This window comes from Sporosarcina sp. E16_8 (assembly GCF_017347095.1).
Taxonomy (GTDB): Bacteria; Bacillota; Bacilli; order Bacillales_A; family Planococcaceae; genus Sporosarcina.
Genome location: NZ_JADPRZ010000024.1, coordinates 1 through 48,317, shown reverse-complemented (window position 1 = coordinate 48,317; position 48,317 = coordinate 1). Strand labels below are relative to the sequence as shown.

Annotated in this window: 45 protein-coding genes, 1 rRNA gene and 2 riboswitches; of the genes, 4 read left to right on the top strand and 42 right to left on the bottom strand. The window is 42.2% G+C overall.

All coding sequences use genetic code 11. The annotated features are described in order from the left end of the window. Positions 1 to 213: 213 nt before the first annotated feature. Together I2484_RS13730 and I2484_RS13725 are read right to left on the bottom strand one after the other, a co-directional pair. Positions 214 to 417: a hypothetical protein gene (locus I2484_RS13730; protein ID WP_207151608.1), complete on the bottom strand. Its 204-nt coding sequence runs from the start codon at positions 415 to 417 to the stop codon at positions 214 to 216. Positions 418 to 666: 249 nt separating this feature from the next. Continuing rightward, positions 667 to 2,238 carry a plasmid pRiA4b ORF-3 family protein gene (locus I2484_RS13725; protein ID WP_207151607.1) on the bottom strand — a complete coding sequence of 524 codons (1,572 nt, stop codon included), beginning with the start codon at positions 2,236 to 2,238 and terminating at the stop codon, positions 667 to 669. 239 nt (positions 2,239 to 2,477) lie between these two features. On the opposite strand from I2484_RS13725, the gene I2484_RS13720 reads away from it, so the two are divergent. Beyond that, complete coding sequence (locus tag I2484_RS13720; RefSeq protein ID WP_207151606.1) at positions 2,478 to 2,861, top strand: VOC family protein; 384 nt, start codon at positions 2,478 to 2,480, stop codon at positions 2,859 to 2,861. A gap of 128 nt (positions 2,862 to 2,989) precedes the next feature. Here I2484_RS13720 and I2484_RS21845 read toward each other — a convergent pair whose 3' ends face one another. The 6 genes from I2484_RS21845 to I2484_RS13690 form a co-directional block, all read right to left on the bottom strand. Continuing rightward, a complete protein-coding gene (locus tag I2484_RS21845; RefSeq protein ID WP_207151605.1) occupies positions 2,990 to 3,655 on the bottom strand; it encodes a TIGR04104 family putative zinc finger protein in 666 nt (221 codons plus the stop codon). Continuing rightward, positions 3,642 to 4,160 (bottom strand): sigma-70 family RNA polymerase sigma factor, encoded by a 519-nt coding sequence (locus I2484_RS13710; protein WP_207151604.1) that lies wholly within the window; start codon positions 4,158 to 4,160, stop codon positions 3,642 to 3,644. The genes I2484_RS21845 and I2484_RS13710 overlap by 14 nt, the downstream gene beginning before the upstream one ends. Before the next feature lie 179 nt (positions 4,161 to 4,339). Then, positions 4,340 to 4,756, bottom strand: coding sequence for a GNAT family N-acetyltransferase (locus I2484_RS13705; RefSeq protein WP_207151603.1), 417 nt, complete (start codon positions 4,754 to 4,756; stop codon positions 4,340 to 4,342). A gap of 294 nt (positions 4,757 to 5,050) precedes the next feature. Further along, positions 5,051 to 5,704 carry a M48 family metallopeptidase gene (locus I2484_RS13700; protein ID WP_207151602.1) on the bottom strand — a complete coding sequence of 218 codons (654 nt, stop codon included), beginning with the start codon at positions 5,702 to 5,704 and terminating at the stop codon, positions 5,051 to 5,053. Between the two features lie 71 nt (positions 5,705 to 5,775). Next, positions 5,776 to 5,961, bottom strand: a complete 186-nt coding sequence (locus I2484_RS13695) for a hypothetical protein (RefSeq protein ID WP_207151601.1) — start codon at positions 5,959 to 5,961, stop codon at positions 5,776 to 5,778. Between the two features lie 41 nt (positions 5,962 to 6,002). Beyond that, the gene (locus I2484_RS13690) at positions 6,003 to 6,722 is read right to left on the bottom strand and encodes a VCBS repeat-containing protein (protein ID WP_207151600.1); all 720 of its coding nucleotides are present in this window, start codon (positions 6,720 to 6,722) and stop codon (positions 6,003 to 6,005) included. A gap of 206 nt (positions 6,723 to 6,928) precedes the next feature. Beyond that, positions 6,929 to 7,106: riboswitch (Lysine riboswitch) on the top strand. Positions 7,107 to 7,228: 122 nt separating this feature from the next. Here I2484_RS13690 and dapA point away from each other — a divergent pair. Further along, positions 7,229 to 8,113, top strand: a complete 885-nt coding sequence (gene dapA / locus I2484_RS13685; RefSeq protein ID WP_207151599.1) for a 4-hydroxy-tetrahydrodipicolinate synthase — start codon at positions 7,229 to 7,231, stop codon at positions 8,111 to 8,113. Positions 8,114 to 8,430: 317 nt separating this feature from the next. Here the strand turns inward: dapA and I2484_RS13680 are convergent, their stop codons facing one another. The 6 genes from I2484_RS13680 to I2484_RS13660 form a co-directional block, all read right to left on the bottom strand. Continuing rightward, the gene (locus I2484_RS13680; protein ID WP_207151598.1) at positions 8,431 to 9,771 is read right to left on the bottom strand and encodes a cyclic 2,3-diphosphoglycerate synthase; all 1,341 of its coding nucleotides are present in this window, start codon (positions 9,769 to 9,771) and stop codon (positions 8,431 to 8,433) included. 170 nt (positions 9,772 to 9,941) lie between these two features. After that, entirely contained in the window at positions 9,942 to 10,508 is a 567-nt protein-coding gene (locus I2484_RS13675) for a DUF4256 domain-containing protein (RefSeq protein WP_207151597.1), read from the bottom strand. Positions 10,509 to 10,737: 229 nt separating this feature from the next. Continuing rightward, positions 10,738 to 12,099 carry a 23S rRNA (uracil(1939)-C(5))-methyltransferase RlmD gene (gene rlmD / locus I2484_RS13670; RefSeq protein WP_207151596.1) on the bottom strand — a complete coding sequence of 454 codons (1,362 nt, stop codon included), beginning with the start codon at positions 12,097 to 12,099 and terminating at the stop codon, positions 10,738 to 10,740. A gap of 237 nt (positions 12,100 to 12,336) precedes the next feature. Continuing rightward, complete coding sequence (gene cydS, locus I2484_RS22005; RefSeq protein ID WP_481886410.1) at positions 12,337 to 12,456, bottom strand: cytochrome bd oxidase small subunit CydS family protein; 120 nt, start codon at positions 12,454 to 12,456, stop codon at positions 12,337 to 12,339. A 13-nt stretch (positions 12,457 to 12,469) separates the two neighbouring features. Then, on the bottom strand, positions 12,470 to 13,495 hold the full coding sequence (locus I2484_RS13665; protein ID WP_207151595.1) for a cytochrome d ubiquinol oxidase subunit II: 1,026 nt from the start codon (positions 13,493 to 13,495) through the stop codon (positions 12,470 to 12,472). Next, the gene (locus I2484_RS13660; protein ID WP_207151594.1) at positions 13,492 to 14,838 is read right to left on the bottom strand and encodes a cytochrome ubiquinol oxidase subunit I; all 1,347 of its coding nucleotides are present in this window, start codon (positions 14,836 to 14,838) and stop codon (positions 13,492 to 13,494) included. Before I2484_RS13660 ends, I2484_RS13665 begins: the two co-directional genes overlap by 4 nt. Positions 14,839 to 15,120: 282 nt before the next feature. On the opposite strand from I2484_RS13660, the gene I2484_RS13655 reads away from it, so the two are divergent. Next, a complete protein-coding gene (locus I2484_RS13655; RefSeq protein WP_207151593.1) occupies positions 15,121 to 15,549 on the top strand; it encodes an NUDIX hydrolase in 429 nt (142 codons plus the stop codon). A gap of 219 nt (positions 15,550 to 15,768) precedes the next feature. On the opposite strand, the gene I2484_RS13650 is transcribed toward I2484_RS13655, so the two are convergent. The 12 genes from I2484_RS13650 to I2484_RS13595 all read right to left on the bottom strand — a co-directional run bounded on the left by I2484_RS13650 (position 15,769) and on the right by I2484_RS13595 (position 30,349). Continuing rightward, positions 15,769 to 16,707 (bottom strand): diacylglycerol kinase, encoded by a 939-nt coding sequence (locus tag I2484_RS13650; RefSeq protein WP_207151592.1) that lies wholly within the window; start codon positions 16,705 to 16,707, stop codon positions 15,769 to 15,771. 78 nt (positions 16,708 to 16,785) lie between these two features. Next, on the bottom strand, positions 16,786 to 17,355 hold the full coding sequence (locus I2484_RS13645) for a thioredoxin family protein (RefSeq protein WP_207151591.1): 570 nt from the start codon (positions 17,353 to 17,355) through the stop codon (positions 16,786 to 16,788). Positions 17,356 to 17,650: 295 nt separating this feature from the next. Continuing rightward, entirely contained in the window at positions 17,651 to 19,081 is a 1,431-nt protein-coding gene (gene gatB, locus I2484_RS13640; protein WP_207151590.1) for an Asp-tRNA(Asn)/Glu-tRNA(Gln) amidotransferase subunit GatB, read from the bottom strand. A gap of 2 nt (positions 19,082 to 19,083) precedes the next feature. After that, the gene (gatA, locus tag I2484_RS13635; RefSeq protein WP_207151589.1) at positions 19,084 to 20,547 is read right to left on the bottom strand and encodes an Asp-tRNA(Asn)/Glu-tRNA(Gln) amidotransferase subunit GatA; all 1,464 of its coding nucleotides are present in this window, start codon (positions 20,545 to 20,547) and stop codon (positions 19,084 to 19,086) included. 25 nt (positions 20,548 to 20,572) lie between these two features. Continuing rightward, on the bottom strand, positions 20,573 to 20,860 hold the full coding sequence (gatC, locus tag I2484_RS13630; RefSeq protein ID WP_207151588.1) for an Asp-tRNA(Asn)/Glu-tRNA(Gln) amidotransferase subunit GatC: 288 nt from the start codon (positions 20,858 to 20,860) through the stop codon (positions 20,573 to 20,575). Between the two features lie 73 nt (positions 20,861 to 20,933). Next, positions 20,934 to 22,061 carry a CamS family sex pheromone protein gene (locus I2484_RS13625; RefSeq protein WP_207151587.1) on the bottom strand — a complete coding sequence of 376 codons (1,128 nt, stop codon included), beginning with the start codon at positions 22,059 to 22,061 and terminating at the stop codon, positions 20,934 to 20,936. A gap of 5 nt (positions 22,062 to 22,066) precedes the next feature. Further along, positions 22,067 to 24,079, bottom strand: a complete 2,013-nt coding sequence (ligA, locus tag I2484_RS13620; RefSeq protein ID WP_207151586.1) for an NAD-dependent DNA ligase LigA — start codon at positions 24,077 to 24,079, stop codon at positions 22,067 to 22,069. 26 nt (positions 24,080 to 24,105) lie between these two features. Further along, complete coding sequence (pcrA, locus tag I2484_RS13615) at positions 24,106 to 26,343, bottom strand: DNA helicase PcrA (protein WP_207151585.1); 2,238 nt, start codon at positions 26,341 to 26,343, stop codon at positions 24,106 to 24,108. 52 nt (positions 26,344 to 26,395) lie between these two features. Further along, a complete protein-coding gene (gene pcrB / locus I2484_RS13610; RefSeq protein WP_207151584.1) occupies positions 26,396 to 27,088 on the bottom strand; it encodes a heptaprenylglyceryl phosphate synthase in 693 nt (230 codons plus the stop codon). A 117-nt stretch (positions 27,089 to 27,205) separates the two neighbouring features. After that, complete coding sequence (locus tag I2484_RS13605) at positions 27,206 to 27,526, bottom strand: YerC/YecD family TrpR-related protein (RefSeq protein WP_207151583.1); 321 nt, start codon at positions 27,524 to 27,526, stop codon at positions 27,206 to 27,208. Between the two features lie 27 nt (positions 27,527 to 27,553). Then, positions 27,554 to 28,621 (bottom strand): DUF3048 domain-containing protein, encoded by a 1,068-nt coding sequence (locus I2484_RS13600; protein WP_255551417.1) that lies wholly within the window; start codon positions 28,619 to 28,621, stop codon positions 27,554 to 27,556. Between the two features lie 9 nt (positions 28,622 to 28,630). Continuing rightward, a complete protein-coding gene (locus I2484_RS13595) occupies positions 28,631 to 30,349 on the bottom strand; it encodes an adenine deaminase C-terminal domain-containing protein (protein WP_207151582.1) in 1,719 nt (572 codons plus the stop codon). A 283-nt stretch (positions 30,350 to 30,632) separates the two neighbouring features. On the opposite strand from I2484_RS13595, the gene I2484_RS13590 reads away from it, so the two are divergent. Then, entirely contained in the window at positions 30,633 to 31,325 is a 693-nt protein-coding gene (locus I2484_RS13590; protein WP_207151581.1) for a class I SAM-dependent methyltransferase, read from the top strand. A 135-nt stretch (positions 31,326 to 31,460) separates the two neighbouring features. On the opposite strand, the gene I2484_RS13585 is transcribed toward I2484_RS13590, so the two are convergent. The 16 genes from I2484_RS13585 to rrf all read right to left on the bottom strand — a co-directional run bounded on the left by I2484_RS13585 (position 31,461) and on the right by rrf (position 48,316). Beyond that, positions 31,461 to 32,171 carry an ABC transporter permease gene (locus tag I2484_RS13585; protein WP_207151580.1) on the bottom strand — a complete coding sequence of 237 codons (711 nt, stop codon included), beginning with the start codon at positions 32,169 to 32,171 and terminating at the stop codon, positions 31,461 to 31,463. Continuing rightward, on the bottom strand, positions 32,168 to 33,016 hold the full coding sequence (locus I2484_RS13580) for an ABC transporter ATP-binding protein (RefSeq protein ID WP_207151579.1): 849 nt from the start codon (positions 33,014 to 33,016) through the stop codon (positions 32,168 to 32,170). Before I2484_RS13580 ends, I2484_RS13585 begins: the two co-directional genes overlap by 4 nt. 119 nt (positions 33,017 to 33,135) lie before the next feature. Beyond that, positions 33,136 to 34,173 carry a LytTR family transcriptional regulator DNA-binding domain-containing protein gene (locus I2484_RS13575; RefSeq protein ID WP_207151578.1) on the bottom strand — a complete coding sequence of 346 codons (1,038 nt, stop codon included), beginning with the start codon at positions 34,171 to 34,173 and terminating at the stop codon, positions 33,136 to 33,138. A gap of 348 nt (positions 34,174 to 34,521) precedes the next feature. Then, positions 34,522 to 35,781 (bottom strand): phosphoribosylamine--glycine ligase, encoded by a 1,260-nt coding sequence (gene purD / locus I2484_RS13570; protein ID WP_207151610.1) that lies wholly within the window; start codon positions 35,779 to 35,781, stop codon positions 34,522 to 34,524. 13 nt (positions 35,782 to 35,794) lie between these two features. Next, complete coding sequence (gene purH / locus I2484_RS13565) at positions 35,795 to 37,330, bottom strand: bifunctional phosphoribosylaminoimidazolecarboxamide formyltransferase/IMP cyclohydrolase (protein ID WP_207151577.1); 1,536 nt, start codon at positions 37,328 to 37,330, stop codon at positions 35,795 to 35,797. Positions 37,331 to 37,433: 103 nt separating this feature from the next. After that, positions 37,434 to 38,006: a phosphoribosylglycinamide formyltransferase gene (purN, locus tag I2484_RS13560; RefSeq protein WP_207151576.1), complete on the bottom strand. Its 573-nt coding sequence runs from the start codon at positions 38,004 to 38,006 to the stop codon at positions 37,434 to 37,436. Continuing rightward, positions 38,003 to 39,061 carry a phosphoribosylformylglycinamidine cyclo-ligase gene (gene purM, locus I2484_RS13555; protein WP_207151575.1) on the bottom strand — a complete coding sequence of 353 codons (1,059 nt, stop codon included), beginning with the start codon at positions 39,059 to 39,061 and terminating at the stop codon, positions 38,003 to 38,005. The genes purN and purM overlap by 4 nt, the downstream gene beginning before the upstream one ends. Positions 39,062 to 39,076: 15 nt before the next feature. Further along, positions 39,077 to 40,498 (bottom strand): amidophosphoribosyltransferase, encoded by a 1,422-nt coding sequence (gene purF / locus I2484_RS13550; protein ID WP_207151574.1) that lies wholly within the window; start codon positions 40,496 to 40,498, stop codon positions 39,077 to 39,079. Beyond that, positions 40,474 to 42,693, bottom strand: a complete 2,220-nt coding sequence (purL, locus tag I2484_RS13545; protein ID WP_207151573.1) for a phosphoribosylformylglycinamidine synthase subunit PurL — start codon at positions 42,691 to 42,693, stop codon at positions 40,474 to 40,476. The genes purF and purL overlap by 25 nt, the downstream gene beginning before the upstream one ends. Further along, complete coding sequence (purQ, locus tag I2484_RS13540; RefSeq protein WP_207151572.1) at positions 42,677 to 43,363, bottom strand: phosphoribosylformylglycinamidine synthase subunit PurQ; 687 nt, start codon at positions 43,361 to 43,363, stop codon at positions 42,677 to 42,679. The genes purL and purQ overlap by 17 nt, the downstream gene beginning before the upstream one ends. Further along, the gene (gene purS, locus I2484_RS13535) at positions 43,360 to 43,614 is read right to left on the bottom strand and encodes a phosphoribosylformylglycinamidine synthase subunit PurS (protein WP_186672479.1); all 255 of its coding nucleotides are present in this window, start codon (positions 43,612 to 43,614) and stop codon (positions 43,360 to 43,362) included. Before purS ends, purQ begins: the two co-directional genes overlap by 4 nt. Positions 43,615 to 43,797: 183 nt before the next feature. Next, on the bottom strand, positions 43,798 to 44,919 hold the full coding sequence (gene purK / locus I2484_RS13530) for a 5-(carboxyamino)imidazole ribonucleotide synthase (protein WP_207151571.1): 1,122 nt from the start codon (positions 44,917 to 44,919) through the stop codon (positions 43,798 to 43,800). Next, the gene (purE, locus tag I2484_RS13525; RefSeq protein WP_207151570.1) at positions 44,916 to 45,404 is read right to left on the bottom strand and encodes a 5-(carboxyamino)imidazole ribonucleotide mutase; all 489 of its coding nucleotides are present in this window, start codon (positions 45,402 to 45,404) and stop codon (positions 44,916 to 44,918) included. Before purE ends, purK begins: the two co-directional genes overlap by 4 nt. A gap of 318 nt (positions 45,405 to 45,722) precedes the next feature. Beyond that, a riboswitch (purine riboswitch) is annotated at positions 45,723 to 45,822 on the bottom strand. A gap of 86 nt (positions 45,823 to 45,908) precedes the next feature. Further along, positions 45,909 to 46,100, bottom strand: coding sequence for an NETI motif-containing protein (locus I2484_RS13520; RefSeq protein ID WP_207151569.1), 192 nt, complete (start codon positions 46,098 to 46,100; stop codon positions 45,909 to 45,911). Beyond that, positions 46,097 to 46,618 carry a DUF2179 domain-containing protein gene (locus I2484_RS13515; protein WP_207151609.1) on the bottom strand — a complete coding sequence of 174 codons (522 nt, stop codon included), beginning with the start codon at positions 46,616 to 46,618 and terminating at the stop codon, positions 46,097 to 46,099. The genes I2484_RS13520 and I2484_RS13515 overlap by 4 nt, the downstream gene beginning before the upstream one ends. A gap of 1,582 nt (positions 46,619 to 48,200) precedes the next feature. After that, positions 48,201 to 48,316: ribosomal RNA gene (gene rrf, locus I2484_RS13510) — 5S ribosomal RNA — on the bottom strand. Between the last annotated feature and the right edge of the window lies 1 nt (position 48,317).

The following is a 48,317-nucleotide window of genomic DNA, read 5'->3' as shown; positions in this document are numbered from 1 at the left end:
GCTTCAGCCTCCTCGTCACTGCGTTCCTGCGGGGTCTTCAGCTCGCGCTGTTCCCGCTGGAGTCGCCGCTCTCCACTACAATCAACTAGTTCTTACTATATAAAAACTTTTTCAGTGCCCTCGCTATTATGCGGGGGCTTTTTGGTGAACCATTATGATTAAAAAAGGCAGCTGGTACTAACACAATTCGGGATTGTATCAGGACTAGGCACCTTAAATTCCTTCGGATACTTTTTCATTACGGTAGTATTCAAGTGCTCCATCATCCGCCAAGTAAATGCTTGCACCTTCACTTCTCGGAAGTTTCTTCAATAAACAATTCAAATAGATGTAGAGCTTATGCAAATCAATATCCGTAAATGGACCGATTTGCAAGACGAAGTACACAGAAAAAGAAATTCCCAGCTCATCGTTCATAATCTTCTATTGAAATGAATAAGCTTTAATAAACTCTGCAAAGGAATGATTAGATGGCGCAAAAGAAAACAATTTCTTGTAAGAAATGTGGCGGTAGAACGAGCGGCGGTAGACTCTGTAAAAAATGTGGTTAAATGTGTAATCATCATGCAAAATATTACTCAGCACAAGAATTCAACTATTTCACGTTCGGTCCGGCTCAAGTTCCTAACATTTTGTTAGGAACTTTTTGATTTCCAGACACCTTATTCAAATGTCGAATCCCTCCCCCTTATTCGCCTCACTCATAAACGCCCGGAATTCTTCCACTTGAGGCAAGCTTGTCACTATTTTCACCCTCACAGGTAGCTGCGCAAGAAACGGTGCCAATGCCTGCACCACTTCCTCTTTCAAAGACAACAACATTGGTATTCCTCCAAGTTGTTTGATCGACTGGAAAAATACCAATTGAATTTTCTTATCCATATCTCCACCAATTACTAATTCCTGGTGTACGACCAACCCGTCCTGTTCTTCTAAAGCCACAGCCATAATAGGGAAATACGGCCGTTGTTCTTTAGAATCCCGCACTGGAATGTCAACCATGAATACATCAAATACAATTGAAACATCAACGTCCCTCATTTTCTTCAAACTCACCAGCTCTATCTCTGAAAGATGCAGTTTCACTATCTCGTTTTCGTTTTCCTCTTCCACTTTCTCTTTTGGGACAAGTTCAATATGACAACTCTGCCATAAATAATGGTCATCTTCCTCTTTTGCCACTCTACCAAGAAACTCATTCCCTCCCATATAGGACGGTATATCAAGACCAATCTTCACTTCCTCTAACATCGCCTTCGTCTGTTCGATGACAAGAAGCATCATCCGTCCCTCTTCTTCATCTATGGACCATGGATAAATTCCCGGTACAAAACTACGGAACTGAATCCACTGTTTCCGCCCACGGAACGATTCGCCATATTGTTTTAGAAACTCGTAATCCTTTTGCACCAGTTCATCCCGGTCTACAAAAGACAACAGTAAACTCCGTTGCTTCAATACTATATCCATTGTCGGTTCCTCAGCCATCGTCGCCTGTAACGCGTGTAATCCTTCATGTCCAACATAAAACGCTAAGCCAAACTCCTCTTCTGCCGCTCCAAGCACACTGCAATACAAAAACTGCTTATTTACCGGATCCGTAACGATAAATATTTGATCATCCTCAAGCAACTTCCACGGCTTCAATGCCTTAAACGCCTTCGCTTTGTCTATTAATATCTGCCAATCAAAACCATTTCTTTTACTAGAAAAAGTTAGTGTCAAATCCGTAAGATCCGCTAGCCCCTCATTCACATTATTCGTAAGCTCGCGCCATTCAATTTCCACATGTTGCAGTACTTCTTCTTCCAATCCACGACTGTCCTCTTCTGGCGCCAATTTCACGGCCTTCACACAATGTGGATAACGAACCCCTTCTTCTGGCATCAAAATCTTCTCAAGTACAATTTCATGCTCCCAATTAACGCGGAAGTCATATGTATAGTCAGCCCTGTCTTTCACGTGAGTAAACCAATCCTTCAGTATTTCATCTCGTTCTTCACGCATCTCGTGAAACGAAGGGAAGCCCCCATCTTCATTTTCTATTTCGATTACTTCATTCACTCTCATTGCATTTCGTCGCCGTATATAATACGAATGCAAATGACAACCCTCCCAATCAAACACCACTTGCAGCACCCGATGCAACTCATAAAACGTCATCCCATCATCCACCTGCAGTCGCCGCCACACTGGCGGACTCATCCCCTTCAAACTTACCTTAAACTGATAAATCATCCCGACACCTCTACTCTTCTTTTTATATTATTTTAAACGAACAGTACTTCAGGTTCACAGTCTCCATTTCTATTATGAGGCGCTGAACTTTTCTGTTCGTCGTACTAATCCCGTAGCAGTTGATTCATCGTACTGACGGGTTTACTTTGTGTTGTTTAGACATTGGCATGTTAACCGCTTTCTAAAATATCAATACTATCGTATAGTAAATTAATAATAGACTTATGGGAGGGAATTACTTGAAACTTTCACATATACGCTTATTAGTGCCGAACGTTCGAGAATGTTTTATGTTTTATCGAGATATCCTAGGACTTGAAGTTCTCTATGGAAATGAAGACACTCCGTTTGCAGAGTTTAAAACTGGGGACATAAACATTGCACTAGAGCCTGCGATAGTGAGTAATCCTATTGAAACTTTACGTAATCCGCATGAATTCTGTGTCAATGACCAGGCTGCCCTGATTTTTAGAGTAGATGACGTTGACGCAACGTACGATCAATTGAAGAGCAGAGATGTTGAATTTGAAAAAAAACCACATGACACACCTGAATGGGGTATGCGTGTAGCCTACTTCCGTGACCCTGCTGGAAATTTAATTGAAATTAATAAAGGTATTTAATTTATCCTACATTATTTTATAGTAAAGTATGAAAAAGCGAAGAACCTTTATTCCATTAAGGTATACTCGCTTTTTTCACTTCTAAATAAAAGCTTCCTAGGGATCCCGTTATAGTAATATACCTTTTATCACCATAAAGGATCATTGATAGGATCCTTCTGCTGGAGTTCTAAATAATATGGACTTAGGCTTAACATGGCATATCCTGAACAGGTAATATGTATAACAATACCCAGTAAGATATTATCAAATAATTGAGGGACGATAACTGAGAAAGGTATTAATATATTAAGCACACTACCTTTTAATAATGACTTTTTCGTTCGGTATTGCTTTTTATTACAGTATGGGCATGTTATTTCTCTATTTTTCATACTTCGCTTCAACGCTTCTCGGTAAGTCCATTCTTTACCGCATTCCACACAAACAGGTAAGCCTTTTCCGCTTTTTTGAAGGCTTCTTTTTATCAAGATGCGTAGAATAATAAAGAAGCTTATGAAGAGTATCGCTTTCGAAAAATCTTTATTAAGCATTGACCAAGTCGTAGTTATTGCAGGTTCAATCGGCGCCGCTCCTTGCCAACTATTTGCAGGCTCATTCTGTTGCCATAGCAAATAACTGAAGCCTATTGCGAAAATCGTGAAAGTCGCGAGCACAATTCGATATTGCCAATTGATACGTTTCTTTTTGCTGTGTAATTTCACTTTTGCCTTCGTTGCAATTAGCTGCTTTTTCTCCTTGGATAATGACACATACTGAAGCTCACGATTTAAATCCTCCTTAAATTGATTCACGGCGTAGTTCCTCCCATTCATAATCAATTATCCGATTTTCCAGTTGCTTCCGTGCACGCTCTAATCTAGTTCTTACCGTGGATTCCGGACACTTCAATAATTTCGCTATTTCCACCGTCGTCATTTCCTGAAAGTAATATAGAATGAGCACTTCACGATAGTTGATCGATAATGTAAACAAAGCATCAACTAATTCCTGTTTCTCCGCTATCTCGAGCATCGCACGTTCAGGGGTATGATTTGTACTTCTTCCTTTAACTTTCTCAAACAGCATGATTCGCTTGTTCTTCCAGCTTCGTAAATAATCATGACTCCGATTAACCGTAATTTTCACTAGATAGGTTCTCAGCGATGCCTCTCCCCTGTACTGATCCCTTTTTTCATAAAAGGCAATGAACACGTCTTGCACGATATCCTCAGCGGTTTCACTATTTCCTACATACAAATAGGCAACACGCAATAAATAATCACCATGCTCGGCAATGATTTCTTCGATTTTCGTCACAACCACACCTACCTTCACCCTACTGACGGACTCCAAGCCTTTTCCGATTCACTTTTACTAACTTTATTTGCTATGCGTGTATTTTCAATACTCATAAGATGCAATTATAACGCTCTTCTTTGGATTAATGAAAAATGCCTGGTAATAAACCCGAATGGGATTATTACCAGGCATTTAGCTTATACTTTTTTTAAACTTCCAGATTGCATTTTATAATTCCTCAAAATCATTCCATTTGTTTTGGTCATTCCTAACTTATCATAATAAGGAATTAAGTCATCATCACAACATAAGTCAATCATATATATGTCATCAAGTTCTTTTAGCATCCGATTTACTAATTCCTTGCCTATACCTTCATTTTTGTAGTCTGGTAATACCTCAAGAAATGGAATGTAGGCAGATAGAACTCCATCACTTATTGCAGTAATGAATCCAATCACTAGTTTAGTTTTATCATCAATCGCAATAATCACTTTACTGCTTTTCTTTAACAGTATTAAGTGAGTTTGCGGATTTGGTGGATTTGGCCAATCCACAAAAAAGCCCTTTAACATATCAGAAGAAATACCATCGAGTGAGTTCTTGTATATCATACTATATCAGCTCCTAATTTATATTAACTTATTAGATAGATGATATATCTCAAAAGTAAAGTAACAAGATATGACCTCCAAGCATTCTAAGGACTACTATACAGTACTTATTAAAAAACTCAAAATTTAGTATTTTTTATTAGCAAAGCTAATTTCCATGTATGTTAAAGTGAAATAGGTCGCCTGTACTACCATAATTTGAAAATTTATCAGGACCAGGGACCTTAAACGAGACAAATTAAGTTTTCAAACACAAAAACACGGTCACATTTTTTCTAAATGTAACCGTGTTTCTCAAAGTGACATCGCATGCCCATTCCTTGCCAAATACTCTTCCTTCTCTTTATAATCTGGCATAATACTTCCAACACGTCTCCAAAATGATCGATCATGGTTCATATGCAATAAATGACAGAGTTCATGGATTACCACATAATCAATGACTTCAATTGGGGCCATCGCTAGACGATAATTAAAGGTCAGCTTTCTATCCGAACTACAACTACCCCACTTGGCTTTAGACTCTACTATTTCAATGATTTTCGGCTTAACTTTCAGTTGTTTTTCATATATTTTTATCCGTTCTCCTACAATCATCTTACAGCTATTGATATAGAACTTCTTGAGATTCCTTTTAAGCACCTCTTCATTTAACTCGCTACTATCTATTAATTCATGAAGATGACACTCTTTCCCAAGGTATAAGAACTTCCCTTGAGCATGATACTCTCTTGCCTTAGGGGTTTCTCGAGCTACTTCAATTTCATGCATTTTCTCTAGTATCCTTTTCCCGTTACTCTCTATTGCACTGACAATAATTTCTTGACTTGTGTCTTTCGGTGCTTTAACAGTTATAAAACCAAACGAATCTATATGAATGGATAGCTTCTTCCTATTTCCATACTGGACATTAAATTTTATTGTTTTATTTTCAATTTCAACTTTCATAACTAGCATCACCTTTATACATTTATTCTCAACCCTTGTTTATTAACTCATCCTTTGTCTTCTTTCTATTCTTAGCCACGATCTATAGATTCACTTCCTGATACATTCATCTTAGTGGGTATTGCCCATTCTGGCAACAGACGCTCCGTAGAATAAGACAGTTCAACTAAACTTGATAATCCCTTAACAAAGCAATACGAAAGAATTCCTCCAGTAGGAATCCGCACTTCGAATACAGACTCGATAAAGATTACCAATTAATGCACCACCCCGGAAACCTTTTCATTTGAGATATATCCTAAGATCCAAAAATAGCTAAATACTGATTTTGCAAAACAAATTTATTATCTTTCCATCCTAATGTGTTCAAAATAAACCCTAACGAATCCGCATTATATCTTCCAGCAATTTTTTGATAGGCTAAAAGCTCATAAACTTTATTTGAATTAAAATCTACTGGATACAAGCCACTCAAAGGGTTCACAAAACCAGTTATCGGGCTTTTCAATTTTCCATTTTCAGTATATATTTCAGCTAAATACTCAGCACCTCTATTAGAAATGTCTATAATGTACTTATTATCATTTACCTTGCTGACAACTTCAACTTTATAATTGTCTTGATAAGTAACATCATATTCGTATCGATCATTATAAACATTAAAATCAAAAAGTAATTTTGCTTTATTATCAACAAAGGAAAAAACATAATAGTACATAATTCCACCACTACCACCTGTGGCAATACCTATTAAAATATCCGCTACACCATCTCCAGTAAAATCACCCAAAAATAAGGTTGGATTATAGCCTACATTTTCACGTAGTAGGATACTTGTTAACTTGCCTGTTCTTCCATCCTTAACGTGAAGGGTTATATTTTGAATAAATGGACTATCTGAAGTCTTTATGCCAGTTAAATAGACATGATCAGTTACTCCATCTCCGGTTACATCTCCCTGAGCAAACGCAACAATACTAGGCTGACTCATATTATACCTAGGATAATGAATACTCATTACATTCCCCTTTTCATTATGACTATAATTATATCTATCCTATGGGTTAATAGGATGATTGCTACTAGTTGTATAACATTTAAAAGAATACCAAGCCCTCATTAAATTCAGAATTATTTTAGAACCTGACACCCTTCACTTGCAATTGCATTAGAATAGAGGTAAAGTTTGAGTAATTAGAAATTCACTTATTTCAAAAACTTTGAAGTAAGGATAGAGGCGCAAAGACCATCAGTACACAATCAGAGGATAATGAGATCCTATGACAATTGTGGAAAGGGGCATTTGCCGAAGTGGAGAGAAACTCATTTTCTTGAAGCTGGTTCTGTGCTGAATAAACACAGAATTGTCATATAGGAAACTATATGGAGGGCTATCTTATGCAAAGAAATAATTTATTATTTCTTTTGCAACAACGAGCCCTCGTTGTTGCTTTTTTGCGTCAATTCACAAACCGCCCTTCTTCCTCTATTTTTTTAAAATAAATTATAGGATGTGGAGAAATAATGAATTTCGGACAAGTATTAACTGCTATGGTGACTCCTTTTGATGACAATGGTGAAATTGATTTTCAAGCTACAAAAATCTTAATTAATTATTTAATTGCTAATGGAACAGAAGGCTTAGTGGTATCTGGTACAACAGGAGAATCTCCAACGTTAACAGATGAAGAAAAGGTCAATTTATTCAAGTTTACAGTGGACGTTGTAAATGGAAGAGTTCCGGTGATTGCTGGTACAGGCTCGAACAACACAAGAGGATCCATTGAACTAACAATTCTTGCAGAAGATGTAGGTGTCGATGGGATTATGCTCGTTGCCCCATACTATAATAACCCTTGCCAAGAAGGATTATATCAACACTTTAAGACAATTGCGGAGGTCACATCTTTACCAATTTTGCTTTATAACGTTCCCGGACGCAGTGTTGTCAACATATCTGTTGAAACAGTCATTCGCCTTTCAAAAATACCAAATATCGTGTCTATTAAAGAGGCAAGCGGAAATTTAGATATGATGGCCGAAATTATTAATCATACACCTGAAGATTTTTCATTGTATAGCGGTGATGATGGTTTAACGATTCCAGTCCTATCGATTGGCGGTATCGGTGTCATTTCTGTAGCGTCCCATGTTATAGGGAATGAAATGCAAACGATGATTGGTCATTTCAAAAGCGGCAATATTCATGAGGCTGCCAGGGATCATCGTAGACTACTGCCAATCATGAAAGCACTTTTTGCTGCTCCAAATCCAGCACCAGTAAAAGCAGCTTTGAATTTAAAAGGAATCCCTGTCGGTGGTGTCCGCTTACCTATGATTCCATTAAACGATGAACAACTAAGTACACTTCAACAAGTACTAAACATCAATAAGGAAGTAACTTCTTAATATAAAATTGTGAAAGGTACCAGGTTCTAAAACAGTTCACAATTCAATAAGAACCTGGCACCCGTCACTCTATATCATCGACTATAAGCTTAGTTGGTGCGAAATATACCGCAAACAAAGTTTGTACTTGCCGCAAGTATTTCTGCATTACACAAATGGGCATGTCAGCTAGTTTAAGGTAGGAATTCCCCATACTTTTCAGTAACCATTGATTTCAAAAACAACAAATGAAGGCGCAGAGATTCTCTAGAGAACCTCTGCGCCTTCATTTGTTATTTACTGTCTGTTTGCATGCTAGTGTTCATATCAGATATTTACTAAACAAGCTTATGTTCTTGGATAAAACCTTTTAAAATTCCGCTTAAATTAGGGCTACCCACTTCATCTAAATCATAATGTACACGCGTATATGGTTTATTAATAGAAATGATTCGAGATAAATCCATCGGTGTTCCAATGATCACGGCATCACAGTCGGCATTATTGATGGTTTCTTCAAGATCTTTCAATTGTTGTTCGCCGTAACCCATCGCTGGAAGAACATTTTGAATATGTTGATATTTGTTAAATGTTTCGATTAATGAACCTACTGCAAATGGACGTGGGTCAATCATTTCCTTCGCACCTAAACGTTGAGCCGCAACTGTACCCGCGCCAATTTTCATCTCTCCATGAGTCAACGTAGGACCATCTTCAACGACTAATACACGTTTACCACTAATAATTTCTGGATTATCAACCGTAATCTTTGACTCAGCTTTAATAACAGTGCTGGTAGGGCTTGCAAATTTGATATTATTTTCTACGATTTGAATAGCTTCTGGTGTTGCACTATCAATTTTGTTAATAATGGCAACATCTGCTGTTCGTAAACTAACCTCACCAGGATAGTATTTCAACTCATGACCTGGACGATGTGGATCTAAGACAGTAACCGCTAAATCAGGCTTGAAGAAAGAGAAATCATTATTTCCCCCGTCCCATAAAATAACGTCACAGCCATCCGGATCATTTTCAGCTGCCGCTAAAATATCTGCATAATCAACACCAGCATAAACAATGTTTCCACGATCAACATGTGGTTCATACTCTTCCATTTCTTCGATTGTACAATTATGTTTCTTCAAATCCTCCACTGTCGCAAAACGTTGAACGCGCTGAGCATTTAAATCGCCATAAGGCATCGGATGTCTCACAGCAACAACTTTTAAACCATGCTCCAATAACGTTTCGATAATTTTTCGTGACGTTTGGCTTTTACCAGTCCCAGTTCGCACAGCACAAACCGAAATAACCGGTTTATTGCTCTTTAACTGCGTGCCTTTTGGTCCAAGTAGCGTGAAGTCAGCACCCGCTGCATTCACAATCGCACCAACGCCCATCACAGCATCGTAACTAATGTCGCTATAAGCAAAAACACATTCATCCACTTGTAACTCTTCGATCAGCTTTGGTAATTGGTCTTGTGAATAAATTGGAATTCCTTCAGGATATAGTTCACCAGCTAATTCACTTGGATATTTTCGTCCATCTATATCAGGTATTTGCGTTGCCGTAAAAGCAACAACGTTATACGCTTCATTATCACGATAAACCGTATTAAAATTATGAAAATCCCTTCCAGCAGCACCTATAATAATTGTATTTTTTCTTTTCATCAGTATTCACTCCTATAATTGCAACGTTTTTATAATTATAACCTTTAGTGCATTTTAATACAATCAGTTTTTTGAATATGCAAGATGTAAAAAAAGATACACCACTATTCCCGGTGTATCTTCACTCTTTTGACTTCTCTTAAAAGGTACCAATCACTCACCCTTTTAATTCAGACCCTTAGCGAGCCACGGAAACCCCTGGCGGCATAGTAGGACTCAGCTCCATTGTGATACACAAAGATCGTGTCGTAGCGATAATCACAAAAGATAGCCCCACCCAGCTTTCTAATATCAGCAGGTGTTTGCACCCAGCTCGATGTTTTCAAATCGAAATTTCCAAGTTCCTGTAGCTCCCGGTATTGCTCTTCGGTTAAAAGCTCAATGCCCATGTCGGCAGCCATATCAATAGCGTTATTTTCTGGTTTATGTTTTTTCCTTGACTCCAGTGCTTCAAGGTCGTAACAAACACTTCTGCGGCCTTTAGGGCTTTCTGCTGAACAGTCATAAAAAATATATTCGCCCGACTTTTTATCATGACCAACAACATCCGGTTCTCCTCCGGTTATTTCCATCTCATTAAGCGACCATAGTTTTTCAGTATTAGCTTCCAGCTTCTCTTGGACTTTAGCCCATTCTAGTTCTGTATGGCGATTCATGTTTTGCTCAAAACGTGCTTTCAATAGTGTGAGTAATTCTTCACGTTGTTCAAGTGACAACTGCTTGTTTCCCTTGGTCATATTGACTTCCTCCTAATTTTTTCATCCCTACTAATTATGTGCCATAGCAATCAGCTTAACCCTACTGAAACTTCAATTCCTTGTCTGCTCTTATTGTCTCATGAATTTCACCAATTTGTACCATCATAAATGTTCGATATATGGTTATGATATTTGCTTAAACCACTCAACATAAAAGGTGAAGAATCATTTTAAAATCGATTCTTCACCTTTTATTCAATATTTTATTTCAAATCTCCAACCAAGCCACACACTCTACGTGACTCGAATGTGGGAACATATCAACCGGCTGTATTTCCTGCGTACGATACCCACCATCTTCAAGAATGCGCAAATCCCGTGCAAGCGTACCGGGATTACATGATACGTAGACAACACGCTTCGGTTTATACTCCAAAATCGTTTGCAACAACTCTTCGTCGCAGCCTTTACGTGGTGGATCGACAACCAGCACGTCGAATCGCTTGCCATCCGCATACCATTTCGGAATGACGACTTCAGCAGGTCCTGCTTCGAAATGAGCGTTATTGATGCCGTTTAATTCCGCGTTACGCTTAGCGTCTTCAATCGCTTCAGGAACGATTTCGACGCCATATACTTCTTTCGCTTTTTGTGCGATGAACAATGAGATTGTACCGATACCACAATATGCATCAATGACGGATTCTTCTCCCGTTAACTGTGCATATTCCAGTGCCTGTCCGTAAAGAACTTCCGTCTGTTCAGGGTTCACTTGATAGAAAGAGCGTGCAGATATTTCGAAATCGATATTGCCAATTGAATCGACAATAACCGGTTTCCCGTATAGCAAAACAGTTTCATCACCTAAAATAACGTTCGTTCTCTCGGTGTTAAAGTTTTGCATAATTGACGTTACATTCGGAACAACCCGTTTAATAAGTTCGATGGCTGCATCTTTTTGTGTGAATTTCTTTTTGCGTGTTACTAAAATAACCATCACTTCACCTGAAGCACGTCCTGTACGGACAATTAAGTGACGAAGCAGACCAAGGTGAGTTTTTTCATCATAGGCATCAACACCAATTGCATGCAGCTCATATTTCAACATAGCCATTAGGTCATCTGCCTCGTGACTTTGAATAAGACAGATGTCTGTATCGACGATGTCATGTGTACGCGATTTGTAAAATCCAGAAATGACTTTACCGTCTCGCTCACTGAAAGGTATTTGTGATTTATTGCGGTAGCGCCAAGGGTCGTCCATCCCTTTTACAGGGTGCACTGGCACATGCGGTAGTTTCCCGATGCGATCCATAACATCGCGTACCGTTTTACGTTTTTGCACCAGTTGGCCTTCGTAAGACAAGTGTTGCATCTGGCATCCTCCGCATTTTGAGAACACATTACAAGGCGGTTTTACACGGTCAGGCGATGCTTTTGTAATGTTTAACAACCTGGCAAAGCCGTAACTTTTCAATGTTTTACCTACTTGAATATCAACTTCTTCACCTGGCAGCGCGCCGGGGATGAAAAGCGGATAGCCGTCCACTTTGGCTACACCCGAACCATCGTGCGTTAAATCTTCTACGTAGACGTTGAGACGGTCGTTTCTATTTACACTATATGACATTATATGTTCCTCCAAATTTCAGATGTCTTTAGTTTACCATGCTAAGGCTGAAAAAACAGATGTCGCGATGGCATCTATTAGACAATCCGTGTACTTTAAGGCTGGAAATGCTCGGTTAGCACACACATTTAATCGCTCAACTAGCTTATATGATCGGTACGCACGCGTATATGATCGGTCGCCAGTCTTTTTAATCGTACAACAAAAAACAGACGCCATAATCGACGCCTGCCTCTATTACTTTTCGTTTTTAATTTGTTTCTTTACGGCTCCGTCCATAGGTCCAATAACAAATGCAACGACGAGTCCCCCAATGAGGACGATGAAGGGTGCGTAAAACATTAAAAAGTGATTCATGTACCTTTCCCCCTTAAGCGTGATAGTCGCCTTTTCCGCGAACGTAGTCTTTATCGAATAGGAATAGGCGCATGAGCAAATACAATGACGGAATCAGTAGCCCAAGTCCCATGATGAACACGACAATAAGCGAGATGGCCATGGCTGGGTTCGTGAAGCTGTCGTAAATCGTCAAATACGGGTACAACAAGTATGGATAATGGGACGCACCATAGCCAAAGAAGGCAAATGCGAACTGGCCTACAAGTAACAGGAAGGCGAGTCCGTAATTACGGCGTTTCCAGATTAACCACAGCGTTCCGATAAACATAAGGAACGATATGAGGAACATCGGCCAAAAGTTTTGGATATTGCTGTAATGTTCGGGATTATGATTTCTGAGTTCAACAATGATACCACCTGCGGTAATTATCGTTGGCAACGCCCAGATAAGCGCATATTTCCGAATCATATTTGTCGCTTCCTTGTCACGTGCTTTATTCGCATACCAGGTCAAGAATACCGCCGATATATAGAGCGTTGCAGCGATGCTCAGCACAACAATCGCCCACGTCAACGGACTGGTGAACAGTTTCCAATAATCGAGAACGGGATTGCCATTCACCATGTCGATAAATCCGCCTTCAGAAATGGTTAGTACGATGGATAGTGATGCTGGAATAAGTATTCCGGCAAGACCGTACATAAACGAATATCCTTTGTGTCCACGCGCGCCATACGTCTCAAATGCATAATAGGAACCACGGATGGCCAGTAAGATAATCCCGATGCTGACGGGGATTAATAATGTCGTTCCATAATAAAACGCTGTTTTCGGGAAAAACCCAATGATCCCGACAAAGAAGAACACCAAGAAAACGTTTGTTACTTCCCATACAGGCGATAAATAGCGCTGGATGATGTTCGTTAAAATATGCTGACGGCCAGTGAGCGTGCTGTAAGCATTGAAAAAACCTGCGCCAAAATCAATGGCACCGATCAAAATATAACCAAACAGGAAAGTCCATAGAACCGATATGCCTAGTATTTCGAGTGTCATAGCACGTCGCCGCCTTTCTCCGTATCACGATCTTCAATTTCACGTTCAACTGGATTATTGCGGAACATTCTTCTCAGTACAACTACACTACCGACTCCTAGGACAAGATAGAGCAAGCAGAACAAGACAAGCATCGAGTCAACATGTCCGCTCGTCGTAGCGGCGTCCTCCGTCCGCATGACACCTCTTAGAATCCATGGTTGTCTCCCCACTTCAGCGAGCCACCAGCCTGCTTCAATCGCTACTATTGATAGTGGACCGCCGAGTACGATAAGCCAGCGGAACCATTTCGCCGAAACCATTTTCCAGCCTCGTTGAACACCTAACCAAAATACGCCCGCGAGAAGGGTCATCCAAATACCAATTGACACCATAATGTCGAATAAGTAATGGATATAAAGCGGCGGAACTTCATCTTCAGGGAATTGATCCAGACCAGCTACCTCTTGCGTAAAGCTACCATGTGCAAGGAATGATAATGCGTATGGTATTTTGATGGCATATTTAACTTCTCCATCTTTAAGTATGCCGTACATGATCAGCGGTGCATTTTCACTCGTTTCAAGATGCCATTCTGCAGCAGCTAGTTTTTCAGGCTGATACTCAGCTAAATACTTCCCTGAGAAGTCACCGATAATTGCTGATACAATCGCGAAAACGAGACCGACTTTCATCGTAAGATAAAGTGCTTTTTTATGGTACTCATGATTTGAACCTTTCAACAGACGGAATGCTGCAATCGCTGCAAGCACAAAAGCAGCTGTCATATAAGAAGTCGCAACAACATGCGCCACTTTCGTCGGCATCGCCGGATTGAACATCGCAAGAAGCGGATTAACGTTAACGAATTCACCATTAACGATATCAAAACCTCTTGGTGCATTCATGAATGCGTTAACGATTGTAATGAATACCGCCGAAAAGGACGCTCCGATGGCAACCGGAATAAGTAACAGAAAATGTTTCTTCTGGTTCTCAAATCGATCCCATGTATATAAGTAAATGCCAAGGAAGATGGCTTCAAAAAAGAATGCAAACGTCTCCATAAATAACGGAAGTGCAATAACATTCCCTGCAAGTTCCATGAAATTAGGCCATAACAAGGATAATTGTAATCCAATCGCTGTTCCTGTTACGACACCAACGGCAACTGTAATGATAAAACCTCGTGCCCAACGACGTGCAAGTAAAATATAATGATCATCGTTTTTCTTTATGCCAACCCATTGTGCAATCATAATCATCAGCGGTACTCCGACGCCGATTGTTGCATAAATAATATGGAATGATAAAGTCGTTTCAGTTAGGATCCTTGAAAAGAAGACTGCTTCTTCATTGCCCATCTACGTATCCCCCTTTAGCTCCCGAAGATTTTACCGCCAATTGATAACAGCATAATTCCTGCAATAACAAATGCAAGCCACATAAGTCGTTTTTCATGTATTTTGTACACTGCCAACACATCCTTTCAAATACATCCTAATTCTATTGTCTACTCTCTATACCATTGGTTAGTTATGATTTTATACGATTTACAAGAACACTTTTATAATAGTAGCAAAGTACCTACTTGTAATTAAGCAGAGTATTGTGTATCATTAATAAACTAAGTTGAGGTGGACACAATGAAATTGAAAAGAAGAGTATTAGCTTATATAACAAAAGGTGAAGGTGCCGAACGTCAAATTCTTGTGTTCGAGCAAAAAGATAATCCTGATGCTGGCTTGCAAGTCCCTGGTGGTACAATCGAAAAGGACGAGTTATTGTTAGATGCATTATACCGAGAAATTGAAGAAGAAACAGGCATACAGCGCATTGATTTAGAGTTAAAAGGAAAAGTAAATAAATCAAACTATTTTCCTGAACATAAGCATGTCATCTATGAAAGAAATATCTTCCACCTTGCATTTATAGGCGAAGAACATGCTAAATGGGAACATCGCGTAGACGGAGGCGGCAAAGACGATGGTATGACTTTTTGTCATCGATGGGTATCCGTAAACGACCTACCGGAACTGGCTGCCAATCAAGGCCAGGCAATTGATTTCATCTAGGATATGCGCAATGCGCCGTACTTCAGCCCCAAACAGGAGGAATCTAGTTCAAATCCCTCCCCAAACGACTTCTGACCAGGAGGTTGGCACCTGGAGCCTAGACACTGTTCAAAGGCGAAAAATTTATATTCAAGAAAAATAAGCTGTATGGATGTCCACTAGTGGCATCCATACAGCTTATTTTGTCCAATCCGCTAAATACCTAACCCTTACTACTCTTTACGACTCTACAGAAAAATCTGGTAGATCTATTCGATCCTCTTTCCGAATTTCACCCATCGGAACAAACATCTCAATATGCCTGTAAAGATTTTCGAACCTCGCCGGCAATACCCCACCGTATTCACCGTCTAGGTTTAGAAGGACTTTTTCAGTTGATGTCACTGTAATTTTTTCAGCTTTAGTTGAAATCACAAGCGGATCATCGAGATGCTCACCTCTAAGTGCTAGCGAAACAACACGTATGAATTCAGCAATATTACACTTTTTCAGGATGAGCAAAGTAAATTTCCCGTCATTAATACTTGAATCAGGGGCAAGTTTTTCGAAGCCACCGACTGAATTCGTTAAGCCGACAAGAAACATCATTGCTTCATCATCAAAAACTTCTCCATCGTATTCAATCTTGACGTGTGTAGAGTGGATTGACGGCAACATCTCAATACCTTTTAAATAATACGCAAGCTGCCCAAGTACCGTCTTCAATCTACTTGGGACATCATATGTCAATTCGGTCAATCTGCCGCCACCTGCAATGTTAATAAAGTGACGGTCGTTCATTAAACCAACGTCAACAGGAATCGTTTCTCCACGAATGATAATATCTACCGCTTCGTTAATATCACGAGGAATGCGCAGCGCACGTGCAAAGTCGTTCGTCGTTCCCGTAGGAATAAGCCCGACTCTAGGACGTTTGTCGAACGGACTTACACCCGCAATGACTTCGTTCAGTGTACCATCCCCGCCGGAGGCAATTATAAGGTCAAAACCAGATTCTACAGCATGTTTAGCCGCTTCTGTTGCATCTCCTTCACACGTTGTCGCATGACACGATGTCTCATAGCCTGCCTTTTCGAGCTTCTCGAGTACCTCAGCCAGGTGTTTGCGGAATGCTTCGCGTCCCGACGTCGGATTATAAATAATTCTTGCTCGTTTCATCCGAATTCCCTCTATTCGTACATATGTTTTTTTATTGATTAGCAAAATGCCCCATTAATAAGACACACTACCCGGCGCTTAAGATTGCTTCTGCAATACCGGCAAGAAAGTTTTACGGATGTCATCGTATACAGTCAACCAGAGCTCTGGCTTAGATGTATATTCGGCAGTAATGCGCTCAATGAATGCCTGCTGTTTTTCTTTATACGCTGGTGAATCCGCTGCTGGTAAGTCTTTGCGCAGTTCTAAAACATATTCTTGAATAGCAGCAGCTCGCGGTCCCCATTTCGCTTCGACTTCCCCGTCTTCACCTAGCAATAAGTATACAGGAATCGACCTACCTCCGTTTGTCAGATGTTTGTCGATTAAGTCTGTTTCAGCATCACGGTACGCAGTACGTACGTCAAGACCCGCGGCTTCCGCTATTCTACGAAGAACTGGATTATTCATCATTGCGTCGCCGCACCAATCTTCCGTAATAACTAGGATATTCGGTTTCTTTTCTTTTAATAGCGCGATGAATTCATCATCTGCAGGCACTTCGAATTGTTCATAAATGCGAAAACTTTCTTCTTTATGTTTTTCCATCTTGTTCATATACAGTTCGAGTGAAATGGCTTCATCAAAGTATTGTTTTTCAGTTTTCATTAACTATCCACACTCCTTTTCTTCAATTGTACGTCGTCGCTTCCCACGAATCAAATTACGAGATTAGAAAAAGACGCTCTATACAGGGACTTGGAAAAGTCTTATACAGAGCGTCTCATTGTAAAAATAAGAAATAATACGTTTTCACCTTAAAGTGGTGTCTAGGCTCCAGGCGCCAGACGCTCGGGTCATAAGTCAGTCGCAGGCCTACAGGATGTAGGTCATGCAGCTGGTGCCACAGGAAGTGGCGCACTTAGGCTGCGTTCATTTTTAACGGCGCCTTGCGCTTTTCTAGTTACCTTTTCCCGATTTCCTCGAGAAGGATTTTATTGACGAGTGGCGGGTTTGCTTGCCCCTTCGTCGCTTTCATAATTTGACCAACGAGGAAGCCGACTGCGCGCTCTTTCCCGTTTTTATAGTCTTCGATTGATTGTTCATTCGCATCTAATATTTCGGTGACGATTGTACGGAGCGTGCCTTCATCAGAAATTTGGACGAGTCCTTTTTCTTTGACGATGTCTGCTGCGTCTCCGCCGTTGTCAATTAATTCCTTAAATACTTTTTTCGCGATTTTCGATGAAATCGTACCATCTGTAATGAGCTTGATCATACTTGCAAGTCCTTCAGGCGTTAACGCTGTCGCATCAAGTTCTTTTGACTCTGCATTTAGATAAGCCGAAACTTCACCCATTAGCCAGTTAGATGCAAGTTTCGCATCGGCTCCGGCCGTAACAGTTGCTTCAAAGAAATCGGACATATCTTTTGTCAATGTCAAAACCATTGCATCGTAAGCAGGTAAATCAAGGTCGTTGATATAACGTTCCTTACGTGCATCCGGAAGTTCTGGTATTTCAGCACGAACACGCGCAATCCATTCTTCGTCGATATGAATATCTGTCAAGTCAGGTTCAGGGATAAAGCGATAATCATTCGCTGGGCCTTTGACACGCATAAGAAGTGTTTTACCTGTTGCTTCATCGTAACGACGTGTTTGCTGTTCGATTTTACCGCCGGATAACAGGACATCTACTTGGCGATCCACTTCATATGCAATTCCTCTGCGTACAAAGTTGAATGAGTTCAAGTTTTTCAATTCCGTTTTCGTACCAAATTCCTCTTGTCCAAACGGACGGATTGAAATGTTGGCGTCACAACGGAGTGATCCTTCTTCCATACGGACATCGGAAACACCTGTGTATTGGATGATAGCTTTCAATTTTTCAAGGAAAGCATACGCTTCTTCCGGAGACCGTACATCAGCTTCTGTCACAATTTCAATTAAGGGTACACCTTGTCTGTTTAAGTCGACAAGTGAGTGACCTTCATCGGAATGTGTCAATTTCCCTGCATCTTCCTCAAGGTGAACGCGTTCAATACGAATCTTTTTCTTTTTACCGTCTACTTCAATTTCGACCCAACCATTTGCACCAATTGGTCGGTCATCTTGAGAGATTTGGTAAGCTTTAGGATTATCGGGGTAGAAGTAATGCTTTCGGTCGAAATTAGTGATTGGCGCAATTTCACAGTTAAGTGCCATTGCAGCTTTCATACCAAAATCAACTGCAAGTTCGTTCATCACCGGTAAAACACCCGGATAAGCCAAGTCAATAACATGAATGTTCATGTTTGGTTCCGCACCGAAATGTGCATGAGCTGGAGACATAATTTTCGATTCTGTTTTAAGTTCTACGTGGACTTCAAGCCCTACTACCGTTTCAAAATTCATTATTATTTCCCCTCCCATATGACTGGAGTTTGTGTATGGAAATCAGTCGCTTGTTCGTAAGCATGTGCCACTTTGTAAAGTGTCGCTTCATCGTAATGTTTCCCGATGATTTGAAGACCTAGTGGAAGTCCATTCGAAAATCCGCATGGTACCGAAATTGCCGGTACACCCGCAAGGTTAATCGGAACTGTCAAAATGTCATTTGCGTACAGCGTCAATGGATCTTCAAGTTTTTCACCAATCTTATAAGCCGTTGTCGCAGATGAAGGTCCGATGATTACATCGTATTTCTCAAAAAGATTCGCAAAGTCTTGTGCAATAAGCGTACGTACTTTTTGCGATTTAACATATAAGTCCTCGTGATGAGCTGCTCCTAATGAATACATACCGAATAAAATACGTTTTTTCACTTCATCGCCAAAAGCTTCAGAACGTGAACGCGCGTATAGTTCTTCAAGATTCTGGACGCCTTCAGCACGATAGCCATAGCGAATACCGTCAAAACGAGCCAGATTAGATGATGCTTCAGATGAAGAAATGACATAGTAAACGGGAGATGCATACTTCGAATGCGGAAGTGAAACTTCTTCCCACTCAGCACCAAGTGATTCAAGCACTTTGAGCGCTTCCATCACTGCATTTTTCGCTTCTGCGGATACACCTTCACCTAAATACTCAGCTGGAACACCGATTTTCAAACCTTTGATGTCGCCAGTTAGCGCAGCTCTGAAATCAGGAACTGCCTGCGGAGAAGTAGATGAATCTTTTGGATCTAAGCCTGCAATTGCACTTAGCAATAATGCATTGTCTTCAACGTTGCGCGTAATCGGACCAATTTGGTCTAGTGATGATGCGAACGCAACAAGACCAGAGCGTGATACGCGGCCATATGTTGGCTTCATGCCAACAACGCCACAAAATGCAGCGGGTTGACGGACGGAGCCGCCTGTATCTGAACCAAGTGCGAACGGCACTTCGCCAGCTGCAACTGCTGCCGCAGAACCGCCTGATGAGCCGCCTGGTACGTAGTCGAGATTCCATGGATTATGTGTCGTCTTGAATGCAGAGCGTTCTGTTGTCGATCCCATGGCAAATTCGTCCATGTTTAGTTTCCCGATTGTTACCATGCCTGCTTCGTTGATTTTATCAACCACTGTCGCATCGTAAACGGGTACGAATTCTTCTAGCATCTTACTTGCAGCAGTTGTAACAATGCCTTTTGTGACGATATTATCTTTCAGACCGATTGGCAAACCGAATAGGGATCCACGTCCGTCCATTGGTAGTTTGTCCAATTCTTCTGCTTTAGCTAGTGCTTGGTCTTCATTCGTCGACAAGAAAGCTTGTACCTGTCCATCCATTTGTGCAATACGGTTTAGTGATTCTGCCGTCAGTTCTTTGACAGATACTTCCCGATTATGTAATAGCGACTGAAGCTCTGTTGCCGTCTTTTTGAATAACGTCATTTTTCTTCCTCCTTAAATCCATTCATCAAAGGATAGTCGGCACTTTGATTTGTCCGTCTTCGTGGTCTTTCACACTCTTCAACATCTTTTCCCTGTCTAGCGCGTCTGTCGCAATATCTTTACGCAATACATTGTAAAGCGGCAGTGGATGTGTCATTGGAGCAATTTGCTCAGTGTCCACTTCTTGGAGTTTATTGGAAAATCCAATCATGTCTTCGAGTTGCTCAGCGAACATTCCTGCCTCAGCGTCTGTCATTGCAATTCTTGCAAGACCTGCGTGACGTTTCACTTCATCTATCGTCAATTGTGTCATTTTTTCTCCTCCTCCTCTTTGAATTGTACGGTTAATCATATCATCTTCCTATTATGATGAAAAGTTATGTTGATCAATAGCCGTAAATATGAACGAATGGCTTATCATCATCGGCCTCTTTCACGATTAATGCTTCCGGTCCGTTGACGGACGTTATACTTACTTCTGTATGCACATTCGGGAAATACTTATTAACGAGTGACGTCATATATTGCGTGAAGCCGATCGTTTCACTTGTACCAAAGAATTGGATTGGCACTTTTATTTCAAGTGATTTTAAGTTATTGTCCTTATAAAATCCGGTGCCAATGACGTTAACGAAACTCGGGAAATACGCATCGATATCCTGTTTAAAGTTATCAAATGTTGTATTCATATCCCTGTATTCTCCAGTTTCTGAAGCCGCTGGGAACACGACATACTTCTCGTTAACTTCTTTCCATCCTGTAGGTGTAGATTGCCCTTTTCCAGCAATAGCTGTCGCAAAGTATGTGCCGGGAACAATGGAGTTGCGTTCCTCCTGTTTAAACAGTCCGACTACAATTGGGATCTCTGATAGCCCTTCCTGTGTGCGAAGGCGTCGAACGATTTCTTCTGCCATTTTCATGCCTTGCTGTTCGAGTACCTTATCGTTTATTCCGGTCTCTTTTCCACTTCTCGAATAGCTCATTGAGTTGAGTGCTAGACCGACCGAAATACCAGCAAGCTGAAGTTTCTTTTCATCTGTCATAACGAGGTAGTTCTGTTCGACGATATGGGCCAGATAATTCGGCGCAACTTCCGAGGCTGTCTCTTCGCTCATGCCTTCCTCGATGGGTGGATTCAAACCGGCTTTATTCGCAGAACTTCTTGACAGCCAGGCACTGGCAGTCTCCTTGTCAATATGTTGCCCTTCTTGGAAGTAATGGTTTTTCGTATTGAAATGCTGATTGGAAAGACGTAAGAGCCCTTCTTCCGCTTCCTGTATATCGTATTTTGTATCTATATTGTTGACGATCAAACCACGGCTTGCACTTTTCTTGAAAGGGATGGGTGTCTTGTAAAACTCCTCTTTCAATTGTACATCCGGTATCATGACTGTCTCTTCAACGCTTTCTTCATTCTCCTGGATGACTTCCTCTTTCTCTGTTCCGAATGAAGGAAGACACCCTCCAAGTAGAAGAATGGCTGCAAGCCCAGGTAGTATACCTATTTTTTTCATCATAATTACTCCTTTTCGCCAAGCGCTTCAATCAACTCTGCTTCATTCCACACAGTGATTTCAAGCTCCTCAGCTTTCGCCAATTTCGAGCCGGCGTCTTCCCCCGCGATTACGAGATCTGTTTTTTTACTTACACTACCGCTCACTTTTCCACCGAATGCTTCGATTTTCTCTTTCGCTTCGCCACGAGTTAAAATCGATAGTTTCCCTGTTAGGACGACAGTCTTGCCAGAAAACAATCCGTCAATTGGTGCGTCTTGCCGCCTGCGTCCTTTATAGGCTGTATTCAATCCGTAAGACTCCAGCTTTCGTAGTACTTCAAGAACTTTTTCATTACTAAAGTACGTCGTAATCGAATGGGCCACCTTGTCCCCGATTTCGTGAATGGTTATAAGTCGCTCTGTATCGGCTACCATTAGATCAGCAAGTGTTCCAAACTCCTCTGCAAGTATGGCTGCCGCTTTTTCACCTACATGGCGAATACCAAGTCCGAATAGCATTTTTTCAAGTGAGTTTTCTTTGGATGCTTCAATTGCTGTTAGTAATTTCGAGACGGATTTTTCACCCATGCGTTCGAGTTCGATCAATTGCTCTCTTGTCAGCGTATATAGGTCCGAGACGTCGTGGACAAGATCTGCCTTGTACAATAGGTCGACTACCCGTTCACCAATTCCTTCGATATTCATCGCACCCCGGGACACGAAGTGAATGATTGCTTCTTTCATTTGGGCTGGACACTGCGGATTAACACAACGTATCGCAACTTCTTCTTCGATTCGAACGAGTTCTGAATCACATTCAGGACAATTCTTCGGCATTTCAAAAGGCACTTCATCGCCAGTACGTTTTTCCACGATTGCTGCGACTACCTCTGGAATAATATCTCCCGCTTTACGGATAATAACGGTGTCGCCGATTCGAACGTCTTTCTCTTTAATGAGATCTTCATTATGCAGTGAAGCGCGTCCGACTGTCGATCCAGCGACAAGTACTGGTTCAAGTATAGCTGTTGGGGTAACTACACCCGTTCTGCCAACACTAAGCTCTATATCCAGTAATGTTGTGACGACTTCTTCAGCAGGAAACTTGTAAGCAGTCGCCCATTTTGGATTTCTAGCTGTAAATCCAAGCTGTTCCTGGTCCTCAAAATCATCAACTTTTACAACAATCCCGTCGATTTCATAGTCAAGAGAAGAACGGATTCCCCCCCACTTCCCGACATAGTCAATCACTTCATCAATTGTGTCACATCTCTCACGTTCCTTGTTCGTTTCAAATCCAAGTACAGCGAGGTAATCTAGTGAATCTGAATGGTTATCTTGTCCATATACACTGCCATCGCCACCGATTCCATAAACGAATATCGCCAAATTTCGGCTAGCTGCTATTTTTGGATCGAGTTGGCGAAGTGAGCCCGCCGCTGCGTTACGTGGATTCGCGAACGGTTCATCGCCAGCTTCGTCGCGCATTGCATTCAATTTCACGAACGATTGCTTCGGCATATAGGCCTCGCCGCGTACTTCAATAGCAACAGATTCTTTCAGTCGAAGTGGGATTGTCCGGATTGTTTTCAAACTTGCCGTGATATCTTCCCCGACCGTACCATCTCCGCGCGTTGAGCCTTGTACAAACTTTCCATCGACATATCTGAGCGAAATAGCAAGCCCATCTATTTTGAGTTCACAAATATACGAAACATCGTGTCCTGCTGCCGTCTTAACACGCCTGTCGAATTCTCTCAAATCCTCTTCGTTGAACGCATTCGATAGGCTAAGCATCGGAAACTCGTGAACGACTTTTCCAAATCCCTTCAGAATCTCGCCACCTACACGCTGTGAAGGGGAGTCCGGATAAACGAGGTCAGGATATTCCGCTTCAATCGACAACAGTTCCTGCATATATTGGTCATAGATTGCGTCAGTAGTAAGCGGTTTATCAAGCACATAATAAGCATGGCCATACTGATGAAGCAGGTTATTCAATTCTTCTACTCGTTTTTCGAGTTCAAGTCGATCCATCGATTTTTTCTCCCCTTCAGCCATCATCATGCTTTTTCAATTGGTGCAAATTTTGCTAAGAGACGTTTGACCCCGATTGGATTCGGAAATGCGATGTCCAGTTCGACTTCTTCGCCTGCCCCTTTCACGCTGACAACCATACCGGTTCCCCACTTTTTGTGGATCGCTTTGTCGCCTGGGCTCCATCCCATTTTGTCTCCGCCACTTGTATTATATACAGGCTTTTTAACTGCAGATCGTACAGGTGCTTCATAGTGCGCCTTGGATCCGCCTCCAATGGAGAATCCGGAGTTTCTTGAAACGATTTCCATGATGTCATCCGAGATTTCTGCGATGAAACGCGAAGGGCTGTTATAGCTCGCACGTCCATACAGCGTACGATATGATGCGGAAGTGAGATAGAGTTTTTGCTCTGCACGCGTGATTCCCACATATGCAAGACGCCTTTCTTCCTCCATCTCCTCGTCATCGCCCATCGAACGTGAGTGAGGGAATACGTTTTCTTCCATTCCGATGATGAAGACAACAGGAAATTCGAGACCCTTTGCTGCGTGCATCGTCATAAGGACAATTTTCTCTGTAGATTTGTTCTCTTCTTTATCAAGTGAATCAATATCTGCGATGAGTGCAAGATCCGTCAAGAAGGCGAGTAATGATTTGTCACCAGTATCTTCTTCTGCCCGTTTTTCAAAAGCTTCTGTCACGGATAGGAACTCTTCGATATTTTCTAGACGACTTTCTGATTCAATTGTTTTTTCACGATGAAGCATTTCGCGGTAACCCGATTTATCAAGTATTTGCTCAACAAGTTCAGTTACTGATAAATATTCCTTCATTTGTGTGAATCCGGCGATAAGCTCTCGAAACTTGGCAACTTCATTTGCAGCTCTTGACGTGATGCCCATAAAATCTACTTCTTGTAATGCGTCAAAAATTGAGCGGTCGTGTTCAATTGCAAAGCGCGCCATTTTATCGAATGAAGTAGCACCAATACTGCGCTTCGGCTCATTAATAATCCGGGCCAACGCAAGATCATCATCATTATTAGAGATGAGTTTTAAGTAAGCAAGCAAGTCCTTGATCTCTTTCCGTTCATAGAACTTCGTGCCGCCAACAATTGTGTAATCGAGATTCGATTTCACAAGATATTCCTCGATAACGCGCGACTGAGCGTTCGTACGATATAGAACGGCGAACTGATCTAGCTTTAATTTCTCCTGCTCTTTCAATTCAATGATCTTACCAACAACAAACTGTGATTCATCTTTTTCATCGCTTGCTTTGTAGACATAAATTGAATCGCCTTCTTCATTGTCTGTACGAAGCTTTTTATCATAGCGGCTCTTGTTATTTGTTATGACGTCGTTCGCTGCCTGTAAGATGCGTTGCGTCGAACGATAGTTTTGCTCAAGCATGATCATTTCGGCATTTTTATAGTCTTTTTCAAAGGATAGAATATTGCCGATGTCCGCACCGCGCCATCTATAAATCGATTGGTCAGAGTCTCCAACAACACATAAATTTTTAAATTTAGCAGCTAGCATATTAACTAGTCTGTACTGTGCATTATTTGTATCCTGGTATTCATCGACATGAATGTATTGGAATTTGTTTTGATAAAATTCAAGGACATCTGGTACACGTTCGAATAAGACGAGCGTCATCATGATTAAATCGTCAAAATCGAACGATTGGTTTTGGCGCAATCGTTTTGCATAGCCATCGTAAACATCTGCAATCGTTTTTTCGTAAGGGTTGTGGGGGTTGATTTGAGCGCGGTACATTTCCGCATCAATGCATTCGTTTTTCGCTGAGCTGATTGCGTTCAGCATTGTACGCGGTTCGTACTGTTTCGCATCAAGGTTCAACATTTTCAAAACGCTTTTAATAACCGATAATTGATCGGCTGAATCGAGAATCGAAAACGATTTTGAAACTCCAATTCGGTCGCTATCACGGCGTAAAATTCGAACACACATCGAGTGGAAAGTTGAAACCCACATCCGTTCGCCTGTGCCCGCACCAAGCAGTCCATCGATACGATCACGCATTTCACGTGCAGCCTTATTAGTAAATGTAATCGCTAGAATATTGGAAGGATAAATATTTTTCTCAACGACGAGATAGGCAATCCGATGTGTCAGTACACGTGTTTTACCGGAGCCAGCACCTGCCATTATAAGCAGTGCACCCTCAGTTTTTTTGACTGCACGCGCTTGTTCTGGGTTCATACCTATAAGTAAATCTTCTGCTATTTTATTCATCTATTATCGCCCTCTCGGAACATTTGTTCTTTTATTATACACTGATTTCGTCTTAACGGGAAACCGATTTCACTGCGTCTACCGTTGCTAGTGCCGCCTTGAAATCTTCATAAATGACGTTGCCAACGATAATCGTATCCGCAATTTCAGCCATCTTTTTAGCATCTTCGCCATTTCTAATGCCACCGCCGTAAAAAAGGCGTGTTTTTTCGAGTACGCGTGATGCTGCTTCTACTACCCTAGGATCACCGTATATACCGCTGTATTCTAGATAAAAAATGGGTAATTTGAATAGATGTTCCGCCATGCGAGCATAGGCGATGACATCCTCCTCGTCCGGTACTTCTGTTACGCCGGTCAATTTCGCCGCTTTACAGTCAGGGTTCATAATACAATATCCCTCCGGCTGAATTTCATCCCAGTCCATCATATGACCGTATTCACGGAGGGCGGAATGGTGGAGGCCATTAATCCATTCGACTTTCGTCGAGTTAAGCACCGTTGGGATGAAATAATAATCAAAACCCGGTGTCACTGAGTCAACTGTCGATATTTCAAGTGCAACTGAAACGGAATACCTTCTAATACGGACAAGTAAATCAAGTACGTTATCGAGTGTCACTCCATCCGTTCCTCCAACGATAATTCCATCTGTTCCTGATTCGGCAAGCAGTTCCAATTGTTCGTCTGTCACTGTTTTTTCAGGATCTAATTTAAAGGCATGACGCCATGTTGTGAAATCCATGTTTGACCACCCAATCTTATAATGTACGTTTCTCTAGTATACCAAAAAAACCGGACAGATTCTTTCCCTGTCCGGTTCTAACTAAAAGCGTCTGGCGCCTGAAGCTCAGAAGGCATCTTATTTAGTCTTAGCTTCCTCTTCATCTACTTGTGGATAGAGGCGTCCAAGCACTTTTCCATACCCACCAGAGCCGTAATCCACACAGCGCCGTACCCTTGAAATTGTTGCAGTACTGGCACCTGTCTCACCTTGTATCTTATCGTATGTCTTCTTCATCATAAGCATTTGCGCCACTTCGAGACGTTGGGCGAGTGACTGTAATTCACTTATTGTGACGAGATCATCAAAAAATTCATAACATTCATCGAGGTCTTTTAATTCGAGCATTGCTTTAAATAATTGGTCCGTCTGATGACCACGGATTTTGTCGATTTGCATATGTCTCCCTCTCTCTGAATGAATTTCCTAAGGGGTATATGTGACAGACGTTTCCATTCCAGGTTTAGTGGAAACGATATGAATCCATGTTTTACCCGGAACAAGTTTCGCGGGAACACCATTTTCAATAGGCGTTAGGATTCCGTCAATATTTTTCCATTCGATTTCCTTTTCAATACCTGCATGGAACAACATACCTTTACCGCCCGACTCAATATCGACTGACTGTCTGCCGACATTATCGATTGTACGATGAGCTGTTTCGAATATAAGTATATTGGATAGCTCCACTGGTCTTTCATTGGATTTATCGACTGTTTGTATCCCTTTTACCATTCTATTATACGTTCCTTTTTCAGCATCATAAGAATACGTGCTTGTAAAATCCGGATCTGTTCCATAACGAACAACGAGCATTGATGCGATATCTCCTATTTTAGCATCTTCTATCGATTCTAGGAAAGAAAATGCCGGTATTACTGACAACTCTGTCGACGAATGGGTCTTCTCCATACCCGCTAGCACATTATCCTTCGTTATATACGAATTATGCGGAGCTCTTCGTTCCTTGGAGCGATTGAACAGCGTCCCATCATATTGCATGCCATTTATATTATCCACGAAACGATCTTGTAGCATTTGTTTGGCATCAGGGCTATATCCGTGCGCCACGTAAAATGCATCAAGGCCTTTTGAGATATGCACAAAGTAATCCCTAGCACTGCGGATAGGGCCGATTTCTTCAGGAATTTCACTTTGGAATAATGCCAAAAGCCTTGTGATGTTGCCCTCTGCTGCAAGTTCATAGACAATATCAGCATCACTAATACCTGATTGCGGCCTTGCTAGCGGATGGTTATTAATCGTCGCAAGAACAGCGCGATGGGTACTTTCCTCTTCTGATAGAACACCAGTGAACGGTTCTTTATACAAAGTTGGGCCCTGTACAGGTTCTTCTTCAACGATTAGTTCCTGTTCTTCCTCTATCGGCTGGGGTATATCTTCGTCCTCCGCCTTCTCTTCTTTCGAACACGCCGCTAACAGCAATAGTAAGATCGCTATGAACAATAGCCATCCTGTCATTTTCTTCTCCATCTTTGCCCCCTATCTTCCCGTTGCCGGAACAATAATTTCTTTTTTCATAACATCATACAGTCCCATCTGCGTGATACGTATGTACGGCAAATGTGTTGATTGTAGGAACAGCAACGTGTAGATCGCATCGCCTTTCGTATAGCCGCGTTCTGCAAGCGCTCTTTTCAATTCTAACTCTTGTTCAATCAATTTATGAACCGGCTCCGCCGATAATCCGCCGCCGATTGGCAATGGAAGTGTCGCGACGATTCCACCGTTCTCCGAGAGCACCATCCCCCCGCCAATTCGTTTAATTTCCTTGAAGGCATTGTGCATTTCTTTTTTATCCTTGCCGATTAAGATAAAATCCCCAGTATTGGAATACGAAGACGCAAAGCCTTGAATCCCTGTTGCGAACCCTTTAATAACTGCGTTGACATGCCATTTCCCATTCCTATCGAGAAGCATCAGGAAACTTTCATCGTGATCATCTGCAAGTTTATCGCCTTTTGTGTCAATCGCCACATTATACGGTTTTGTAATGACGTCGTTGAGCATTTCGATTCCAACCGGGTTGTCAAATATGAAATCCGATTCATCAAGATTGAAATTCGGTGCAAACGCTTCAACAAACGACCAGTCAATGGCCTGGAAAGGTTCAGTCGATTCATTTTCACGTTTCAACCATTTCCCTTTGGATAAAACATCCGTCGGTACTGGATTGTATTCATCCTCAAGGATATTTAACGTTGCATAACGACCTGTCGCAATGAATCCGTGTAAATCGGTCATGTCATAATAGCGCGCTACGTTATAAGACGCCATCTGGTATGCATCAATTGGTGGAACCCCCGCTTCAAGTGCAGCGCGGATACATTTATCCACGACACCGTCTAGGTGAAACGAAGGTGTCGAGCCGTCAGTCGTCATCATCAAATGATCAAACACATTTAATTCTTTCGCAACAATGTCTTTCAATAAATGCGGAAGATCTGGGCGAATAGACGAATAGCGAAGCGTCACTCCATACCCGTGCAGTAGCCGTGCCTCTACTTCTTCTACCGTCATCGCTTCATGATCACCGTCTGTTCCAAGAAGACGCATCCGTGCCAAGGTCCGCTCAGAAGCGCCGGGGAAATGCCCTTCGATTTTCTTGCCCCCTATTTTTGCAGCATTTACAGAAGCGACCATGTTGGGTTCACCAGCCATCAGCCGCGGCCAGCCTGTCAATTCCCCACCCACCAGCACTTCTGGACGTTCAATCCACTCTTTAATAGACGCTAGATTAAACAATTCAGCCTCATTCTGTAGAATTGTCTGTGAGTCAAACCGCGCCCACCAGTAAAACGAAAACGGCAATTTATTCAACTCATCAAGCAACGCAAACGATGTTTCGTTATCAAGGGACATGAATAATATGAGATTATCCGAAATGAATGTCGTTGTCCCAAGCCGCGATGCATAATCCGCGAACGTCCGTGGGTTGTACAATTGAAATGGATGAACATGCGGTTCAATATAACCAGGAACAATTTTCTTCCCCGTAGCATCAAAGATCTCGGCGCCTTCTGTCATTGCCGGCATCTCATTGCCAGCGTAAACAATCCGGTCGCCAGCAATCCAAATATTGCCTGTTACCCACTTTTTATAGATTGAATGTAAATATTCTGCATTGATAATAATAAGGTCCGGCGCCTTCTTGCCGTCAATCATATGTAATTGGTCTTTTATTTCTTTAGGCTCCCACATGATACACTCTCCCTTTAACTGAACTATTCATACTATTTATCCTAGCATAGCATTAAGGAAATAAATAGTGAGTTCAGTAGACATCTTTTGATATTGGGACAAACGCAGAATGCGTTTTAGGGTGTATGTTGTTTAGTTTGCGTGGTGTGTTGTTTACTTTGCGACTAACGTTGTTTACTTCTGGGGTTACGTTGCGAACTTCGCAATATTGTCCACTAACTAAAAGGGTTCCGCCTCCTTTTGACGAAATAGTCTAGTACTACAATTGATTGGATTTGATAAAATGACCGACAAGATGCAGTTTGATAAAGAGATGGCCGCGGAATATGACAGAGGAGTACGCCGGACGTTCCCTACCTACGATTCAATGTTCAAACTTGTACAAGCTTATCTTCGGGCAAATATAGCACAACAAGAAAGTGTGTTAATTATTGGAGCAGGTGGCGGCAATGAACTCGCTACATTAGGGCCAGCAAATCCCGAGTGGACATTTACAGCAGTTGATCCCGCGCCGCCAATGCTTGATTTCGCTCGAATGAAGGCAATCGATTTGAAGATGGATGACCGTGTAGAATTTGTCGAAGGAACTGTCAATGATGTGCTAGACGGGAAATTGTTCGGGGCTGCAACCTGTATTCTCGTCCTTCACTTCATTGAAGATGTCGATGAAAAAAGGAATCTACTTAAAAAAATCCGACACCATCTATCACCTGGCGCCCCATTCGTTATGGCGTCCATGTACGGTAATCCGAACGATTCGGCATTAAATGAGTTATTCGCTTTATGGAAAGCATACTGGCTGGATTCAACAAGGTTGACTGAAGTACAAGTAGATGAAATGGAGAAAACCGTACGGAAGCTTTCCTTCATTCCTGAAGAGGAGATTGTGCGTTTATTGCAAGATGCAGGGTTTGGAAATATCGCCAAATTCTTCACGACTAACATGTTTGGCGGGTGGATTTGTAAGGCGGAGTAAGTGGTCAATAAAAACTCCATTGAATCCGCTGTGGCGCTTGGGGATGCCTCCCACGATAAGCCTGATAGAAAATCACTACCAGTCTTATCGCTTCAGCTACCCCAGTAAGGCGCCTTCGCTGGAGAGTGGATAGAATCAATCCATTCTTTTTCTCTTGAACACAATGCTCGTCAAAACAAAAACACCGATAATCCAAAGCGCAATGATGCCAAAATTCAACCAAACTCCACCAAGTCCAATTCCACTTTCAACCTTGACTGCAATGGCCGCAAGTTGTGTATTCGGCGTATAATCCATCACTTTCAATATAGGATATTTGTCTGCAAACATCGTAGCCATCGATCCAAAACCGAACACAATCATAAATGGCATAATAATAACAGAAGCTTCCATAACCGATTTAGCAAGTAATCCAAGGAGCGTTCCCAGTCCGATGAAGAAGAAAGAAGTGAACAGGATTGCGATGGCTATAACAACAATTTGCTCTGGGTGATAGCCCGTTAAAAAAGCCCCAATTAAAACAATAATCATCATCGCTATTAAGCTCAACAAACTTTTACCGCCGAGTATTTCCAATGTCGAAGCAGGCGACAACATTAATCCGCGAAGGGTATTCTTCTCTTTCTCTTCAGCAATTAAACAGCACTGAATAAATGATCCCACAGTAACCATTGCGATATTAATAACCATATAATGCCCATCAACCGCAATATCATCACTCATCTTGCCCATGACAAATGCAATAATCAGCGGCATAGACGCTGTAAGCGAAACCGCTGAGTTTCTTAATATATCTTTGAGGTCTTTCTGAAAGATAGCATTTACACGTTTCATTGAAAAAGTCATGATAATTTCCTCCCTGTCACTTCGACGAAAATATCGCCTAATGTTGGTTCGTTTGAATGAATGGCGACCACTTGATTTGACGACATAAAGTCGAACATCTTCCCGGCATCTTCAGCTGTGCTCGTCAACACGACTTTCTCATTGTTTTTTAGCTCTACAGTCATTGTTGAATCCGAATACTGTTTCCTTAATTTCCCTGGTTCATCCATAAGTCTAATTTGGCCTTTGTTTAAAAATGCGACCCGATCACAGAGCAATTCCGCTTCATTCATATCATGAGTGGTAAGGAAAATTGTTGTCCCCCGTGCTTTCAATTCACGCAGCCCACTATGAATATGTTGTGAATTCACTGGATCAAGCGCCGATGTCGGTTCATCAAGGAATAATAGTTCAGGTTCGTGTAAAAGTGTTCGTGCCAGTATCACACGCTGCAGCATTCCTTTTGACAACTTCGAAACAACCTTTTTCTTTTCTTCTGTTAGATTAACAAGCGCTAACACATCGGCAATCCGTTGTTCAGGTACTTCATACAGCACACAGTAAAGCTTCAAATTGTCATAAATGGATAGCCTGCTATACAATCCACTGTTGTCCGTCAGTACTCCGATTTTCTTTCTCGATTCACCTTTTTTCATCCCTGAAACCGGTTCTCCGAAGACGGTCGCTTTTCCGCCCGTTTGGTTTAATTGACCCGTCAATATTTTAATAGTCGTTGTTTTTCCCGAGCCACTCGGACCGAGAAATCCAAAAATCTCTCCCTTTTTAACGTGGAAACTGACGTCTTCAAGTGCCGTCTCGTTTGCGAAAACTTTCTCCAATGATTGAACTTCGATGATGTTTTCCATTGTACTCCCCCTAAAATGTGCAAGTCGTTGTTTTGTTGCTACACCTTTAGATTAGGTCGTTTTCAATGCAAAAACATCATATTTGCCGTGAAAAGAGCCTTTTCGGGGGTGAATGGAGCTTATTTCAGGCCCAACATCACTTTCATTTCAGCCATTTTCGTTTTCGACAGTGGGATATTCGACTTTCTTTCATCATCTAGAATGAGACTGTAACTGTTCCGTGTCCACGTAATTACCTCTCGAACTTTTTGAAGGTTAACGATGTAGGATCTATGGCAACGGAAAAACCCGAAATGTTGCAAACGTTCCTCAAGCTCATTCATCGTGAACATCGTCGGAAATGCTTCCCCGTTAATGTGGAGTGACGACTGTCCATCGTTACTTTCAATATAATCAATTTCGGGTGGATCAAAGAGAACAATTTTTTCATTCACCTTCGTAGGAATTTTTTCAAATCGGGCTGGTTGTATCTCTGTTTTATCTATTTCAGCGCTCGCCTCTGAAATTGGAGAAATGTCCTCTTCAGATTCCCTAGCTATTTGAATTTCATGCAAACCGCTTTGATCCAACTTAAAAACTTTATCCGCTAAAATGACTGCACTCTCCATATTTCCCGTTAATATCAGTACACTTTTACCTTTAGCACGCAGTTCTTCCAACATAATAATCAATACACGCTGTGTTTCGATATCGATGTTTTGGTCGGGTTCTTCAAATATAAACTGCTCAGGATTTTGAATGAGGAGCTTCGCAAATTGGATTCGTCTTTGCTCTGAGTAAGATAATTTCTTTATCCTTACATTTCGCTTCTCTTCAAGGTGCACTTTTCGTAAAATCGTTGCAGTAGATATATCTGCGCTATAAAGTTTACGGTAAAAATTGAGCTGTTCAACAACCGTTAAACGCTCATATAACCCTTCATTCAGAAATGAAAAACCGATGTCTGATAGATTCGCCTTTGAAATCTCGACATTATTTATGTGAATTTCGCCGATTAAAATGGGTATTTCCCTGATAAGCATCTGTAAAAGCGTATTGCGCACGTTAAGACTGGAGTAGATTGCCGTTACTTGATTACTACCACTATGTAAGTTGAATTCAGGAAAAATGAGTGAATCATTTAATCTTTTCTCCACGCTAGTAAATTGCAAACCCATTGTCTCTTCACCTTTCTGTTAAAGCATCACCTTAAGTATAAATAATTTGGTAAATTTTGCAACTATATATCTAGAATTAACTAGGTGTTATACCTCACCCGTATAACGAACAAATCTAGCGAAGAAGCGACAAGTGTGAGCCGAAGCAATAAGACTGACAGTGTTCTTCTGGCGGGCTTATTGCGTAAGGCCATCACCAAGCGACTAAGCGATATAGGAATAACATTCCATTTTTAAGTGCCGACTATATACGTATTCTACCGATCCTCCTTTTCTTTATTAGTGGATTGGATGTTTCGTAAACATGAAAAGACCACTAACTCATTACTAAGTTAGTGGTCCTTTCATTTATTCAAACGTACGCCAGCCAATGTCCTGCCTATAGAAGAATCCGTTCCATTCTAATTGAGACAAGCCTTTATAAACCTCAACCTGCGCTTCTTTCAATGAATCTGCTTTCGCTGTAATGAGAAGTACACGTCCTCCATTACCAACAAAGCCTTCACCGTTAGATTTCGTGCCTGCATGGAAGACTTCTAAGCCTCGTGCTGACAAAACATCAAGATCAGGTAATGCCGCCCCTTTTACTACATCTCCCGGATATCTATCTGCAGCAATAACAACGCCTAACATCGCTTTGTCATCCCACTTTAAGTCAAACGGTTTACTAGCCATAAGTGCGGTCATAAATTCACCAAAGTCTGATGACATTCGTGGAAGAACGACCTGCGTTTCTGGATCGCCGAAGCGAGCATTGAACTCTATCACTTTCGGACCCTTGTCTGTCAAAATGAGACCAGCATATAAAATACCTGTAAACGGAGTTCCTTCTGCAGCCATTGCTTCGACAGTCGGAACGACGACTTTATCATATGCTTCTTTCACAACTGCGTCCGAAATTTGCGGAACGGGTGAATAAGCGCCCATGCCACCCGTATTCGGTCCTCTATCACCGTCATAAGCACGCTTATGATCTTGCGCGACAACCATCGGGAAAATCTTTCCATCATGGACAAACGACATGTAGGAGAACTCTTCGCCATCCAAAAACTCTTCGATAACAACACGTGATGAAGATTCGCCGAATTTCTGGTTGCCAATCATGTCGTCGACTGCCGTAAGTGCATCATCCAGCGTCATCGCAACGATAACGCCTTTTCCTGCTGCAAGTCCGTCTGCTTTAACGACAATTGGTGCACCATTTTCTCGGATAAATGCTTTTGCTTCTTCTGCATCGGTAAATGTTCCGTACGCAGCTGTTGGAATATCATACTTCGTCATCAGCTCTTTGGCGAATGACTTACTTCCTTCAATCAGCGCCGCTGCTTTCGTTGGACCAAACGCTGTTAATCCGCGATCAGTAAAGTAATCCACAATTCCTTCCGCAAGCGGCTGTTCAGGACCGACAAATGTCAGGTCCACATGATTCTCTTGTGCAAATGAAGCAAGTGCCTCAAAATCCAGCGCATCGATTTGCACACATTCAGCATCATTTTTCATGCCATCATTGCCGGGTGCGACAAAAACTTTATTTACTGAAGGGGAGACATTGAACTGTCTGGCTATCGCATGCTCGCGGCCACCGCTCCCGATAACGAGTATATTCAGTGCAAACCTCTCCTTAATGTTTGAAGTGACGTACGCCTGTGAACACCATTGTGATGCCGTATTCGTTAGCTTTCTTAATCGAATCTTCGTCTTTCACTGATCCGCCTGGTTGAATAATTGCCGTAATACCCGCTTTCGCTGCAGCTTCGACAGTATCGTCCATTGGGAAAAATGCATCAGATGCAAGCGCTGCACCTTTAGCGCGTTCGCCTGCCTGAGTAAGAGCGATATTCGCTGCTCCAACACGATTCATCTGCCCTGCACCAACGCCAAGTGTCATATTGTCATCCGTTACAACAATCGCATTAGACTTCACATGTTTAACAACAGCCCAACCAAGTTTCATCGCTTCCCACTCAGCTTCAGTTGGCTGACGATCTGTTGCCACTTTGATAGTCGCATCTGCAAATCCGTATGCATCCGGCTCTTGCATGAGTAATCCGCCTTCAACAGAGACTGTATTCCATTTATCTTTTTTATGTTGATCAAACGAAATTGTCATCAAGCGAATATTTTTCTTCTTCGTCAAGATTTCAATTGCTTCTTCTGTGAAAGCTGGTGCAATGATAATTTCAAGGAAGATGCCCGATAGTTTTTCAGCAGTTGCAGCATCTACTTCACGGTTTAATGCGATTATACCGCCGAAGATAGACGTCGAGTCTGCTTCATATGCTTTATTGAACGCGTCGAAAATAGTTTCGCCTGTTCCAACGCCACATGGATTCATATGTTTTACTGCTACAGCAGCTGCTTTATCAAATTCTTTGATGATTTGGATAGCCGCGTTCGCATCTTGAATATTGTTGTAAGAAAGCTCTTTGCCGTGCAATTGTTCCGCGTACGCAATTGAGAAATCAGAGCCAAGTGGGCGGCTATAGAAAGCAGCTTTTTGGTGTGGATTTTCTCCGTAACGAAGCGGTTGTTTTAGTTCATATGTATACGTAACCTGCTCCGGGAATTCTTCGCCTGTAAGGTCAGTCAAGAAACCGGCAATAAGTGCATCGTATGCCGCTGTATGACGGAATACTTTTGCTGCCAGACGCCTGCGTGTTTCAAGTGTCGTTTTGCCATCTGCTTTGATTTCGGAAAGTACTTGATCGTAATCTGTTGCATCTACGATAACTGTAACGTATGCATGGTTTTTCGCAGAAGCACGAAGCATCGCCGGTCCACCAATATCGATATTCTCGATTGCATCTTCATTGGTTACATCCGGTTTTGAAATCGTTTCTTTAAACGGATACAAGTTAACACAAACAACATCAATTGGCTGAATGCCGTGCTCTACCATTTGCGCGATGTGAGAGGGATCGTCTTGTTTTGCAAGAAGTCCTCCGTGAATCATTGGGTTGAGCGTTTTTACGCGGCCTTCCATAATTTCAGGGAATCCAGTTACTGCATCGACCGCTGTTACTGCGACGCCATTGTCCGCGAGATGTTTCATCGTACCGCCTGTTGATAACAGTTCATAGCCAAGACTTTCCAACTCTTTTGCAAATTCCAAAATACCGTTTTTGTCCGACACGCTAAGCAATGCACGTTTTTTCACGAATAAAACCCTCCAATTAGTATATAAGGATAGCAGTCTAAAATCGCGACTTCCTGTCGCAACTACTGCATGACCTGCTTCCTGCCGGCCCAAACCTTGATCATTATCGGCTAAAAAGTTTGTTTAATGTATCTTTATATAAACCGTGTTCAACAGCATGAATCGCTTCGGCCGTTCGGTCTTCATCTCCATCAACAACATCGACCGCACACTGTGCGAGAATCTGCCCTGTATCCATTCCTTCATCTACCAGATGAACTGTGACACCTGTCACTTTCACGCCATGCGCAACCGCTTGTCCAATCGCATCTTTCCCTGGAAACGAAGGCAGCAGGGAGGGATGAATATTGACGATGCGAGAAGGATAAGCCGTCAATAGTACCGGTCCAACAAGACGCATATAACCTGCAAGAACCAGCCACTGCGCCCCAGACTCTCGAAGTGCGTGAAGAATTGCTTCTTCGTACGCATCTTTCGTTTCGAAATGTTTTGGACGAATTGCTGCAACTGGGATGCTCACTTTATCAGCACGTTCAACAACAAAGGCTTCCGGCTTATTCGTCACCATAAGGACGATTTCAGCGTTCAACTCGCCTTTTCGACATGCTTCTTCAATTGCTGCAAAATTACTGCCGCTTCCGGATGCGAAAACGGCAATCTTCATTTTTGAATTCATTCGGCAAGACTTCCGTCATGTGTACCTGTAAACGTGACGCCTTCACCTTCAATAACACGTCCGATAATGAATGCTTCTTCCCCGTGCGCGGCTGCAATTTTAAGGGCAGCATTCGCTTGTTCTTCGGGAAGTGCAACAACAAAACCGATACCCATATTGAATACACTGTATAGATCTTTATCCAATAGTTCGCCTTTTTCTTTCAGCATCTTGAATACTGGAAGTACTGGCCATGAACCAAGGTCAATTTCCGCTCCGAATCCATCTACCAACATACGTGGTAAGTTCTCGTAAAATCCGCCGCCCGTAATATGGCCCATTGAATGGACATCGAGTTCGTTATGCATTTGAAGAACAGGTTTCGCGTAAATTTTCGTCGGTGTAAGAAGTGCGTCCCCAACCGGTCCAAGCTCTTCGTACCCGGCGATCAAACCGTCAATTTCACAGCCTTGATCTTCAATTACAATTTTACGGACGAGAGAATAACCATTCGAATGGATACCGCTTGAAGCGATACCAACAAGAACGTCTCCAGCAACAACTTTTTCACCCGTAACAACTTTACTCTTTTCACATGCTCCAACTGCAAATCCTGCAAGGTCATACTCATCGACTTCGTAAAGTCCTGGCATCTCAGCGGTTTCTCCGCCAATTAATGCCGCACCAGATTGAACACAACCATCTGCAATTCCTTTAACAATCGCTTCTACCTTTTCAGGAACGGCTTTTCCAAGCGCAATGTAATCAAGGAAGTAAAGAGGTTCTGCGCCCTGTGCGACAATATCGTTAACACACATAGCAACACAGTCAATACCAATCGTGTCATGCTTATCTGCCATGAACGCCAGTTTTAACTTTGTACCAACACCGTCTGTACCGGAAATAAGAACGGGCTCTTTATAATTAAGTGCGGATAGATCGAACATGCCGCCAAAACCGCCGAACGTTCCTGTAACACCAATACGTGCAGTACGCGCAACATGGGATTTCATCCGTTCAACTGACTCGTAACCAGCTTCGATATTTACACCTGCGTTTTCATAAGCCTTCGACATGTAAAAGTCCCCCTATCAAAAAATTTCTTTCTTATGTGGCAAAACTGTATCCGAATAAATTTCTGTAGGATATTCTCCTGTAAAGCATGCAAGGCATTGTCCACAGTTCTTTGTTTTATCGGGACGTCCAATCGCTTCGATCATTCCCTCAGCAGACAGGAACGTCAGTGAATCTGCACCGATAAGTTCACGGATTTCATCAACCGTTCTGTTTGTTGCTATCAATTCTGAATCCGTACTGATATCTACGCCATAAAAACACGGACTGACAAGCGGTGGAGACGCAATCACAACGTGAACTTCAGTCGCGCCGGCTTCTTTCAACAAATTGACAATCCTTTTAGACGTGGTGCCGCGAACAATCGAATCATCCACCATGACGACTCGTTTACCGTTCACAACTTGACGCACTGGAGAAAGTTTCATCTTCACGCCTTTTTCACGCATCTCCTGTGTCGGTTGAATGAACGTTCTCCCGACATAACGACTTTTGATCAGCCCTAACTCATACGGAATTCCACTTTCTTCAGAAAATCCAATAGCTGCTGAAATACTTGAATCCGGCACACCTGTGACAACGTCTGCTTCGATATGCACTTCGCGTGCAAGGCGTTTTCCGCAGCGTTTACGCGCCGAATGAATATTAATACCATCAATATCCGAATCCGGACGTGCAAAATAGACATATTCCATCGAGCACATAGCCGAATCCGCAGCTGGCGCAAAGCGGTCCGACTGAAGACCTTTATCATTAATAATGATGAGCTCTCCCGGTTCTACCGAACGAATCCATTCTGCGCCGATAATATCGAACGCACATGTCTCAGATGCTACGACCCACGCATCGCCTATTTTCCCAAGGGATAGTGGACGCAGACCATTCGGATCCTGCGCGACCATTAATCCATCATCTGTCAAGATGACAAACGCAAACGCACCTTTTAACATCGACAATGCTTTTTTCACACGATCACGCTGCGTTAAAGAACCGCTGCTCTTCTTGATTAAATGAGCTAGCACTTCTGTGTCAGAATTCGTTTGAAAAATACTACCTTGGCGTTCAAGATGCTCGCGTAGTTCGACCGCATTCACAATGTTGCCATTGTGAGCGACCGAAAGACTTCCAGTTGTTGAACGAAAAACGAGCGGCTGAACATTTTCGATTCCGCGACCGTTCTCTGTCGAATAGCGCACTTGCCCAATTGCAGCATTTCCTTTTAAATCATCTATCTCGTTACCAGAAAACACTTCATTGACAAGACCTTCGCCTTTAATCACATGAAATTTCTTGCCTTCCTTCGTAACGATACCGGCTCCTTCTTGTCCCCGGTGTTGTAATGCGTGCAGACCATAATAACTGATCTGCGCCGCGTCTTCATGACCCCAAATGCCAAACACACCGCACTCTTCGTTTAGGCCTCTGAGTTCAGCAAGCATTGGATAGCCCCTTTCCATGCAGAACGGAGTTCATCCACCGTCCCGTCGATTAACATGCCATTTTCACCATTAATAACGATACGGTTACTATCCGTAACAACACCGATTTTAATTGCATCTGCTACAGCTTTTTCGAAATCTGCTGCTTTTTCTTCTTTTACAGTCACAAGGAAACGTGATTGCGTTTCACTGAATAAAGCCGTTACTGCGGATCCAGAAACTGTTACGCCTGCCCCAAGACCTTCCGCACCAAACGCTTTTTCACAAAGCGCTACTGCAAATCCGCCTTCTGATAAATCAGTTGCAGATTGAACAAGTCCTGCTTGGATTGCTGTCAAAAGCTCTTTCTGACGTGCTGCTTCAACTTCCAGGTCAATTGCCGGAGCTTGGCCGAAAATTTTCCCTTCCATCATTTGTTGCAATTCACTGCCGCCGAAATCAAGTGATGCTTCACCTATGACATAGATGACATCGCCCGCACTCTTGAATTCAGTAGTCGTTACTTGAGATAAATCATGAATAAGGCCAACCATACCAATTGTTGGTGTTGGATAGATTGGAACACCATTCACTTCATTAGACAAGGAAACGTTCCCGCTTATTACAGGAGCATTCAACTTGCGGCATGCATCAGAAATTCCATCAGCTGATTTCTCAAGCTGCCAAAATACTTCTGGCTTGTCCGCACTACCAAAGTTTAAGCAATCTGTAATTGCAATCGGTTCTGCGCCTGAACAAATGAGATTACGTGCTGCTTCAGCAACCGCAATTTTCCCGCCTGTTTCTGGATCAAGGTAGACAAAACGCGAGTTACAATCAGATGTCATTGCAAGCCCTTTATTCGTTCCACTGACACGAATGACACCTGCAGATGAACCTGGTGCAACGACAGTATTTGACCTAGCTTGTGTATCGAACTGGTTATAGACCCATTCTTTCGATGCAATCGTTGGACGTTGTAGTAGATCTTTAAGTGTTTCATTCAAATCCGCAACGACAGGCTCCGTCATTTCCATTGCTTGGAATTCTCTAAAGTAAGCAGGCTCTTCGGATTTCTTATGGTATACCGGTGCATCTTCAGCAAGTGCATCAGCTGATACTTCCGCGACAACTTCACCTTTATGTAGCAAGCGTAGCATTTTATCGTCCGTTACTTTACCAATCGTTACCGCTTGGATATTATATTTCGCAAATAAATCCGTTACTTCTTGTTCACGGCCTTTTTTCACGACGATTAGCATACGTTCTTGAGATTCTGACAACATCATTTCATAAGCTGTCATTCCCTCTTCACGTTGTGGTACTAGGTCGAGGTTTAGCTCAACACCATAGCCTGCTTTTGACGCCATTTCAGCCGCAGATGAAGTAAGTCCCGCCGCACCCATATCTTGAATCCCTATTAACGCGTCTGATTTCACAAGCTCAAGGCATGCTTCCATCACAAGTTTTTCAAGGAATGGATCTCCAGCTTGCATTACTGGAATTTCCCCATCTTTAACTTCGGATGAAGACATCGTCGCACCATGAATTCCATCACGTCCCGTTGTAGCACCGGCATACATCACACTGTTACCGACACCTGAAGCGATCCCTTTTTGAATGTCTTCATGATTTAACAAACCAACAGCCATCGCATTTACGAGTGGACGTTTAGAATAACAATTATCGAACTGGACTTCGCCAGCAATAGTGGGAATACCAATCGCATTTCCGTAACTCGCAATCCCTGCAACCGCTTCTTCGAATAAATACCGATCACGCGCATCTGATAAATCTCCGAAACGAAGAGAGTTAACGAGTGCTACTGGGCGGGCACCCATTGAAAATACGTCACGCAGAACCCCACCTGCACCTGTTGCTGCCCCGATGAACGGTTCAATCGCAGAAGGAGAGTTATGGGATTCCATTTTGAAAACAGCAGCTTGATTGTCGCCAATGTCGACGATTCCTGCTCCTTCTCCAGGTCCTTGAAGAACACGTGGCCCATCCGTTGGGAATTTACGAAGTACTGGTTTCGAGCTCTTATATGAACAATGTTCAGACCACAATGCAGAGAATAAACCTGTTTCCGTATAGTTTGGAAGACGTCCTAACATCTCTGCTGCACGGTCGAATTCCTCGTCTGTCATTCCCATTTGGCGATATAATTGTTCATCTTTAATTTGTTGTGCGTTCGGTTCATGCTTGGCTGACATTATTTTCACTCCACCTTTTCAAGATTGAATTGAATAGAGGCAATCCATCTGTTCCTCCGATGATTTCCTCAACCGCACGTTCAGGAAGGGGCATCATGCCGAGTACATTGCCTGTTTCGTTTAAAACACCCGCGATGTCCGCTGTGCTGCCATCTGCATTATCGTCCGCATATGTAAATACGATACGGTTAGTACGTTTCAATTCTTCTACTGTCTTTTCATCAACATAATAGTTGCCGAATTCATGAGCAAATGGAATTGTAATTTCTTGCCCGTTTTCGTAATCTGCCGTAAATGTAGAATCTGTATTCAAGACAGTCAATTTCGTTCTGCCTGATCTGAACTTCAATCCTTTATTGCGTAAAAACGCACCTGGTAAAAGACCTGCTTCAGCAAGGATTTGGAATCCGTTACCCACACCAAGAACAGGTTTCCCTGTTGCCGCAAATTCTTTCAAGCTTACGATTGCTTGTGAGCTCTGCGCCAGTGCGCCAGGACGCAGATAATCGCCGTACGATGCTCCGCTTGGAATAAGTACTGCGTCGTAACCGTCAAGATTCGCTTCTGTATGCCAGATGTATTCTGCTTTATTGCCCAGAACGGTATTTACCGCATGATACATGTCGATGTCGCAACCCGATCCTGGGAAAACAAGTATAGCGAACTTCATTTGCCCGCGACCTCCCCGATTTCATATCGGTAGTCCTCAATAACTTTATTGACCAAAAGCTTTTCGCACATTTCTTTGACACGTGCATCGATATCTGCAACTGACCCATCTACTTCTAGCTCAATCAATTTCCCAATGCGTACGTTTTCGACCTCTTTATAACCCATCGTTTGAAGCGCTTCTATCGTTGCTACCCCTTGTGGATCAACAACACTTTCACGGAGTGTTACGTATACGTTTACTTTCGTCATGTCTTTTTTCCTCCCAAATGGAATTAGATTAGGTTTCTTTTCGAAACTTTGAAATGTTGAAAAGCTGCCGTCAATTATTCAGTCAAGACGGAGCTGTTTTAAATTTGTATTACACTCATTTTGTGCTAACCATGCAGCGCCCATTTCTGGATGGGGATATTGCTTCAACATAAGTATCCCCCTCTATTCAGTCCAAATACCCGTTGAATCAATGTCTTCCAATGTCTTTTCAATATTGTCAGTCATGATTGTGACATGTCCCATTTTACGTTTCATTTTCGCTTCGGCTTTGCCGTATAGATGGATTGACCATTCGGGATAATCCGTAACAATCTTAGTCAGTGGCGCAACATGTTCTCCGAGTACGTTCACCATAATCGATGATTGCCATAGAATCGGCTCGCGAAGAGGCCAGCCGCAAATAGCACGGATATGCTGATGGAACTGCGAAATGTTACATGCCTCAATTGAATAATGGCCCGAATTATGTGGACGTGGTGCTAATTCATTAATTATAATTTCATCATTTTCTAAAACGAACATTTCAACCGCCAATGTCCCAACAAGATTGAGATGATCTGCGATTTTGGTCGCTGCATCTTCGGCTTTGGTTAAGACTTTTTCATGGACCCGTGCTGGAACGATTGATTCATGCAATATATGGTGTTTATGAATATTTTCAGCAACTGGAAGACAGTAAGATTGTCCTTTAGCATTGCGTTGAATGATTACTGATATTTCTTTCGTAAACGGAACAAATGCTTCTGCAATACATGCCGAATGAGCAAAGAGTGATTCCGCTTCGTGAAGATCACTTTCGGAATCGATTTTCACTTGCCCTTTGCCATCATAACCACCAAATGCAGTCTTGACGATACAAGGGAAGCCGACTTCTCCGATTTTTAATGTTAGCTCTTCAAACGTCTGTGCCGTTACATAGTTTGCAACAGGTGCACCCGATGCTGTGATTTCTGCTTTTTCATTAATTCGGTTCTGTGTGATCCGAACAAGTTCAGCGCCCTGCGGCACATATGCGATTTGAGTGAGTCGCTTCAGTCCCTCATAATCAATATTTTCAAATTCATATGTGATAACGTCACTCACTTCACCCAGTTCCTCGAGTGCTGCCTCATCGTTGTACGGTGCAACAATCCGGATATCAGCAATTTGACCGCACGGTGAATCCATGACAGGATCCAGCACCGCGATTTTGAATCCAGCTTCCTTCGCAGCAAGCCCCATCATCCGACCAAGCTGCCCACCACCAATGATCCCTATCGTTTGTCCAGGTAAAATTGTATTCATAGTAAATCACCGCTGCTTTCTAGCGCCGCATCACGCATGTTGTTACGACGCTCTTCAATACGTTTCATTAGGGCTTTATCATGAACTCCTAACATCTGTGCGGCAAGTAGACCGGCGTTCACTGCGCCTGCCTTCCCAATCGCCATAGTCGCAACTGGAACACCTCCAGGCATTTGAACAATGGACAATAAGGAATCCATTCCATTCAACGCTTTCGATTGAACAGGGATGCCAATAACCGGTAGCAATGTTTTTGCTGCAACCATTCCAGGAAGATGCGCAGCTCCCCCAGCTCCTGCAATAATGATTTCTAAACCTTTATCTTGCGCTTGATCTGCATATTCAAACATGAAGTCAGGAGTGCGATGTGCCGAGACAACTTTCTTCTCGTAAGGGACTTCTAGTTCGTCCAAAATGTCACAAGTATGTTTCATAGTTTCCCAATCACTTTTACTTCCCATAATGACACCGATTTTCGGTTCCACTTATAATCCGCTCCTTTTAAGAAATGCGTTTGGTGCAGCTACAAATAAAAGATGCCTAAGTTCGTCACGTCTTGTGGCAACTAGGAGGGATGTCAGTTTAATCCCTCCCCCGCTGCATGACCTACTTCCTGTAGGTCCGCGACAGGCTATCTTATGACCCGAGCGTCTGGCACCTGAAGCCTAGCCAACATTTACTAAAATAAAAAGACCTCGAACGAACTACTCTTCATATGCATGAAAAGCAGATCATTCGAGGACGTTGAAATATGCGTTAAGATGATTGCACCCATTGGTACCCACACACCTTTCGCTGCAATCCTGAAAGTCGCTTTCCCGCATAGTCCGGACATTACGGTGCCCTGGTAGAAACACTGTGGCCAATTCCACAGTATATATGGGGATTTCTAATAACTCTCTATATTTTATCAAGAACAGAACCCTTCGTCAATGAAAAAGGCGAACAATAATATATATTAATTTAAAATCGTTCGCCTTTCGGACATCTTATTGTTCTGTCAAGGTACCTTTGAACATGATGACCTGTCTTACTGGCACGTATTCTCCGTTTACCTCTGTAAACAGTGGCTCTTCCTTTCGGCCTGTAACGGTATAACCTTCAGCAGTCATTCTATTTAAACAATCTTCAATGGTCTCATCCGCTTCAACTTCAAACCACAAAGTCTTCTTTTTACTCACCTGAACAACTTCCCTTTCTTCACACTCTTCACCCAGAAACCGCCGTGTATGGTTTTCGCTTCATAGGCAATAATAAATGCTTTTGGGTCTATTTCTTTAATAGTAACGTAAAGTTTCAATTCATATTTTCTTGGTGTTAGAATTTGCATAGAAGTTCGATCTCCATCAAGTCCATTCGCTGACCAATCCGTTACGCCATATCCTTTTTCCCTAAGTATACTCGGTAATCTCAAATTTTTCTCTGATGTAATTACGTTTACAGTAATATAACCAAGTGCCATCTTCTCTTCAATCATTGAACCAATAATCACACCACAACCATAACCGACCGCATAGGCTATAATGTTCTCTATTTTATTCAGATTGTCTAGTACTAGGCCAAGACCGATAACATACATAACAATTTCCAACACACTAACAACAGCAGCAATATACCTATACCCTTTCAGCGTCAAAATCATGCGTACTGTAAAGAATGTAACGTAAACGATATTAATTGCGAAGATAATGAGCGCCATTTGCAAAATAACCAACCCTTTCTATTACTGCGTAGTTATCATCGTATCTCTGATAGTGGATGATTTCAAGACATTGAGAATTTACAAAAAAAAATTATGTATATAGATTGATTCCATTGAATATCGCTTGGGCGCTTAGGGGATGCCTCCCGTGATAATCCATGTAGCTTCGCCGCCAGTCTTATGGCTTCGGCTACCCCTGAAAGGCATCTTCGCAAAATCTACAGAGATAAAGAAATAACTAGCAACATAGAGAAAAACGAATCGTTCCAGTTACTGACTCCATTTGTGGCCAGTGCCAGTTACTGCCTCCATTTGGGCCCTTCAAATAGTGACAGCAGTTGGACACCACACTCTGAGTACCATATCATACACTGGACAATCTCTAGGAGCATATAGGACATAAAAATTTCTACCAACAACGCTTGTCGCTTGGGGATGCCTCCCATGATAAGCCTGATAGAAAACCACTATCAGTCTTATCACTTCGGCTACCCCAGTTAGGCGCCTTCGCTGGAAAGTAGATAGAATCACTTGTTTAACCTGCATAGATCCTATTTCAAGGAGTATTCTCCACGGACAACAGAGACGAGCGAGTAAAGAATATCACAATTTTATTTACGATGCGTGGAAATAAATCCACGCATTTGGGCAAACTGTTTAGCCGATTCTTTTATCGATATATCCTCTAGTCTGCACTTTTTCTTGTGGCGACAGGTTTTCTGTTAATCAATTTGGATTTCCAACTTTTCAATATAGAGTAAAAGACGCGTGATAAACGAAGCAATTTTAGTAGGTTCTCCATGACTAATCTCTTCGATTTATTTGACTGTGTAGTTCATTGGGATCTGCTCCTTTCTGTATATAATGAACGTATAATTTTCACGTAATCTCCAGCGAAGGCATCCCCAAGAGACGAGCGTTGTCGATGAAATACTTTAGTCCAACCTATTTATTAATAACATAAAGTTATTAGACAGTAACCCATAAAGAAACTTTCGAATCAATTCATGTACCTTAGTAGTTACATATAAAGTTAATCTTCAATCAGAGGGTTTTTTCTTCATCCCCACTTATTCTTCTCGTGTCCTAGATGACTCGAAGTGAGGGTCTTACTGCCCGTTAATGTGGGATAAATAGAACAAATGCCCAAGGGCCTGTAACGGATGAACGCAGCCTAAGTACGCCACTTCCTGTGGCAACAAAGAGGGATGTGTAGTTCAATCCCTCCCAGCTGCATAACCTACATCCTGTAGGCCCGCGACAGGCATAAGACAGATCAAGGGAAGGCACTCTAAGTTCACGACGTCGTGTCGCAACAAAGAGGGATGTAATTCTATCCCTCCCCACTGCATGCCCAAGCGGCGTCTTTGTCGCACAGCCAGCCTGGATTATGACCCGCCCCTCTAGGCGCAGGAGTGTAGACGTAAAATCTCTATGTTCCACCTTATCCACAGTACGTTATTTTATAATTTCCTTGACGACAAAAAGGCCATTACCTATTGGTAATGGCCTCAAGTCTATATAAAAGAACAATTAAAATCAAAAATAAAAAGCCACTACCTATTGGCAATGACCTTGCGCCCGGCGACGTCCTACTCTTGCAGGGGGAAACCCCCAACTACCATCGGCGCTGAAGAGCTTAACTTCCGTGTTCGGGATGGGAACGGGTGTGACCTCTTCGCAATCGTCACCAGAC

Bases quoted from the DNA above. Each gene is read 5' to 3' on its own strand.
- I2484_RS13730 (WP_207151608.1), bottom strand. From the start codon at position 417: ATGAACGATGAGCTGGGAATTTCTTTTTCTGTGTACTTCGTCTTGCAA.
- I2484_RS13725 (WP_207151607.1), bottom strand. From the start codon at position 2,238: ATGATTTATCAGTTTAAGGTAAGTTTGAAGGGGATGAGTCCGCCAGTG.
- I2484_RS13705 (WP_207151603.1), bottom strand. From the start codon at position 4,756: ATGATATACAAGAACTCACTCGATGGTATTTCTTCTGATATGTTAAAG.
- I2484_RS13700 (WP_207151602.1), bottom strand. From the start codon at position 5,704: ATGAAAGTTGAAATTGAAAATAAAACAATAAAATTTAATGTCCAGTAT.
- I2484_RS13690 (WP_207151600.1), bottom strand. From the start codon at position 6,722: ATGAGTATTCATTATCCTAGGTATAATATGAGTCAGCCTAGTATTGTT.
- dapA (WP_207151599.1), top strand. From the start codon at position 7,229: ATGAATTTCGGACAAGTATTAACTGCTATGGTGACTCCTTTTGATGAC.
- I2484_RS13680 (WP_207151598.1), bottom strand. From the start codon at position 9,771: ATGAAAAGAAAAAATACAATTATTATAGGTGCTGCTGGAAGGGATTTT.
- I2484_RS13675 (WP_207151597.1), bottom strand. From the start codon at position 10,508: ATGACCAAGGGAAACAAGCAGTTGTCACTTGAACAACGTGAAGAATTA.
- rlmD (WP_207151596.1), bottom strand. From the start codon at position 12,099: ATGTCATATAGTGTAAATAGAAACGACCGTCTCAACGTCTACGTAGAA.
- cydS (WP_481886410.1), bottom strand. From the start codon at position 12,456: ATGAATCACTTTTTAATGTTTTACGCACCCTTCATCGTCCTCATTGGG.
- I2484_RS13665 (WP_207151595.1), bottom strand. From the start codon at position 13,495: ATGACACTCGAAATACTAGGCATATCGGTTCTATGGACTTTCCTGTTT.
- I2484_RS13660 (WP_207151594.1), bottom strand. From the start codon at position 14,838: ATGGGCAATGAAGAAGCAGTCTTCTTTTCAAGGATCCTAACTGAAACG.
- I2484_RS13655 (WP_207151593.1), top strand. From the start codon at position 15,121: ATGAAATTGAAAAGAAGAGTATTAGCTTATATAACAAAAGGTGAAGGT.
- I2484_RS13650 (WP_207151592.1), bottom strand. From the start codon at position 16,707: ATGAAACGAGCAAGAATTATTTATAATCCGACGTCGGGACGCGAAGCA.
- I2484_RS13645 (WP_207151591.1), bottom strand. From the start codon at position 17,355: ATGAAAACTGAAAAACAATACTTTGATGAAGCCATTTCACTCGAACTG.
- gatB (WP_207151590.1), bottom strand. From the start codon at position 19,081: ATGAATTTTGAAACGGTAGTAGGGCTTGAAGTCCACGTAGAACTTAAA.
- gatA (WP_207151589.1), bottom strand. From the start codon at position 20,547: ATGACGTTATTCAAAAAGACGGCAACAGAGCTTCAGTCGCTATTACAT.
- gatC (WP_207151588.1), bottom strand. From the start codon at position 20,860: ATGACACAATTGACGATAGATGAAGTGAAACGTCACGCAGGTCTTGCA.
- I2484_RS13625 (WP_207151587.1), bottom strand. From the start codon at position 22,061: ATGAAAAAAATAGGTATACTACCTGGGCTTGCAGCCATTCTTCTACTT.
- ligA (WP_207151586.1), bottom strand. From the start codon at position 24,079: ATGGATCGACTTGAACTCGAAAAACGAGTAGAAGAATTGAATAACCTG.
- pcrA (WP_207151585.1), bottom strand. From the start codon at position 26,343: ATGAATAAAATAGCAGAAGATTTACTTATAGGTATGAACCCAGAACAA.
- pcrB (WP_207151584.1), bottom strand. From the start codon at position 27,088: ATGGATTTCACAACATGGCGTCATGCCTTTAAATTAGATCCTGAAAAA.
- I2484_RS13605 (WP_207151583.1), bottom strand. From the start codon at position 27,526: ATGCAAATCGACAAAATCCGTGGTCATCAGACGGACCAATTATTTAAA.
- I2484_RS13600 (WP_255551417.1), bottom strand. From the start codon at position 28,621: ATGGAGAAGAAAATGACAGGATGGCTATTGTTCATAGCGATCTTACTA.
- I2484_RS13595 (WP_207151582.1), bottom strand. From the start codon at position 30,349: ATGTGGGAGCCTAAAGAAATAAAAGACCAATTACATATGATTGACGGC.
- I2484_RS13590 (WP_207151581.1), top strand. From the start codon at position 30,633: ATGACCGACAAGATGCAGTTTGATAAAGAGATGGCCGCGGAATATGAC.
- I2484_RS13585 (WP_207151580.1), bottom strand. From the start codon at position 32,171: ATGACTTTTTCAATGAAACGTGTAAATGCTATCTTTCAGAAAGACCTC.
- I2484_RS13580 (WP_207151579.1), bottom strand. From the start codon at position 33,016: ATGGAAAACATCATCGAAGTTCAATCATTGGAGAAAGTTTTCGCAAAC.
- I2484_RS13575 (WP_207151578.1), bottom strand. From the start codon at position 34,173: ATGGGTTTGCAATTTACTAGCGTGGAGAAAAGATTAAATGATTCACTC.
- purN (WP_207151576.1), bottom strand. From the start codon at position 38,006: ATGAATTCAAAAATGAAGATTGCCGTTTTCGCATCCGGAAGCGGCAGT.
- purM (WP_207151575.1), bottom strand. From the start codon at position 39,061: ATGTCGAAGGCTTATGAAAACGCAGGTGTAAATATCGAAGCTGGTTAC.
- purF (WP_207151574.1), bottom strand. From the start codon at position 40,498: ATGCTTGCTGAACTCAGAGGCCTAAACGAAGAGTGCGGTGTGTTTGGC.
- purL (WP_207151573.1), bottom strand. From the start codon at position 42,693: ATGTCAGCCAAGCATGAACCGAACGCACAACAAATTAAAGATGAACAA.
- purQ (WP_207151572.1), bottom strand. From the start codon at position 43,363: ATGAAGTTCGCTATACTTGTTTTCCCAGGATCGGGTTGCGACATCGAC.
- purS (WP_186672479.1), bottom strand. From the start codon at position 43,614: ATGACGAAAGTAAACGTATACGTAACACTCCGTGAAAGTGTTGTTGAT.
- purK (WP_207151571.1), bottom strand. From the start codon at position 44,919: ATGAATACAATTTTACCTGGACAAACGATAGGGATCATTGGTGGTGGG.
- I2484_RS13515 (WP_207151609.1), bottom strand. From the start codon at position 46,618: ATGGCGCTCATTATCTTCGCAATTAATATCGTTTACGTTACATTCTTT.